Below are 45,291 nucleotides of genomic sequence, written 5' to 3'. Positions count from 1 at the left end.
TCGATGTTCGACTCGACGTTCAAGACCAACATCTACTCGCTGTTCTGGCTGACCAAGGCAGCGGTGCCGCACCTCGAGCCGGGCTCCACCATCGTGACGACCGGTTCGATCCAGGCGTCGACGCCCTCGGCCGACAAGATCGACTACGCCGTGTCGAAGGGTGCGATCAAGCTCTTCACCGAGGCCGTCGCCCAGCAGCTCGCGTCGAAGGGCATCCGTGTGAACTCCGTCGCCCCCGGACCGGTGTGGACGCCGCTGCAGCCGGGCTCCGACGACGCCGAGACGGTGTCGCACTTCGGCGAGACCTCGCCGTTCGGCCGCCCCGGACAGCCGGCCGAGCTCGGTGCCGCGTACGTGCACCTGGTGAGCCCGGAGTCGAGCTACCAGTCAGGGTCGACGATCACGATCGCCGGCGGAACGCCCGCGTTCTGATCGGCGTCGTGACAGACGAAGGAGACCACGTGTCAGGAGTGACGCACACCGTGCTGGTCGAGTGGGACGGAGCGGACCGGTCGTCCGAGGCCGACGCCCTGTCGCGCGAGCACCTGCCGCGGATCGACGGTGTCGAGTCCGTGCAGTCGGGGACGAGCGTGAGCACCGAGGGGCTGGAGGGCGGGTTCCACTGGATGCTCGTGGTCCGGTTCCGCGATCGGGCAGCGCTCGCTGGGTACCTGCCGCACCCGGAGCACCGTCCGGTGGCCGAGTTCATCGGCGGGGCGAGTGCCCGGGTCGTGGTGTTCGACGTCGAGGACGCAGCCGCCAAGTAACGCTCTGGTTGCGATGGACGCCGGGGGGCCCGTTGCCCGTCGGGCGTCGACGTACGGTGGATTGCTCGACATCCGCCGTCGGAGGGAACAGACGATGCCCGGCAACCAGAACCCGCGCGTGCAGGACGGTACGAAGCCACTGCTGGACGACGGTGGCGGTCTTGTGAAGGGTGCCGTCCGGACCACCGGGATCATCATTGCGCTCATGGCATCGACTGTGCTGGCAGCATGCTCCGGAGCGCCGGTTTCGACGCCGACCCGGACCGTTATCGCGACCGCGACCGCGAGTGCCGTCGCGCCGCCGGAGCCGACGGCAGACACGAGCACGCCGACCCCCACCGCGACGGAGGCGGCGTTCAGCCTGTCGGACCCCGCCACCTGGACGATCTCGGCGGAGGAGGTCGGCCCGATCGCCCTCGGTGGCGAACTCCAGGGGGAGATCGACGACCTGTCTGCGGCCTACACCCGCAGCTCGGATGCGTGCCCGGCCAGCCCGGAGACTTCGTTCTGGGAGAGCGCCGATGCGCCTTGGCTCGCTGTCGTCCCGCGCGGCGGCAACGTGGCCGGTGTCGCCGTCGGCGGTCTGAGCCCGGAACCGGTGACGACGAACTCGCCCGAGACCGCAGCCGGGATCGGTGTCGGCACTGCGCTGGCCGAGGTGCAGTCCGCGTACCCGGACCTGCAGTACACGGGCACCTACGGCGAGCAACAAGGACCGTTCTCGCTGTGGAGTGTCCAGATCGGCGGAAGTTACATCACGTTCCAGCTCGGGGAGGACGGCGCGACGGTCGGCATGATCTGGGTGGGTGCGGTCGCCATGCCGCCGTACGAGTACTGCGCCTGACGGGCCGTCGTTACCGGCTGGGGGAATCGACACCCAGCAGGCCGAGGAGCGCGAGCGCGTCGGCATCGGGTGACCCGGGCGGGGCCGTGTAGAGGACGAGGTGCTGGTCCCGATCCGTCAACGCGAGGCTGTCGCAGTCGACCGTCACCGCCCCCACCGCCGGGTGGTCGAACGTCTTGGTGAGCACCGGTGTCGTCTGCACGTCGTGGCGATCCCACAGGCGCGCGAACACCGGGTTGCCGTCACGGAGTTCCTCGACGAGACCGACGACGTCAGGGTCGTCCGGGTACCGCGTTCGGCTCGTCCTAAGTTGCATGACGACGTGCCGCTGAAACTCGGCGCCGTCCGAGATTCCGTAGGGCCGAGCTGCCTGGTGGACGGCTTCGGTCGGGAAGGCGCGGCGGGCGAGGTTCCGGTCGGCCGGTGCGAGCAACGCGAAGTCCTCCATGAGCGCCGCCGCGAGGGGGTTCCAGGCGAGGACCTCGAAGCTGGCGGACAAGACGATCGCAGCGGTCTGCGGCAATCGTTCGACGAGCGCGAGGATGCTCGGGCGCACGTCACGCTGGACTCGGCCGACCTGCAACGGTGCCGTGCCGGACAAGGCGTGCAGGTGCTCCGACTCCGCCGATGTCAGCAGGAGCGATCCTGCAATTCCGGCGAGTACTTCTGCTGACGGGCGGGGCGCACGCCCCTGCTCGAGCCGGACGTAGTACTCCGTGGAGATGTGGGCGAGGACCGCTACTTCCTCACGGCGGAGGCCAGGCGTCCGGCGGCGCGACCCGGTCGGCAGTCCGACGTCCTCGGGGCGCAACCGCTCACGTCGTGAGCGGAGGAAGGCGGCGAGTTCCGGCTTGTCCATGACCCGAGTCTCCACCGGTTCCGGCCGGAGATCCTGGTACCGCTCGTACCTGTATCCGCACGCTCCCTCGGCGTGACGCTGAGCGCATGACGAACGACATCACATCCAACCCGATCGGCCTCTTGCCCGACAAGGTCATCCTCATCACCGGCGCGAGCCGCGGCATCGGCGCCGCGGCTGCTCGGCTCTTCGCGGATGAAGGCGCCCGTGTGGTCCTCGCTGCCCGCAGCGCCCACGCACTCGAGGGGATCGTCGCCGAAGTCCGTGCGGCCGGGGGCACGGCAGACGCTGTCGCACTCGACCTCGCGGACCCGGACAGCATCCGCGCGGCCGTCGAGCAGGTCGACGAGCTGCACGGCCGACTCGACGGGGCGTTCAACAACGGCGCCGCGATCCAGCAGCCCGGACCGCTCGACACCACCAGCGACGAGGACATCGATACCCAGTTCGCCGTGAACTTCCGCGGTCACTGGGTGGCGATGACCGCCGAGGCCGCGCTGATGCGTCGCTCCGGCGGCGGCGCGATCGTCAACACGTCGAGCATCGGCAGCCGCCGCGCGAACCCGGCGCTGCCGGCGTACGGCGCGATGAAGCGCGCACTGAACAGCATCACCGAGACGGCCGCGGTGACCTGGGCGCCCGAGCACATCCGGGTGAACGGGATCACGCCGGGTGGCACCGCGACCGAGATGATCGAAGCGTGGGAAGCGGCGACGCCTGGCGTCACCGCCCAGATCACCGCTTCGGTCCCACTCGGGCGGATGGCTGAGCCAGCGGAGGTCGCCGAGGTCGCCGCGTGGTTGCTCAGCGACCGCGCGGCGATGGTGACGGGGGCGATCGTTCCGGTCGACGGGGGTGCCGGGGCCTGACGCCCACCGCTACGCTGGAAGCACGACGGGCCGGCTACCGGAACGTCGCCAGCCAAAGGCCCCGCTTGCGGGGCCTTTGTTCGTGCACCCGTCAGTGCTGCTTCCGGCGGCGGACGGCCTGCAGTGCGACGACCGCGGCACCGATGACGGCGAGACCGCCGGCCCAGGGGAGCAGGTGCATCGCGTCCGACCCCGTGTAGGCGAGCTCCCCGGTGGTCACGGTCGGAGTGGCGACCGTGCCCGTGGGGGAGACGGCCAGAGCCGCGGTGGGCTGGACCACGACCGTGAAGGCGGTCGCGAACCCGCTCGAGGCGACCTCGAGGGAGTGCGTCGACGCCTCGGGGAACGTGACGTCGGTCGCGACCCACGGATCGCGGCTCGGCGTGATGACGTCGGAAGCGTGATCCGAGGTCACCGTGAACGGCACCGGGTAGCCGTCGGCGTCGTCGACCTCGTTGCCGAAGCGGTCGACCAGGTGGCCGCTGACGAGCAGGGTCCCGCCCTGGTCGATGGTGGGCTGGCCGCCCTCGAACCCGACCCCGAACCCGATGTACCCACCGTCGGGCTGACGGGTGGTCTCGTTCTCGAACGTCCAGACGGTGCCGTCGCGTTCGATGACCCAGCTGGTGGAGTGCGCGGTGAGGAAGGTGTCCTTGTCCTCGGCGGTGACCTCCACGCCGAGCGGTGCGGCGGCGTCGATCGTGATGTTGACGTACTGCGACGCGGTCGTGGTGCCGCTCGTCGCCACGATGCGGAACGCGTAGGTGCCGGAGTAGCGGGGTTTCCCGGAGAGCGCGCCGGTGGCGTGGTCCAGGGACAGGCCGTACGGCAGGTACCCGGACTCGTCACCGTCGTCCTCGCTCGCGTACGGATCGTCGAGCGAGTAGTAGGCGGCCGAGTACGTCGGTGCGGGGAAGCCCTCGGCGGCGAACGTGTGGGTGAAACGCTCACCTGCGACCGCGGAGAACGTGATCGGGTCGTCTTCGGTCGAGGCCTCCGGGAAGGCCGCCGCGTGCGTGACGACGGCCGTCGTGGTCGTCGCGGACTCGTCGGTGTCGCTGGTGATCGTGACGCTGATGGTCTTGCCGGCGTCCGCGGCAGCGACGACGTACGAGTCGGTGGTGGTCGGCAGGATTGCGTCGCCGCTGGCCCACGTGTAGGTCAGCTCGCCGGTGAAGTCGTGCCCGGTCGCCGTCAGGGTGCTGCCGACGGTCGCGTCCCCGGCGATCGTCACGGTCGGCGTCGCGGCCGGTTCTGCTGTGACGGGCGCGGTGGGATCGGGGGTCGCAGTCGCGGCCGGCGTGCTGACCGGCAGGGACGGTTCCGCGGTGGGATCAGCTGTCGCCTCGGCCGTCGGCGTGGACGTCGCCGCGGGAACCGGCGGAGCCGACTCGTCAGCGCCGTCGGCCGTGCTGTCAGTGCCCTGCGCCGGGGACGCGGTCGCGGTGCTCGTCGGCGCGACGGGCTGCTCGTCGGCGAAGGCGGTCGTGGCCGTCAACGCGCCGAAGCCGGTGCTCAGGCCGATGACGGCGATGGTCGCGCCGATCGCGCAGGCGCGTCGAAGTGTTGCAGTGCTGTGCTGCACGGGTGGTCCCCTCGGGTGTGCAGTCCGGCAGGAGACCGGACGTCTGAGATCGCCGGAAGCCGGCGCTCTCGGATCGTAGCCAACCTTGGAACGGGCTGAGGGCCACGTCGCGAGCATCCCCCACGAATTGGGGGCGAGTGCTCACTCCACCAACGACTGCGTTCCGAGCACGATCGCCAGCGCCAACCGCTCGGCGTCCACCGACCCGGGCACCGCCGTGTACGCCAGGATCCGCAGGTCCTCCGGCCCGACGACCAGGGTGTCGCAGTCGAGCGTGATGAGCCCGACGTCGGGGTGGTCGATCACCTTGCGGCGGGCCGTCTCGCCCAGCGCCGTTGCGCCCGAGTCCCACAGTTCGACGAACCGCGGGCTCGCCGCCCGCAGGTCCCGCACGAGCTGCTGCAACTGCCGGTCGAGCGGGTAGCGGGCCGCGGTCATCCGGAGTCCGGCCACCAGGTTCTCCTCGAACGCCGCCTGTTCCGCGGGCGTGTGCACGGCGCGGCTGCCGGCACCGACCAGGTGCCGCCAGGCGGTGTTGCGTTCGTTCCCACGCATCCCGCCGATCGGTCCCATCAGGGCTTCGTGCGGAGCGTTGGTCACGAGCAGGTTGCCGGCGGCGTCGAGCACCGCGACCGGGGTGTCCGCCAGCCGGTCGAGCAGCCGCTGCACGCTCGGCGGGATCCGCGACGGCACGACGTCCGCGCCCGGGGCCGCGTGCCCGGCGAGCCGGTACAGCAGCTCGCGTTCGGCGTCCGAGACCCGGAGGGCACGCGTCAGCGCCTCGACCACCTGGGCGGACGGCGACGTCGCGCGACCCTGCTCCAGGCGGGTCAGGTAGTCGGCGGAGATCCCCGCGAGGCCCGCGAGTTCCTCGCGCCGCAGCCCCGCTGCCCGACGTCGCGGCCCGACGGTCATGCCGGCGGCCGCGGGGGTGACGTGGTCGCGGAGCCGTCGCAGGGTGTGCCCGAAGTCCGTGTCCGCCATGCCACCAGTCTGCGCGCACGTCGCGGCCGCGTCCTGGCCCCAGCAGTCCTACGACAACCGGGCGACTCCCTGCCGACCGCGTCGAGCGTGACGCTGGACCCATGACAACGACACTCATCACCGGCGCCACCCGTGGCCTCGGCAAGGAAACCGCCCGCCAGCTCGTCGCAGCCGACCACACCGTCTGGATCGGCGCTCGCGACGCCGACCAGGGAGCGGCCGTCGCCGCCGAGATCGGCGCACGCTCCGTCCAGCTCGACGTCCGCGACGACGACTCGGTCGCCGCAGCCTTCGCGCACATCGACGCGAACGGCGGCCTGGACGTCCTGGTCAACAACGCCGGCATCGCGATCTGGGGTCTCAACGGACCGGACGCGCTCGCCGTGTTCGACACGAACGCCGTCGGGATCGTCCGCACGACCGAGGCCGCGTTGCCGATCCTGCGCCGGTCGACCAGCCCCCTCGTCGTCAACGTCGGCAGCGCGCTCGGCTCGTTCACGGCGGTCCACGACCCGGACAGCGCGGCGTCGACCGTGCAGGCCGCGGTCTACGGCGCGAGCAAGTCGGCCGTCTCGATGCTCACGGTGCAGTACGCCCGCATCGCACCCGAGGTGCGCTTCGTGGTCCTCGAGCCCGGCTACACGGCGACCGAGCTCGGTGGGGTGCCGAACCCGCACGGTCGCCCCGTCGAGGTGAGCGCGGCGACCGTCGCGGCCGCCGCGAGCGTGGGCCCGGAGGGCCCGACCGGCGTGTTCCTGGAGGACGGCCAGCCGCTCGGGTGGTGACGTCGTGACGGCCTGGAGGCTCGTGGCTGCGCCGCCACGGGCCTCCAGTCCGTCATCCGGTCGCGTCTACAGCAGCTGCCGCGCGTTGGTCGACGCGAGGTCCAGCAGCTCGTCGCCGCGACCGGACAGCACCGTGCGGATGGCGTAGAGCGTGAAGCCCTTCGCCTGCTCGAGCGTGACCGCCGGGGGCATCGACAGCTCCTGCCGGTTCGCGCGCACCGACACGAGCGCAGGGCCGTCGTGCGCGAGCGCTGCGGCCATCGCTTCTTCGAAGTCGTCGGAGACGTCGACCTTGAAGCCCTTGATGCCGATCGCCTCGGCGACCGCTGCGAAGTCGGGGTTCTGCAGCTCGGTGCCGTAGTTCACGAACCCGGCGGCCTTCATCTCGAGCTCGACGAAGTTCAGCGACGAGTTGTCGAACACGACGATCTTCACCGGCAGCTTGTTCTGCACGATCGTGATGAGCTCGCCGAGCAGCATCGTCAGCCCACCGTCGCCCGCGAGCGCGATCACCTGGCGGTCGGGGAACGCGGTCTGCGCGCCGATCGCCTGCGGAACGGCGTTCGCCATCGTGCCGTGCACGAACGAGCCGATCAGTCGACGCTTGCCGTTCATCGTGAGGTAGCGCGAGGCCCAGACCACGGGGGAGCCCACGTCGGGGATGAACACGGCGTCGTCGGCGGCGATCCGGTCGAGCACCCGGGCGACGTACTGCGGGTGCAGCGGCTTCTTCTTGCCGGCGGGGACGGCCAGGTCGTCGAGCTTCTCGCGGGTCTTCCGGTAGTGCTTCAGCGAGTCCTCGAGGTGCTTCGTCGGGTGCGAACCGGTCAGCAGCGGGATCAGTGCGAGGGCGGTGTCCTTGACGGTGCCGACCAGCCCGATGTCGACCGGGTGCCGCCGACCGAGCTGCGAGCCCCGGATGTCGACCTGCACGTGCTTCGCCCCGGCCGGGAAGAACTGCTGGTACGGGAAGTCGGTGCCGAGCATCAGCACGACGTCGGCATCCTCCATCGCGCGGTACCCGGACGCGAAGCCGAGCAGGCCCGTCATGCCGACGTCGTACGGGTTGTCCCACTCGATGTGCTCCTTGCCGCGCAGGGCGTGCACGATCGGGGCCTGCAGGCGCTCGGCCAGGGCGACGACCTCGTCGTGGGCACCGGCGACACCGGCCCCGGCGAGGATCGTGACCTTGTCGGCACCGTTGAGCAGTTCGGCGGTGCGCTGCAGCTCCGCGTCGCTCGGCACGATCCGCGGGCTCGTCCGCTCGATGCGGGTGGTGCGGTCGTCCTTCGCCTCGGCGAGCAGCACGTCACCGGGGATCACGAGCACGGCGACCCCGCGCTTCTCGACGGCCTCGCGCATCGCGATCTCGAGCAGGCGGGGCATCTGGGTCGGGTCCGCGACGTACTCGACGTAGACCGAGCACTCGCGGAACAGCTCCTGCGGGTGGGTCTCCTGGAAGTAGCCGGAGCCGATCTCGGCGGTGGGGATGTGCGCGGCGATCGCGAGGACCGGGACGCGCGACCGGTTGGCGTCGAACAGGCCGTTGATCAGGTGCAGGTTGCCGGGACCGCAGCTGCCGGCGCAGACCGCGAGCTCACCGGTCAGTTCGGCCTCGGCGCTCGCGGCGAACGCGGCGGCCTCCTCGTGGCGGACGTGCTCCCACCGGATCGTGCCGTCCTTGCGCAGCGCATCGGTGAAGCCGTTGAGGGAGTCCCCCGGCAGGCCGTAGACGCGGGTGACGTCGTTCTTGCGGAGGGTGGCGACGATGTTCTCGGCAACGGTTGGCATGCCTCCTGTCTACTCGACGGCGGCTGCGCTGAGTGCTTTCGGAGCTTTGCCCGCCCAGCGCACCCGGGGCCGTCCGGCTGGTGCTGCGACGATGGCCGGATGACCGACGACGCGCCGCTCCTCCGCCCCCACCGACGGGAGCCCGCCGCGTACGGGATCCTGGAGCGCTCGCCGTACCCGCTCGTCTCGGTGGCGATCGCCGTCATCGCGGTCGTGGTGATCACGCTGGTGGGGTTCACCCTCGGCACCGTGGACATCGGGCTCTCGAAGGCCCTCAACGCCCTGCACACCGGGGTCATCGGGGCGTTCACCACGGCGGTCTACCACGTGATCAGTCCTGCGCCGGCGATCGGGATCACGGTCGTCGTCGTCGCCGTGATCTGGTGGCGCACCCGTGACCTCCGCCCGGCGCTGGCGTTCGGCGGCACGATCGCGATCACGTGGGTGCCGTCCGCGGTCGTGAAGGAGATCGTGCACCGTGCGCGGCCCGACGTCGCCGTGCTGCCGCACCCGTTCCCGGTGCAGCCGGACCCGGGGTACCCGAGTGGGCACACCGTCTACATCACGGCGTTCGTCATCGCCCTGATCTGGCTGCTCCGCGAGACCCGGTGGCACCGGCTCGCGCTGACGCTCGGGGTGGTCGCCATCGTGATCGTGTTCTTCGCGGTGTCGATCGACGCGGTGCACTACCCGACCGACGCGGCCGCCTCGATCCTGTGGGCACTGGCGGTCGCGCCGGGCGTGCGGGTGGTGTGGGTCGACTGGGTGATGCCGCGGATCCCGTTGCTGCGTCCGGCGCGAGCGGCCTGATCGGTGGGATCGATGTGATCGGCGTGAGGCGGCTCACGGCCTGAGCGACAGTTCTCGGACGCGGGAGCGCGTGGACTGTCGCTCAGCCCGGAACTCAGGCCGTCCGACGACCCCGAGCGGCGAGCAGCGCCACGACGGCCACCACGGCGGCCGCGAGCATCACGATCGCGAGGGGAGCCGCCGTGGCCGAGCCGCCGATGCTGACCAGCGGCGACACGAGTGCCGCCAGCCCGAACTGCAGCGCACCGAGCACCGCCGAGGCACTGCCGGCCGCGGCGGGGACCGCTCCGAGTGCCAGCGCCGTCGCGTTGCCGAGCACGAGGCCGAGCGAACCGACCGCGGTGAAGAGCGGCACCGCGAGGAAGAACACGGGCGCGCCGGTCACCACGAGCAGCGCGAACGCGACCGTGGAGGCGAGGACGAGCACGATGCCGAGCGACAGCACGCCCGTCACCGAACGCGTCTCGGTGAGCTTCGCGGACAGGATGCTCACGCCCATCAGCGCGAGCGCGTTCAGGCCGAACGCCAGCCCGTACCCGACGGTGCCGAGCCCGATCATGTCCTGGTACAGGAACGGCGACGCCGAGATGTACGCCATCATCACGGCGAACGCGAAGCCGAACACCGCGGTGTAGCCGAGGAACGTGCGGGAGCGCAGCGCGCGGAGCGGCGAACCGGAGCCCTTGCGCTCCTCGCGCAGCACGTCACGGTGGGCCTTCAGGTGGGTCTCACGGATGACCGCGAGCACGGCGACGAGCATGACGACCGACAGGCCGAGCACGATCGACAGCAGGCCGCGCCACCCGATCGGGCCGGTGAGCAGGCCACCGAGGAGCGGCGCCACGACGGGGGCGACCCCGCCGACGATCATCATGAGCGAGAACGCGCGGGCGGCGGGCTTGCCGGTCGCCAGGTCCGAGATCACCGCACGGCTGATCACCATGCCGGCCGCACCGCCGAGTCCCTGCAGCAGACGTGCCGCGATCAGGACGCCGATGTTCGGCGCGAGGACGGCGGCGATGCTGGCGAGCACGCAGAGGGCAGCACCGGCGATGAGCGGCGGCACGCGGCCGAACCGGTCGGACAGCGGGCCGAACACGAGCTGCCCCGCGGTCACGCCGACGAGGAACGCGGTGAGCGTGAGCTGCACGGTGGTGGCGCTCGCGGCCAGCTCCGTGGTCATCTGCGGGAACGCCGGCAGGTAGAGGTCGGTGGCGAAGGGTGCGACGGCGCTGAGCAGGCCGAGCACGAGCAACAGGGCGGTCGTGATGCCCTGCTGCTGGGTCGTGGGTGTCGCGACGTGCGCGCGGACGGAGCCGGTGTTCGTGGTCATTGTTATGAAAGCATAACTCATTGGCGGACGCCGGTACAGTACGGCCATGCACTCCGCGGTGTCCGACAACCTGCTCGCCGAGTTCGCGGACGCCGTCCTCCGCATCTCGCGTGAGATCGACCCCCACGGCGCGACGGCGCTCGACATCGTGCCCCTGACCGGCACCGAGGCCCTCGTCATGCGGTGGGTGGCGCGCAACCCCGGGACATCGCCGAGTGCGACCGCCGACGCGACCGCCCTCAAGCGGAGCAACCTCAGCGTCGCGCTGCGCGCCCTGGCGGACAAGGGCATGGTCGAGCGTCGGCAGGACCCCCACGACGCGCGCACCGTGCAGCTGCACGCCACCGCGTTGGCGGGGGAGAGCATCGAGCGGTTGCACGCGCACTGGGCGGGGAAGCTCCGGCAGGCCCTCGGCGGGGACGAACGCGGCGCGGCCGAGGGGCTCGCGCTGCTGGAGCGGCTGGACGAGGGACTGCGCGGACGCTAGCCCTGCGCCTCATCAGCCCTGCGCCTCGTCAGTCCTGCGCCCCGTCGGTCCTGCGCGTCGTCAGCCCTGCGCCTCGTCGTCCTCGATCGGCAGGAGGCGGCGTGCGCCGTGGCCCTCGTCGCCGAGCGCGTCGCCGGGGTTCACGACCGAGCACGCACCGAGCGAGACGCACCCACACCCGATGCACTGCGTCATCTCCTGCTGCAGCCGCTCGAGTTCGAGCTGGCGGGCCCGGAGCCGTGCACGCCACCGTTCGTTCAGCCGGTTCCAGTCGCGCAGGGACGGCATCCGGTCAGCGGGCAGCGCCTCGAACTGCTCGGCGACCTCCCCCAGCGGGATCCCCAGCCGTTTCGCGACCTGGATGATCGCGATCCGACGCTCGACGTGCCGCGGGTACATGCGGGTGCCGCCGTCGGTGCGTTCCGGGTGGATGAGGCCCTTGCGCTCGTAGAAGTGCAGGGCCGAGGCCGCGACCCCGGTGCGTCGGACGATCTCGCCGATGGGCAGCAGATCGGTCGGTCTCGGCAGCGGGATCTCGACCATGGTCGAGATCCTACGTGTGCACCGCCCGACGGATGAGCTCGGCGACCGCGGCCTCGTTGGCGTCGGAGAACTCCGGCGAGATCGCCCACGACGTCGGCCAGAACGCCCCCTCGTCGAGCGCTGCCGAGTCCTGGAAGCCGAGCGTCGAGTACCGGGCGCCGAACTTCGCCGCGTCCTGGAAGAAGAACACCGCCTTGCCGTTCCGTGCGTAGGCGGGCATGCCGCACCAGAGCGTCGGCGCGAGCTCGGGCGCGACCTCGAGCGCGATGCGGTGGATGCGCTCCGCGAGCGCGCGGTCCGGCTCGGGCATCGCGGCGATCTTCTCCTCGACCGCCGCTGCGTCCGCCGCCGCCTTCTCGGCCTTCGTGCCCTTCGTGCTGCGGGTGCGCTTCACCTCGGCCGCGTGCTCGTGCATCGCCGCGCGTTCCTCGTCGGTGAAGGTGCCCTCGGTCTTCGTCGTCCGTGCCATGGTCGTGCCCATTCCGTGTCGGTGTGGCCATCATGCATCCGGGGTGCGCGTCGACGCTTCTCCGATCGTGCTCGAGTGCCAGGCTCGGACCATGACCTACATCGCCAGCGACGACCGCTACGACTCGATGACGTACCGCCGCACCGGCCACTCGGGCCTCGACCTGCCGCTGCTCTCCCTGGGGTACTGGCACAACTTCGGCGACGACGTGCCCTTCGAGGACCAGCGGGCGATCAGCCGCCGGGCGTTCGACCTCGGCATCACGCACCACGACCTCGCGAACAACTACGGCCCGCCCTACGGCGCCGCCGAGGTGAACTTCGGGCGGCTCGTGCGCGAGGACTTCCGTCCGTACCGCGACGAGATGATCGTGTCCACGAAGGCCGGGTGGGACATGTGGCCCGGACCGTACGGCCAGGGCGGCGGTTCGCGGAAGTACGTGCTCGCGTCCCTGGACCAGTCGCTGCAGCGGACCGGGCTCGACTACTTCGACGTCTTCTACTCGCACCGACTCGACGCGTCCACCCCGCTCGAGGAGACGATGGGCGCCCTGCACACCGCCGTCCAGCAGGGCAAGGCGCTGTACGTCGGGATCTCGTCCTACGACGCCGAGCGCAGCCGGCATGCGGTCGAGATCCTCCGCGACCTCGGCACCCCGCTCCTCATCCACCAGCCCTCGTACTCGATGCTCAACCGCTGGATCGAGACCGAGGGTCTGCTCGACGCGGCCGGGGAGCTCGGGTTCGGCGTCATCGGGTTCACCGCGCTCGCGCAGGGGCTGCTCACCGGCAAGTACCTCGACGGCGTGCCGGCGGACTCGCGCGCCGCCGCCGGCAAGTCCCTCGACGCGTCGAGCATCACGCCCGAGGTCGTCGAGCACCTCCGGGCGCTGAACGACGTGGCCGCCGCGCGTGGACAGTCCCTGGCGCAACTGGCCCTGGCGTGGGCGCTCCGCGACGAACGCGTGACGTCGCTCGTGATCGGGGCATCACGGGTGTCCCAGCTGGAGGACAACGTCGCCGCGCTCGCGAACACGTCGTTCACCGACGACGAGCTCCGCACCATCGACGAGCACTCCGTCGGCATCACCGACGTCGACCTGTGGGCGGGGGCGCGCTCGGGGCAGGTCTCCTGAGCCGTCCACTCAGTACGCGCGGGCGGCCACCCGGCCACGGAGCCGCTCGCGCGTGAGTGCGGGCAGGGCGAACCCCGTGTCACGTTCGAGCAGGTGCGTGCCCGGCGCCACGATGGCGTCCACCGCGTCGAGCAGCCCGTCGTCCAGGACGATCTCGGAGGCCTGGACGTAGGCGTCGACGTGCGAGACGGTCCGCGGGCCGACGACGACGGACGACACGTCCGGGTGGGTCAGGGCGAAGGCGACGGCGAGTTCGGACACCGTGTACCCGGACTCGTCGGCGAGCCGTCCGAGTCGATCGGCGACCTCGAGCTTCCGACGGTTCCGCGGTGACCCGATGTCGTAGACCTCCGGGTGCTCGTCGGCCAGCGGCGACCGCGGCTGCACGGTGCCGCTCCGGTAGGTGCCCGACAACCAGCCACCGGCGAGGGGTGCGCCGGCGAGCACGCCGAGGCCGAACCGTCGGGCGACGGGGAACACCGTGCGCTCGGCGGTGCGCGTCAGGATCGAGTACGGCACGTGCGTCGCGGTCGCGCTCTTCGACCCGGACCGGAGCCACTGCGCCTCGACGAGTTCCTCGGCCGGGAACCCGGGGATCCCGAAGGCGCGGATCTTGCCCTGCGCCACCAGGTCGGCGAGGGCGTCGAGGGTCTCGTCGAGCGACGTCGTCGGGTCCGGGTGCGCCGGCTGGTACAGGTCGATGACGTCGGTGCCGAGCCGCTCCAGGCTCCGCTCCACCGCGCGGAACATCCACCGCCGACCGTTGCCGCGGTGCGCGGGGTCCCGGTCGACCGGGTCGCCGAAGCGCACGGACAGGAAGACGTCCTCCCGCCGTCCGGCGATCGCCGCACCGACGGTGCTCTCGGCGAGTCCGGCCCCGTCGGCGTCGGACACGTCGACCGCCGTCACGCCACGACCGAGCGCTTCGAGCACCAGGGTCACGGCCGCCGAGGGGTCGTGGCCCGCGACGCTCGCGACGGCGCGCGTCCCGAGCGTCAGCGAACTGATCGGCGCCCCCGTGCGCCCCATCCGTCGCTGTTCCATGCGCGCCACGATATGGGCGCGGAGCGGCGACCGGGCGAGGGTGACGAACGGTTACCGGGGGCCCCGCACGGACCCTTGGTACCCTGGACGCAGTTCCACCAACACGCAGTGTGTATCTACCGGCTGCCGGCTCCCCGGCGGACAACGGCGGCACCCGATGGGTCCGCCCCCACCGAACCGGGCCGGGCCGAGAAGGCACACCACCCCCATGCTCCAAGCACGTTCCACGGCGTCCGCCGCCGACCGCGACTCCTCACTGGTCGCCCTCGCCGGACGCTGGTACTTCCCCGTGGCGTTCATCGCCCGGCTCCCCTTCGCGATGATGGTCGTCGGGGTCCTGACGCTCGTGGTCGCCGCGCGTGACTCCGTGGCGCTCGGCGGCGTCAACTCCGCTTCGGTCGGCATCGGCGCTGCCGTCTTCGGCCCGATGGTCGGTGCGGCAGCGGACCGCTTCGGCCAGCGTGCCGTGCTGGTCCCCGTCGGCCTGCTGAACGCGGCGCTGCTCGGCGCGTTCCCGTTCGTCGTGAACGGCACCGCGCCCGACGTCGCGGTCCTCGCGATGGCCTTCTGCATCGGTGCGTCAGCGCCACAGGTCGCGCCGATGTCCCGTACCCGGCTCGTCGCGATCGTGCGGCAGCGGATGGCACCGCACCGGCGCGAGAAGGTCCTGAGCGGGACGATGGCGTACGAGTCGGCCGCCGACGAGACCGTCTTCATCATCGGACCGTTCCTGGTCGGGATCCTCGCCAGCGCGATCGCCCCGTGGGTCGCCGTCGCGGGTGCCTCGGCCCTGACCTTCGTCTTCGCGACGGCCTTCGCCCTGCACCCGACCGGCAAGCTCGTCCTCGGGCAGCACGCCGAGCGCGAGCAGGCACCGGCACGGCAGCTCCTCCGCCCGCGGCTCGTCGTGGTCGTGGTGGGGATCCTCGGCGTCGGCCTGTTCTTCGGCTCGACACTCACCTCGCTGACGGCGTTCATGGAGACCCACGGCGAGGCGTCCCAGGCGGGGCTGCTCTACGGCCTGATGGGCATCGGCTCCGCGGGCCTCGCGCTCGGTTCGGCGGCGTTCCCGCGGGCCTTCGGCATCGGCTGGCGCTGGCTCGTGTTCGGCGTGGTCCTGCTCGGCGGTGCGGTCGCGTTCTCGCAGGCGCAGTCCGTGCTGGCCGTGGGCGTGGTCCTCGCGATCATGGGCATCGGCATCGGGCCGACCCTCGTCGCGCAGTACAGCCTCGGGTCCGACCGGTCGCCCGTGGGGCGCTCGGCGACGACCATGACGATCCTCGGGTCCGCGGTGATCGTCGGGCAGTCGATCGCCTCCGCGATCACCGGCGACCTCGCGGAGCAGCACGGCACCGCAGCCGCGATGCTGCTGCCCGCGGCCTCGGCGGCGGTCGTCGTGCTGGCGGCGGTCGTGAACCTGCTGCTGCCGCGTCGCGTCCCGACCGCCTGAGCGTCTCAGGACTCCGTGTCGTCGACGAGCAGGTCCTCGTGCCGGTAGTCGCCGGACCGCAGCCCGGCCCGGGCGATCATGTGCGTCGAGACCGGCACCAGGAACAGCTGGAACACCAGGACGGGCAGCACGACCCACAGTGACGTCCAGGTCCACGACGCCACCACGATCGCAGCCAGGGACAGCGCCAACCCGAGCACCTGCGGCTTCGCCATCGCGTGCAGACGGACGAGCGGGTCGGGGAAGCGCACGATGCCGACGGCGGCACCGAGCGACAGGACCGACCCGACGAGCAGCAGCCCGAGGGCGATCCACGCGCGCACACCGGCGGCGTCGAGGAAGGACTGGATCATCTCGGTCACGGCTGCTCCTCTTCCACGGCGTGCTCCGGGGTGGTCGCGTCGCTGCCCTCGTCGGAGGGGTCCGACGACGGTGTGACGGCCCGGGCGACGGCCACGGTGGCGAACACGCTCGTCGCGGCGATCACCACGAGCACGGGCACCCCGGTCAGGTCACGCCGCACCACCATCGACGCCGCGATGACGACGAGCACCGAGGTCAGCACCATGTCGGAGCCGATCATCCGGTCGAGGATCGTCGGCCCGCGCACGATCCGCCCGACGGCCAGCGCGAGCGTCGTCCCGAGCAGGGCCAGGACGAGGGCGATGCCGATCCCCATCACGACGACCGCGGCGCTCACCGGACGACCTCCGGCAGCGGCTCGGACAGCTCCGAGACGTCCTGCTTCGAGCCGAGCGCACGGATCACCATCGCCTCGATCCGGAGCACGACCCGGCGCTCCTGTTCGACCTGCTCGAGCCGCTCGGTGTCGAGCACGTGCAGCAGCAGGCGCCGACGGCGGAGGTCGACGTCCGCCACGTAGGAGCCGGGCACGAGCGACACCGCGAGCGTGGCGAGCGTGAAGGTCATCTCCGAGGTGCTGTGCATCTGCACCAGGACGATCGAGCTCCGTCGGACGCCCCTCGGCCGGAAGGCGACCCAGGCGACCCGGAACGAGGCAGTGATCACGAGTCCGGACCACACGACCAGGAACCAGATCGCGTGCGGGACCGAGAAGCGTGCCGACAGGGGGACCGGTGGGAGCGGCAGGGCCTGCGTGACGAGCAGCGCGACGACGATGCCGCACAGCAGCGTCAGCGGCGTCCACGACCCCCAGAGCAGCGCCCACAGCACGGTGAGCCCGGCGACGAGCGGGACGTCGTAGCGCCACGCCACCGCGATGCGACGCGCGTTCGTGATCCGTCGGGTGTCATCGGTCATCGCGCATCACCTCCGAGGACGGCCTGCACGTAGCGGTCGGGGGACTCGAGGGACTCGGCCGCGCGGGTGGCGTACCCGTACAGCGGACCGGCGACGACGGTCAGGGCGACGGATCCGAGGACGGCGACCGTCGTCACGCCGACGAGCATCTTGGGCAGTCGCGTCCGCGACGGCGCCTCGCCTGCCACGTCGGCTGCGCCGGTGGTCGGACGGGAGGCCCTGCTCGCGTGGGGTGCGTCGGTGACCGTCACCGAGCCTCCAGGGTGGAAGGCCTCACCCGTCTCCTCGGAGACGGTCAGGGGCGCCGGTTCCGGCGACCGCAGGTGCGCGTGCGGCTCGGCGGTCGTCGCGTGCGGCGCCGCGGCCTCGGCCGCCGGCTTCGGCCGCCAGAAGGCTGCATCCCAGACGCGCATCAGCGCGTAGAGCGTGAGCAGCGAGGTGACGACACCGGCACCGATCGTCACGTAGGCCATCGGGGAGCCGTCCTCGGCGGCGGCCCGGAACAGGCCGAGCTTGCCGATGAACCCGGAGAACGGCGGGATCCCGCCCAGGTTGAACGCGGGGATCAGGTACAGCGCCGCCAAGAGCGGCGCGGCTTTCAGCAACCCGCCGAGCGATCTCGTCGAGGTCGTCCCGCCGACGCGTTCCATCAGTCCCGACACCAGGAACAGCGTGGTCTGCACGACGATGTGGTGCACCGTGTAGAACACCGCGGCCGCCGTGCCCGCGACGGTCCCGAGCCCGACGCCCATCACCATGAAGCCGATGTGGCTGATGAGCGTGAAGGACAGCAGTCGTTTCACGTCGGTCTGGGACACGGCGCCGAGCACCCCGACGAGCATCGTCAGCGCGGCCACCACGAGCAGCACGGTGTTGAGCTGCGGCCTCGGGAAGATCACCGTCTCGAGACGGATGATCGCGTAGATACCGACCTTCGTCAGCAGGCCCGCGAACACCGCGGTGACCGGTGCGGGGGCCGTCGGGTAGGAGTCCGGCAGCCAGAAGGCCAGGGGGAACACCGCTGCCTTGATGCCGAAGCCGATCAGCAGCATCGTGTGCAGGAGCAGCTGGACGTGCTCGGGCAGACCGGCGACGCGCTCGCTGATCTGCGCGATGTTCACGGTGCCGGTCGCCCCGTACACCAGGCCGATCGCGGCGAGGAAGATCGCCGACGCGATGAGGCTCGTGACGATGTACGTGGTGCCGGCCCGGACGCGCTGCTCGCTGCCGCCGAGGGTGATGAGCACGTAGCTCGCCACGAGCAGCATCTCGAACGCGACGTAGAGGTTGAAGAGGTCGCCGGCGATGAACGAGTCGAGCACACCGGCGGCGAGCACGAGGTAGGTCGGGTAGAAGATCGTGACCGGGGCGTCCTCGTCGTCGGCCGCCAGACCCTGGCCGATCGAGAAGAGCAGGACGAGCAGCAGCACGCTCGCGCTCACGGTCAGGAGCAGGGCGCTCAACCGGTCGACCACGAGCGAGATGCCGTACGGAGCGTCCCATCCGCCGACCTGCACGACGATGGTGCCGTGCCGGTCGACGAGCACCATCAGGGTGGCGGCGACGGCGAGCGCCACGACGAGGACCACGACGGTGATCGCACGCTGGAGCTTCTGGTGCCGGAGCAGCCCGAGGGCGACCGCGGCGCCGAGCAGCGGGACGAGCACGAGGAGCGGGACGAGCCAGGTCATCGGGTCGCCTCCTGTTCTGCGTCGGTGACGGTTTCCGGGTCCTCGTCGGCCGGCTCGTCGCGTTCCCGGCCGATCGCGACGTCGGCCTCGTCGACCTCGACCTCGTCGGCGCGGGACAGCTGCCAGGAGCGGTGGATGAGTGCCAGCAGGAACGCACTGACCGCGAAGGTGATGACGATGGCGGTCAGGGCGAAGGCCTGGGGGAGCGGATCCGTGATGCCGTCGGCGGACTTGCCGATCGGGGGGTTGCCTGCCGCGCCCGACATGACCAGCAGCAGCAGGTTCAGGGCGTTGCCGAGCAGCAGGAACCCGAGCAGCATCCGGGTCAGGGAGCGTTCGAGCAGCAGGTAGACGCCGCAGGAGAACAGCACCGCCATCGCGATGACGAGGACGAGGGTGACGGTCATGTGGCGCTCCCTTCCGGGGTGGGTGCCTCGAGGGTGTCGCGGACGGACCCCTCGGTGGTGTCGCGGGTGGGCGTCGAGGCGTCCTCGAGGCGCTGCCGGTCGACCTCGGCGCCGAGACTGCGGAGGACGTCGAGCACGAGGCCGACGACGACCAGGTAGACGCCGATGTCGAAGAACGTGGCGGTGACGAACTCGACGTGCCCGAGGACCGGGACGGTGGCCTCGAAGAACTCGGAGTAGAGCGCTTCGCGGCCGAAGAACAGCGGCACGATGGCCGTGATCGCTGCCGTGGCGACACCCAGCCCGAGCAGGCGACCGGCACGAACCGGGGCTGCGGCGCCGAGCTCGGCCGGGCCACCGGCGAGGTACCGTGCGGCGAGGGCGATGCCGGCGACCAGGCCACCGGCGAAGCCACCACCCGCCGCGTTGTGCCCGGCGAACAGCAGGTACACCGACAGCACGATGAGGCCGTGGAACAGCAGCCGGACGACCACGTCGAGCAGTGCCGACCGGCCGGTCGGGATCGCGGCGCTCGTCGGGAGCCAGGCACGGGGCTCGCCGTCGGTGCGGCCACCCTCGGCCGTCAGGGTCTCCGGCAGGTCGCGGAGTCGGGGCAACGTGTCCTCGCGGGAGTTCACGAAGATCAGGCTCGCGACACCGGTGGCCGCGGCGACGACCACGGTGAGTTCGCCGAGGGTGTCCCAGCCGCGCAGGTCGACCAGGGCGACGTTCACGACGTTGAGGCCGTGTCCGAACGAGCTCGTCAGCGCGGGCAGGTCCGGCCAGATGGGCTCGGCGGTGCGCGCTGAGGCGGCCACGATGACGACGATGGCCAGGGTGAGTCCGGCGAGTCCGGCGAACAGCGCGCGCACGACACGGAACCGCGACGGGTTGGTCGTGGCGATGCGCGGTGGCAGGCGACGGAGCACCAGGACGAAGGCGATGAGGGTGACGGTCTCGACGACGAGCTGGGTGAGCGCGAGGTCGACCGCGCCGTGCAGCACGAACAGGACGGACATGCCGTAGCCGGTCACACCGACGAGGACCGCCGCGGCGAACCGGGTCTTCGCGGTGAGGACCGCGACCGCGGCGATCGACATCACGACGACGACGGGGATCTGGCCCCACGAGTCGGCGAACCGGACGTGGAACGCCCACGGGCCACCGACGACGAGGTTCGCGATCGCGCCGGCGACGAACACCGACAGGATCACGGTGAGGTAGTACGGCAGGGAGCCCCGCTGGACCCCGGCCGTGAGTCCCGTCGCGACCCGGTCGAGCCCGCGCATCAGGCGGCGGTAGATGCCCGACGCGCTCGGGGACCCGGCGAGCCGGTGCTGGAGCGCCTCGACCGGTCGGCGCAGGGCGAACAGTGCGAGTCCACCGACGAGCGTCACGGCGGACAGCCCGAGCGCCGGCTCGAGGCCGTGCCAGAGCGCGAGGTGCGGGACCGCCTGCCCGGACAGTGCTGCCGCCGTCGCCGCGGGCTCGATGCCGTGCGCGACGACCGGGGTGAGGAGGCCGAGCGCGAGGCCGGTCAGTGCGAGGACCGACGGCACGACCCCGAGGCCGTGCAGGGCGTGGGGCTCGGTCTGGGCGACGCCGGGCTTCCGCGCGAAGGCGCCCCAGAGGAACCGGAGCGAGTAGGCGACGGTGAGCACCGACCCGACGGTCACGCCCACGAGCGCGAACCAGGCCCATCCGGCGTCCGGCCCGTGCAGGGACTCGATGAAGCCGGTCAGGACGGCTTCCTTCGCCACGAAGCCGATCGTCGGGGGGATGCCCGCCATCGACAGGAGCGCGAGCACCGCGACGACGGCGAGCCACGGGGACCTGCGCCCGAGACCGCTGAGGCGCGCGAGGTCGCGGGTGCCGGTCGTGTGGTCGATCGCGCCGACGACCAGGAACAGCGTCGACTTGAACGCGGCGTGGGCGACGAGGAGTGCGACGCCGCCGAGTGCGACGGCCGGGGCGCCCCAGCCGGCTGCGAGCACGAGGAACCCGAGCTGCGCGACGGTGCCGTAGGCGAGCAGGAGCTTGAGGTCGGTCTGCCGGAGCGCCCGGTAGCCGCCGATGAGCATCCCGAGCACGCCGAGCATCGTGATGGTCTCGCGCCAGCCGTCGAGCAACGCGAAGGCCGGGGCGAGCCGGGCGACGAGGTAGATGCCGGCCTTCACCATCGCGGCGGCGTGCAGGTACGCGCTCACCGGGGTCGGGGCGGCCATGGCGGCGGGAAGCCAGAAGTGGAACGGCACGATGGCCGACTTGGTCAGTGCGCCGAGCAGCACCAGCACCACCGAGACGGACACGATCGTCCCCGTCGGCGGGTCGGCCACGATGCCGGAGAGCGAGGTCGTCCCCGCCGCGACCGAGAGCATCACGAGCCCGGCGAGCATCGCCAGGCCGCCGGCGGTGGTGACGACGAGTGCCTGCATCGCGGCTGCGCGGCTGGCCCGCTTGTCCGCGTCGTGCCCGATCAACAGGTAGGAGAAGACCGTCGTGGCCTCCCACAGCACGAAGAGCACGATGACGTCGTCGGCGACCACCAGGCCGTACATCGAGCCGGCGAACGCGGTCAGCACGCCGGCGAACCGACCGATGCCGGGTTCCTCGCGGCCGAAGTACGAGGCGCAGTAGACGAGCACGAGCGCACCGACGACGGACACCACGAGGGAGAGCACCCACGACAGGGCGTCCATCCGCAGCGCGATCTCGAGGTCGAGCTGGGGGACCCACCGGTGCCGCTCCACGACGCCGCCGTGCAGCGCCGCGTCCGTCTGCAGCACCGTCAGTACGGCGGCCGCTGCGGGAGCGAGGGCCGCCACGTAGAACACGCGGCGGCCGAGGACGGGGGTCAGGGCGGGGACGATCAGGGCGACGATCGCGAACGCGACGAGGACGATGACCATCGGGCACCTCCTCGGGGTCGGGCTGCAGTCCGGCTCACTGGGCCCTCACAGCCTACGGAGCGCGCGATGTACGGAACCTGAGTAGGCGGACAGGCGACCCGACCGCGGATCAGACCGTCAGCACCACTCTGCCCGCAGCACCGTCGGCCTGTCCGGCCCACGCGGACTCGACGTCCGCCATGCGCACGGCCGAGGCGTCGACCCGCACCGTGCCGTCCGCGATCGCACCGACGATGCCCGGGAGCTCGGCGACGAAACCGGCGCGGCCGACCGAACCCTGACCGCTGCCGACGATGGTCAGCCCGGACGCCCGGAGCGCGGCGGACGGGATGGCGGCTTCGTGGCCCGCGGTCGAGCCGATCGCGATCCAGTCGAGCCGGCGGCCCCGGTCGCGACGGGCCGTGACGAGCGCCTGCATGACGTCCGCAGCGGGCTGGCCCCAGACGTAGTCGATGACGACGTCCACGTCCGACGCTGCCGCTCCGATCGCCTCGACGTCGCCGAGCGGGACGACGACGTCGGCACCGATGCCCGTCAGTGCCTGCAGTCGAGCGGGGTTCCGTCCGCTCGCGACGACGTGGACGGCACCGAGGTGCTTCGCGACCTGCACGGCCGCGGTGCCCGACGCTCCGGTGGCGCCGAGCACGAGGACGCGGCTGCCCGGTTCGAACGTGATCCGGCGGCGCAGTGCGACCCACGAGGACAGCACCGGGTTCACGCCGGCCGCGATCGTCACCGGGTCGGCGCCGTCGGGCAGCACGACGCTCGCACGAGGGTCGACCGCGACGCGCTCGGCCATCGTGCCGCGGGTGTCACCGGCGACGGCGACGTAGCGGAGCGTCCCGTCCGAGAACCGTGCGACCCCGTCGACGCCGGGCACGAGGGGGAGCGCACCCTCGCTCGTGTAGTGGGAGCCGTCGGCCTGCGACCGGACGCGCGGGTGGAGTCCGGCGGCGACGACGTCGACCACGACCTCGTCCGGAGTCGGGGTGGGGTCGTCGAACTCCTGCCAGGTCGGAGCGTGGCCGAACTCGGTGACGACTGCTGCCTGCATGGTGTCCTCCAATTGCTTCGTGTTGCGAACCAAACTAGTTCGCATCACGAACCGCGTCAACTACGCTGGGCCCATGCAGGAGATGACGGAGGACGATCGGCTCGTCGATGCCCTCGGGGAGACGGCGTTCCGGACCATGGGGCCGCTGACCGGACTCGCCGCCGACGCCGGGCTGTCGCTGACGCAGTTGCGGGTGCTCGCGATCCTGCGCGACCGCCGGCTGCGGATCGGGGACCTGGCGCAGTACCTCGGGCTCGAGAAGTCGACGATGACCGGGCTGGTGGCCCGCGCGGAGAAGAAAGGCCTGCTCGCCCGGGTGCCCAACGAGCAGGACGCCCGCGCCGTCGACGTCGTGGTCACCGATGCGGGCAGGGAGGTCGCCGCGTCGCTCGAGTCGGCGATGCGGGCCGCACTGCTGCCGCTCACCGATCGGCTCGCTGCGTCCGACCGGCGGCGCCTGCGCGAGTTGCTGGAGCAGATGCTCCGCTGAGGGGTGGTGCCCTAGCGGCCGTGCGCGCGTGACGGGATCTGCGTCGCGAGCTTGCCGCCCGAGACGTCGAGCAGCGTCCCGGTGATGTACCCGGAGGCATCGCTCGCCAGGAACACGAGCAGGTCGGCGACGTCGTCCGGCGTCTCCCACCGGCGCAGCGACAGGGTGTCGAGCAGGCGGTCCTGGGCCTCGGCCGGCATGGTCGCGAAACCGTTCATCGCCGTCGGCACCATCCCCGGCGCGTACGCGTTCACGGTGATGCCCCACGGGCCGAGCTCCGACGCGAGCACCCGGGTGAACGAGACGACGGCGGCCTTCGACGCCGCGTAGGCCGCACTGCCGACGCTCGGCACGATCGCCGCGAACGAGGCGGCGTTGATGATCCGCCCCCGTCCACCGGCCTGCATGACGGGCGCGACGGCCTGGCTCATCAGGAACGTGCCGCCGAGGTTGACGTCCATGCACCGGCGCCACGCGTCCCACTGCAGTTCGGCGACCGTCCCCTCGACGTTGATGCCGGCGTTGTTCACGAGCACGTCGATCGTGCCGTGCCGCTCGACGACCTCGTCCACGGCGGACCGGACCGAATCCGGGTCGGCGACGTTGCACACGACGTGGTCCAGCGGGAAGTCGGGTTCGAAGGCCAGGTCGACGGCGACGACGTGGCACCCCTCGGCCACGAAGCGGTCGGCGAGCGTGCGGCCGATCCCGCGTGCTGCTCCGGTCACGACCACCACGCGGTCGGTCAGGTCGAGGTGCATCGTCGCTCCTGTCGTTGGTTCCTTGAATAGGCATACTATTGCAGCATGGCGAACCAACGGGTGCTCTGGATCACCGGCGGCGGCAGCGGCATGGGAGCTGCGAGTGCTGAGGCCGCCGCGCGGGACGGCTGGACGGTGGTCCTGAGCGGGCGGCGCGTGGACCGGCTCGAACAGGTCGCCGCGACGATCGCCGCCGCCGGGGGCACCGCGGACGTGCTCCCCCTCGACGCGGCCGACCCGGTTGCGGTGGCGTCCGCCCGGGACGCCGTGCTCGAGCGGCACGGGCGCCTCGACGCGCTGGTGCTCGCCGCGGGGCTGAACGCACCACGGCGACGCTGGGACGACCAGACGCTGACGGACTTCCGCGCGATCGTCGACACCAACCTCACCGCCGTGGTCACCGTCGTCGACGCCGCACTGCCGGCGCTGCGCGCGTCCGGCGGCGTGGTCGTCGTGGTCTCGTCCTACGCGGGTTGGTCCTTCCAGCCGGGCGCCGGCGTCGCGTACTCCGCCTCGAAGACCGCGCTCGGCTCCGTCGTGAAGAGCCTCAACCAGCAGGAGGCGCCCCACGGTGTGCGGGCGACGCACCTCTGCCCCGGTGACGTGGCGACGGACTTCCTCGACCAGCGCCCCTCGGTGCCCGACGCCGCCGCCCGCCAGGTGATGCTCCAGCCGGATGACATCGCCCGGGCGGTGTCGTTCGTGCTCGAGGCGCCGTCGTACATGCGCGTCGACGAAATCGTGGTCAGCCCGGTGTCCCAGCGGTGACGAGCACCTTCGACCGGGTGCTCGACGAGCTCGGTAGCGCGATCGTCACGGGCGTGCTGCCCACGGGGCACCGCGACAGCATCGACGGGTTCGTCGTCCGCACCGGTGCCAGCCGGAGCATCGTGCGCGAGGCGGTCCGCGTCCTCGTCGGGTGCGGGCTGCTGGCGGCGCGGGTACGGACGGGGCTCGTCGTCCAGCCGACCGGATCGTGGGACGTCACCGATCCGCTCGTGCTGGGCTGGCGGCTCGGCGGCCCAGAGCGGGCGCAGGCCCTCGCCGAGCTGCGTGCGCTGCGCCGTGCCGTCGAACCGGCCGCGGCGTCGGCTGCTGCCACCGCGGTCGCCGCCGGACGCACGGTCCGGCCCCCCGAGCCGGGCTCCTTGACGGAACTGTTCCTGTCGGACCCCCTGGCGGAGATGCTCGAGAGCGCGACCGTCATGGCCGAGCGGGGGAACGCGGGTGACGCGGGTGACGCGGGGGACGCGGGGGACGCGGTCACGTTCCTCCAGGCCGACCGCGCGCTGCACCGGAGTGTCCTGGCCCTGTCCGGCAACGCGATGTTCGTCCGGCTGGGCCGGGTGGTCGCGCGTGCGCTCGACGAGCGAGCGGAGATCCGTCCGGAGGTGCACGACGTCGCGCTGCACGTCCGTCTGGCCCGGGCGGTCGCCGACGGTGACCCCGACACAGCGGCTTCGACGATGACCGAGATCATCGACCGCACCGTCGCCTAGTGTCGAGGGTGTTCGAAGGAGAGCACATGTCGTTCACCGACCTCGTCCCCGACCCGACCGCACTCGAACGGATCGCCACGGGAAGCACCTGGGCTGAGGGGCCGTGCTGGATCCCCGCCAGCCGGACCCTGCGCTGGTCCGACATCCCCGGGGACCGGATCCTGCAGTGGCACGCCGACTCCGGCGAGACGACCGTGTACGCAGCGGGCGTCGAGTTCACGAATGGGCGCACCCTCGACCGGGACGGCAGCGTCGTGCAGTGCTCACACGGGCTCCGGCGGGTGGAGCGGGACCGCGACGGGACCGTCACCTCGATCGTCGACGGCTGGGGAGGCAGCCACCTGAACTCGCCCAACGACGTGGTCGTCGCACGGGACGGCAGCGTGTGGTTCACCGACCCGGCGTACGGCATCACCCAGCCGCGCGAGGGACACCCGGGGGAGCGCGAGTACGGCGACCACTGGACGTTCCGGTGCGGTCCCGACGGTGAGGACCTGCGCCCGGTGGCGACCGACCTGGACCAGCCGAACGGCCTCGCGTTCGACCCCGACGAGCGGGTGCTGTACATCGCCAGCTCGTCGCTCGAGGACCCGGTGATCCGTGCCTACGACCGTCGTGGCGACCACGGCGACCTGCTCAAGAACGGCCGGGTGTTCGCGCGCCTCGAGCCCGGCGAGGGCGTCCCCGACGGCATCCGCGTCGACGTCGACGGCAACGTGTGGTCCTCGTCGCAACGCGGCATCGTGGTGTTCGACCCGACCGGCACCCGCATCGGGGAGATCCCGGTGTCCGAGACGGTCGCGAACCTCTGCTTCGGCGGCGACGACGGCACGACGCTGTTCATCGCCGCGACGACGTCGATCCACCGCATCGCGACGACGACCCGGGACGCCGCTGCCGTATCCTGACTCGGCCATGCAGTGCGACTACTTCGACCGCGGGGTGTGCCGGTCGTGCACGCTCATGGGTCAGCCCTACGCCGACCAGGTGCTCGACAAGGAGCTCCGGACGCGTGAACTCCTGCACGACGCCGTCGAGGCTGCCGGCGGACCGGGCTCGGTGACGTGGTCCCCGGCGATCACGAGCCCCGAGTCCGGGTACCGGAACAAGGCGAAGATGGTCGTCGGCGGGTCGGCCGAGCACCCGACGGTCGGCATCCTCGACCACCGGCAGCGCGGCGTCGACCTGCGCCACTGCGGGATCTGCACGCCCGGCATCCAGCGGGCGTTGCCGGTGCTCGCCGAGTTCGTCACGCTGGCCGGGCTGATCCCCTACGACGTCGCCGCACGCCGCGGTGAGCTGAAGTACGTGCTGGTGACGGAGTCGCCCGACGGCGAGCTGATGGTCCGGTTCGTCCTGCGCTCGGAGGGGCAGCTCGCGCGGCTCCGGCAGCACCTCGACGTCCTCCGTGCCGCGCTGCCGGAGGTCGTCGTGGTGACCGCGAACCTGCTGCCCGAGCACAAGGCCGTCACCGAGGGGGAGCGCGAGGTGGTGCTGACCGAGCAGGAGACGCTGCCGATGCGCCTCGGCGGGATCACCATGCACCTGCGGCCGCAGAGCTTCTTCCAGACGAACACCGGCGTCGCGTCCGAGCTGTATTCGCAGGCCTCGGCGTGGATCGACGAGCTGGACCCGGCGTCGATGTGGGACCTGTACTGCGGCGTCGGCGGCTTCGCCCTGCACGCGGCCCGGCCCGGGCGGACGGTGACCGGGATCGAGACGAGCGCCGAGGCCATCCGGTCGGCGAAGCAGTCCGCCCGCGAGGCCGGGCTCGAGGGTCTCCGGTTCGCCGCCGACGACGCGACCGAGCACGCCCTCCGAGCGCGGCCCGACGCCGTCCCGGAACTCGTCGTCGTGAACCCGCCGCGGCGCGGGATCGGCGAGCAGCTGTCGACCTGGCTCGAGCAGTCGGACGTCGAGCACGTCGTCTACTCGAGCTGCAACCCGGTCACCCTCGCGAAGGACCTGGCGCGCATGCCGGGGCTCCGCCTGCGCCGTGCTCGGGTGCTCGACATGTTCCCGCAGACGGGCCATCTCGAGGTCGTGACGCTCCTGTCCCGAGCGTGACCAGGTGCCTCCAGGCCGTCATTGCCAGGGAATTGCCAAGGTGACGTACCCGGGTACGGGGCGATGACCATGGGCATGGGGATCGCGGCGTACAGGTTCGACCCCGGGGTACATAGCACCAACGGGTAGAACCGTTGGTCTCGGTTTGATAACGGTGAAGAGTTTCCTATGGTTGCCGACCGAGGTGCCGCCGGCCCGATGACCACTGCCCCCGGTGGCGCACCCCCACAACTGACCGCGATCGGTCGGGGTGGGCAGTGGATCCCGCATCAGAAGCGGCTCGTGACCCCGGTGGAGCAATCACATGAAGAAGCTTTCCCGTACCCGCACCATCGTCGGCGGCCTGGCGTTCGCCGGCATCGCCGCGACCGGTGTCGGCCTCGCGGCAGCACCCGCGAACGCAGCATCCGGTTCGACCTGGGACCAGCTCGCACAGTGCGAGTCCGGTGGCAACTGGGCGATCAACACCGGCAACGGCTACTACGGCGGCCTGCAGTTCAACCTCGGCACCTGGCAGGCGAACGGTGGCGTCGGCAGCCCCGCCGGCGCGAGCCGCGAGGCCCAGATCGCCGTCGCCGAGCGCGTCCTCGCCACGCAGGGCTGGGGCGCATGGCCCGCCTGCTCCGCCCAGCTCGGGCTGAGCGGCACGAGCGGTGCCGCACCGGCCGCCGCTGCTCCGGCTCCGGCAGCCCCCGCGGCTCCGGCCGAGCAGGCCGCTCCGGCACCCGCTGCTCCGCAGCCGGCCGCGCCGAGCACCGCCGCACCGAGCACGACCGAGTCGGCTCCGGCCGAGGCTGCTCCGGCCGCCTCGACTCCGAGCAAGCCGGCCGCCGTGAAGACCAGCGGCAAGACGTACACGATCGCGTCGGGTGACACCCTCGACACGATCGCGACGAAGCTGGGCATCGACGGCGGTTGGAAGCAGCTGTGGGCCGCGAACACGTCGACCATCGACGACGCGAACCTCATCTACTCGGGCCAGAAGCTCGAGCTCCCGGCCTGATCGTTCCGCAGACCGAACACGACGACGCCCCGCGACCTCGGTCGCGGGGCGTCGTCGTGCGTGCGGCGGTCTTCGCCGCTACTGCGGGTTCTCCGTCAGCCATGCCGCGACGTCGTCCGACCGGAGTGCCTGTGACAGCGACCGGACGGCCAGGTCGTTGAGCGTGACGTAGGACTGCCCGTCCGGAGAGGTCCCCGCCCCGGCGGTCGGCACCGTGAACGTCCGCAGGTCGCCGGTGCCGACGCTCCGCAGGGACCACCCGAGCCGGAGGAGCGTGGGGAACGTGAGCCCCGCGTCGACCGCCAGGTGCTCGCTCGTCGCGGTCACGAAGTCCTGCACGCGACCGGGGTTCGTCACCGTGCCGCGCGAGAGCAGCCCGTCGAGGACCCCGCGCATGAACGCCTGCTGGTTCCGCACCCGGGTGTGGTCGGCGTCGGCGAACGCGTACCGCTCCCGCACGAAGGCGAGCGCGGAGTCGCCGTCGAGCAGGTTCGCGCCGGCGACGAACTCGTGCGGGCCGGCCGTGAACGCGCGCGTCGAGTCGACCGTGACGCCGCCGAGGGCGTCGGTCATGTCCTTGAACCCCGTGAAGTCGATCTCGGCGACGTGGTCGACCCGGACGTCGAGGAGATGCTCGACGGTCTGCACGGTGAGCGGTACCCCGCCCCACGAGTACGCGGCGTTGATCTTCGCGCGGCGGTGCCCGGGGATGTCCACCCACGAGTCGCGCATGATCGACATCAGGTAGACCGCACGACGGTCGGCCGGGATGTGCGCGAGCATCAGGGTGTCGGAGCGTCCGCCGAGGTCCGACGGCTTGCCGTCGGCCCCGCGGGCGGCACGAGAGTCGGAGCCGATCAGCAGGATGTTCTCGCCACCGCCTGGTGCGGGCCGGGCGCCGGTCGGGAACGGGTCGCGGATGGTGTCGCGGCCGGCGTCGAAGCTGCGGGCGAGGCCGCCGACGAAGATGCTCGCCACGATCGCGATGACGGCGGCGATGCCGACCAGGGAACCGAGCGTGGCGACCAGGGCGACGAGGAACGGGCGTCGGCGACGGGATCGGCGGGAGCGGCGGCGACGGGGGTGGCTGGGGCGCTCGGCGGTCAGCCGGGCGGCGCGACGTTCGGACATGCGGAGCTCCTGCGGGTTCGTGCCGGTCGACCGACCAACGGAGCCCATCTTATCGCATGTGGTATTTCACGTACAGCACGCTGGTTCTGCGGCTCCCGCGGCGTCACCGGTCGGTCAGGACTGCCCGGAGTGCCGCTCGGAGGGCTGGGTCGTCCGGCAGGACCTCGCGCTCGATGTGCTTCGCGGTCTCCCAGGCGCCGCGGCCGTGCTCGGTGGCGCTGACGACGCGTCGCCGTCGGTCCGCCGGGTGCGGCGTGCGCTCGACGAGCCCGTCCCGCTCCATCCGTTCGAGGGTGCGCGACATGGTCTGCGGCTGCACCCGGGCCGCGCGGGCGAGGGTGTCGGCGCCGGTGGGACCGGTGCGGATCAGGATGTCGAGCGCGATCAGGGCGGCGTGGGGGAGGCCGATGGCGCGCAGCCGCTCGTCCCAGTCCCGCTCGACCGACCGTGCCGCCGCCGAGAGCAGTCGCCCGAGCGGCCACTCGTCGGTCGTGTCGTCCATGGGCGCATTCTACGGTCGGTGTGTCGTGTGCTTCCTCTAGTAATCAGCATGCTGACGATTGGAGTACGCTCACCGTCGTGTCCCGCTTCCTCCGCATCGTCCTCCCCGCGCTCGTCATCGTGGTCTGGCTCGGCATCGCCTCTGTCGGCGGTCCGTACTTCGGCAAGATCTCCGAGGTCTCGACGAACGACCAGACTTCGTTCCTGCCGGCGTCGGCGGACGCCACGAAGGTGCAGGAGCGGTCGTCCGAGTTCCGGCAGGAGTCCGGGGCGCCCGGGATCGTCGTCCTCGAGCGCGACGGCGGTCTGAGCGCATCCGACCTCACAGCGGCGAAGGACCTCGCGACCCGGCTCGGCGACCGGGACGACGTGCAGGGCGTCAGCCCCGTGATCCCGAGCGAGGACGGCGACGCGGTCGAGATCGTCGCGACGCTCACCCAGGACGCCGACACCGGCGACGCCGTGGAGGGGATCCGCGCCGACGTCGACGACGCGCTGCCGAGCGGCGTCAGCGGCTACGTCACCGGCCCCGCGGGTTTCACCGCCGACCTCACCGAGGCGTTCGCCGGCATCGACGGGATCCTGCTCGGGGTGGCGCTCGCCGCCGTGTTCGTGATCCTCATCATCGTGTACCGGTCACCACTCCTGCCGATCCTCGTGCTCGGCACCGCGACCTTCGCCCTGTGCGCCTCGATCCTCGTGGTGTGGTGGCTCGCGAAGGCCGGGGTCGTCACCGTGAACGGGCAGGTCCAGGGGATCCTGTCGATCCTCGTCATCGGCGCCGCCACCGACTACGCGCTCCTCTACACGTCACGCTTCCGCGAGGCACTGCGTGACCACCGCACCGGCTGGGGTGCGACGAAGGCGGCGCTCCGTGGCAGCCTCGAGCCGATCCTGGCCTCGGGTGGGACGGTCATCGTCGGGGTGCTCTGCCTGCTGCTGTCGGACCTCAACTCGAACAAGGCGCTCGGCCCCGTCGCGGCGATCGGCATCGCGTTCAGCCTGCTCGCCGCCCTCTCGCTCCTGCCGGCGCTGCTGCTCGCCTTCCGCCGTGCCGCGTTCTGGCCGCTCCGTCCGGCGTACGGCAGCGCCCACCCGGTGCTGACCGGCCCGGACGCCCGCGGGATCTGGGCGCGGGTCGGGCGGCTCGTCGCGAAGCGCTCCCGGACGGTCTGGATCGTGTGCACGGTGGCGCTGCTCGCGATGGGTACCGGCGTGGTCGGGCTGCAGGCGGACGGCGTCCCGCAGAGCGACCTGGTCATCGGGGCGTCGCAGGCACGCGACGGGCAGGACGTCCTCGCCGACCACTTCGCAGGGGGATCCGGCAGCCCGGCGCTGGTGATCGGCGCGGAGCGCGACCTCGACGAGCTCGTCGACGCGATCACCGCGGTGGACGGTGTCGAGGGGGTCGTCGCCGCGGCGAAGGACGCCCCGTCCGGGACCGTCCCGGTGACGGACGACAGCAGCGCAGCAGGCGCGACCGGCGCAGGCGCGAGCGGCGCAGGCGCGAGCGGCGCAGGCGCGAGCGGCGCCGACGCTGCGCCCACCGTCTCGCACGGCGACGTCCTGCTCGAGGCCACCCTGACCGACGCCGCCGACTCCGACGCCGCCGAGCAGACCGTCCGCGACCTCCGCACCGCCGTCGAACGGGTCGACGCCGGCGCGATCGTCGGTGGTGTGACCGCGACCGCCGTGGACACGAACGACACCGGCATCCGCGACCGCAGCGTCATCATCCCCGTGGTGCTCGTCGTCATCCTGCTGATCCTGATGCTCCTGCTCCGCAGCATCGTCGCCCCGCTCGTGCTCATCGGCAGCGTGATCGTGTCCTTCGCCGCGGCGCTCGGGGTCGGCGCGCTCGTCTTCGACCACGTCTTCCACTTCCCCGGAGCCGACCCGAGCGTGCCGCTGTACTCTTTCGTGTTCCTGGTCGCACTCGGGGTGGACTACAACATCTTCCTCATGACCCGGGTGCGCGAGGAGGCGCTGCGGTACGGACCGCGCGAGGGCGTCCTGCGCGGACTCGGGGTGACCGGCGGCGTGATCACGTCGGCGGGCGTGGTGCTCGCGGCGACCTTCGCGGCGCTCGGCGTCATCCCGATCCTGTTCCTCGTGCAGATCGCGTTCGTCGTCGCGTTCGGTGTGCTGCTCGACACGATCGTCGTGCGCTCCCTGCTCGTCCCCGCGCTGGCGTACGACCTCGGGCACCGAGCGTGGTGGCCGTCGCGCCTGTCGCGTCCGAACCATCACATGTGACACGCTGGGCACATGCCAGTTCCCTCGACGCAGCCCGCAGCCGAGCGCAAGCTCCTCCGTGACACCGTGCAGGACAAGATCCGCGACGCGATCATGGACGGCACGCTCGAGCCCGGCGAACGGCTCAACGACGACGACCTGATCGCCTGGCTCGGGGTCTCCCGCACCCCGATCCGTGAAGCCCTCGCCGAGCTCGCCCGTGCCGGTCTCATCGAGATGGCCCCGAACCGGTACACCCGGGTGGCGGCTCCGACGAAGGACGAGCTCCTCGACGCGTACCGCACCCTCGGGGTCATCTACGGCGGCGTCGTGCGCCTCGCCGTGCCCCGGTTCACCGAATCGGAGCGCAAGAAGATCGTGAAGATGCTCGACGAGGTCCGGACCCGGGTCGAGGCCAGCGAGCAGTCGAAGGTCGCCCGCGACGGTGCGAGCATCTACTCGATGTGGGCCGGCGCCTGCGGCAACGCGTCCCTCGAAGCGCTCTGCCGTTCCACCACCGACGGGCTGTCGTTCAAGCTCCGGGTGCCGGAACTCGCCGAGCTCGTGCCGGCCGAGGCGATCCTGCCGGAGCTCGACAACCTGCGTGCAGCGGTGCTCGCGAAAAACCCGATCGCGGCCGAGCTCGCGATGGAGGCCATCCACCTGCTGCCGTCCCGCGCGTAGCGCTCCGTCGCCCAGCGCGACCACCAAACGGACGGGAGGCCCGTGGCGACGCCGCCACGGGCCTCCCGTCCGCCCTGTGCGTGCGTGCGCACGCTCGTCCGCGTGCGTCCGCACGCTCGTCCGCGTCAGTGGGCGACGGCGCTGATCATCCCGAGGCCGACGCTGATGCGGTCGGCGACCTCGATGAGGTCCTCGGCCAGCGAGTCCAGGTCGCGGTCCCGCAGCTGGGTCACCCGGCCGGAGATCGACAGTGCCGCAGCGATGCGTCCCGACGCGTTCCGGATCGGCGCCGCGATGCAGAAGCGTCCGAGCGCGAGCTCCTGGTTCTCCTCGCACCACCCCCGCTTCGCCGAGGCGGCCAGGTCGGCGGTCAGGGCGTCGTGCGACGTGATGGTGTGGTCCGTGTAGCGCGCCAGGTCGTCCCCGAGCAGCTCCTGCCGCTCGGCCTGCGTCAGGTCGAGCATGAGCGCCTTGCCGAGCGCCGACGCGTGCAGCGGCTGCCGCATCCCGATCATGGTGTGCGACTTCGGCGCGAGCGAGCCCTCGAAGTGGCAGAGGTAGATGCAGGACGCGTCGTCCCGCACGCCGACGTTCGCGGTCAGGCCCACCCGGTGCGCGAGTTCCTGCGCCGCGGCACGGGACTCCCGGTGCACCGGGTTGTGGTTGAGCCCCTGGCTGGCGAGTTCGAGCACCGCGCGGCCGACCGAGTACGCCTGGGTCTCCGGGTCGCGGCGGACGTACTCGAGCGACTCGAGGGTCGCCAGGAGCCGTCCGGTAGTCGAGGTCCCCAACCCGATCGCACGCGCGATGTCGGAGGCGCGCACGGCACCGTCGGCCGCACCGAGAGCGCCGAGGACGGCCGCGGCTCGTTCGATGCTCTGGTTCGGAGGGGTGGTCGCCATCCGCCCATTGTGGACCGTCTCGGCCGTCGTCAGGAGACCTTCACGGCACTCGCGGTGACGAAGGGTGATCCGTTCGTCGCGGTCACCACGATGCGGAGGGCCGTGGTCCGGACCCGCGGCACGTCGTGCACGCGGTGCCGGTGCCGGTTCGCCTCGACGTCGGCGACCGTCTGCCAGGTGCCCTCGACGCACACGTCGACCCGGTAGTCGCGTGCGAGCGTCGGGACGGCGTCCCACGGGGTGCGGTGGTGGTGCAGGTTGATGAGGTCGGCGTCGACGTCGTCGTTCCAGATGATCCGCACCTCGTGCACGTCGACGGGCTCCGCCCAGTCGAGCGTCAGGGTCGCGCCCGCGCCGGCCTCGGACGACCACATGTGCGGTCCGCCGAAGGGGCGTTGGTACCCGTCGGTCACCCTGGAGGCCCGCCACGCGTCCGTCACGCCGGCTGCGGTGATCGCGAACGAGCGTCCGCGCAGGGCGCGCGCCTCCCAGTCGGTGACGGGCTGGTCGGCCTCTTCCGGGATGTGGTCGTCGAAGTGCTCGTCGTCGGCCGTGCGGGAGCGGAGCGCCAGCACGCCGTAGGGGTGTCCGTCGGTGAGCACCAGGCGTACCCCGGCAGCCCGACGCACGACGACGACGGCGTTGCACGGCATGTCCGGCGTGTACGCGAGGTCGACGACGGCCTCGTCGGCGCCGACCCCGACGTGCGCGGTGTGCGTCGCGACCTGGTCGATCGGCGCGTAGTTCTGCGGTTTGCCGGTCGTCCAGAGCTCGACGGTCAGGGCGGTCGGTTCGTCGGCCTCGGTGCGGATGCGGATCGTGCCGAGGCCCGGATCGGCCGGCAGCACGACGGCCACGTCACGGTCCAGCTCGAAGCGGTCGTCGGTCGCCCACGGGGTGGTGTCGATCGTCGTCAGTTCGCTGCTCGCGGTGATCCGGGCTCTGCGGGCGAGGTCCGACGCGTCGTCGGCGCGCACCCCGACGAGCGGGGCGTCCTCGCGCAGCAGGGTCTGCTGGAGCATCCCGATGTGCTCGGTGCCGAGCTGCCGCGGTGTGGTGCCGTGCCGGGCCACGAGGTGGGCTGCGGTGCCGGCCGCCTGACCCTGCGTGGAACAGGTCGCCATCACCCGTGTCGAGCCGAAGGCCACGTGCGAGGCGGAGATGTTCCGGCCGGCGACGAGCAGGTTCCGGACGTTCGCCGAGTACAGCGAGCGGAACGGGATGTCGTAGGTGCCGTCGGTGTACCGCTGCTGTGCACCTGCCGTCTCGGCGTACACGCCCTCCACCGGGTGCAGGTCGATCGACCAGCCGCCGAAGGCCACCGTGTCCGGGAACGTCCGCTGCTCGAGCAGGTCCTGCTGGGTCAGGGTGTGGTCTCCGACGAACCGCCGGTACTCGCGCTTGCCGGGGATCGCGCCGACCCAGTCGAGCGTCAGGGTGTCGGCGTCGAACTGTCCGGAGTTCTTGATGTGGTCCCAGATGCCGTAGACGACGCCCCACAGCTCGTCACGGATGTGCTCGTTCTCGGTGACGGTGTCGAGTTCCCCGCCCCACTCGATCCACCAGTAGTTGCAACCGTTGTCACCGGTCCGGATCGCCCGGTTCGCCAGGATCGGCGTGGTCGCGAGGTCGACGGCGATCGACGGCGGGACGAACTTCTCCGGGCGACCCGTGTCGTGCGTGGAGAAGAAGAGCGAGCTGCCGAGGAGCTCGTCGTCGGCCTGTGCCGGCGCCCACTCCTCGCCGTGCTCGTCGCGCCCTTCGCGCCCGATCCGGTACTCGGCGCCGGCGAGTGCCCCGACGAGGCCGTCGCCCGTGCAGTCGAGGAACACCGGAGCCGTGAAGGTCGTCTCGATCTCGGACCCCATGGTCCAGCCGGTGACGGAGGTGATCCGGGGCGCCCCGTCCTCGTCCGACGTGCGCACGGTGCGCACGTCCGTGTTGAGGTGCAGGTGCACGTTGGGCTCGGCGCGGACGAGGTCGAGCACGACCTGGTCCCAGTAGATCGCGTTGCCCTGCGGGTTCCGGTACTGGTTCTCGAGGAACAGCTCGCCCATGATCCCGTTCTCGCGGGCGAACCGCTGCGTGCCGTGTGCGGTCGCGCCGACCACCCACACGCGGATCTCGCTCGAGGCGTTGCCGCCGAGGACCGGGCGGTTGGTGACGAGGGCGACGCTCGAGCCGAGGCGCGCGGCGGCGACCGCGGCGCTGACTCCGGCGAGACCGCCTCCGACGACCACGACGTCGTGGTGCTGTTCACGGGACTGCATGGGGCCGACGGTATCACTTGCTGGCATGCCTTTCCCACTGTGTGGCAAAGTGTGCCCGGCGAGTGCTATCGTCAACCAACTCTCGACAAAGAAGTGTGAGGTCCACCCATGAGCGACGGAACCCGGACGCGCGGCAGCGCCGATGCCGCGACCGCCCCCGACGTCCACGCGGCACTGGGCGACGACGCCCGCCGCCAGAGCATGCGGAAGGTGATCGTCGCCGCCGGCGTCGGACACTTCGTCGAGTGGTTCGACTTCGGCCTCTACGGCACCCTCGCCACGGTCATCTCCCTCTACTTCTTCAAGCAGGGCGACCCCCAGGTGGCGCTGCTCTCCGCGTTCGCGGTGTTCGGCGCCGGCTTCGTGATGCGCCCGCTCGGCGGCCTCTTCTGGGGATCACTCGGTGACCGCGTCGGCCGGAAGACCACGCTCGCCACCGTGATCCTCATCACGAGCGGCGCGACCGCGGTGATGGGGATCCTGCCGACGTACCAGAGCGTCGGGCTGCTCGCCCCGATCCTGCTCGTGGTCGTGCGCCTCGTGCAGGGGTTCGCGGCCGGCGGCGAGGGAGCCGGTGCGACGACACTGCTGGCGGAGTACGCACCGTCGAACCGGCGCGGCTTCGTGACGAGCTTCATCGACGTGTTCGGCTTCGCGGCCTTCATCGTCGGTGGCGGGCTCGTCTTCCTGTTCACCGCGCTCGCCGGGGACGACGCCCTGCAGTCGTGGGGGTGGCGCGTGCTCTTCCTCATCGCGCTGCCGCTCGGCCTGGTCGGGCTGTACCTCCGGTCGAAGCTCGAGGACACCCCCGAGTTCCGGGCGCTCAAGGCGAAGGGCGAGCTCGCGCGGAACCCGCTGCGTCGTTCGCTCCGCACCGGCTGGAAGGCGCTGCTGTTCTGCGTCGGGTTCGTCGTCCTCAAGGCGGTCGGGCACTGGATCCTGCAGACCTTCATGCCGTCGTACCTGCAGGCCGACCTGGGGTACTCGCCGCTCGTGTCGTACGGGGTCGTCGTCATCGGCTTCATCGTCATCGCCGGCCTCGTGCCCTTCTTCGGACTGCTGTCGGACAAGATCGGCCGGAAGCCCGTCATGCTCGCCGGCTGCGGCGGCTTCCTGGTGCTCACCTACCCGACGCTCATGCTCATGGACGCCGGCAACTTCTGGGCGGCGGCCGGAGCGATGGTGCTGCTCGGGCTCTTCATGGCGGCGTTCGACGGCGCCGTGAGCGCGGCGATGGCCGAGCTGTTCCCGACGGCCATCCGGTACGGCTCGATGGGCATCGCCTACAACATCAGCGTTGCACTGTTCGGCGGCATCACGCCGTACTTCGCCACGTGGCTCATCACGGCGACCGGCAACACGTTCGCCCCCGCGTTCTACGTGATGGCGGCGGCGGCGATCACCGGTGTGACGGTGCTCCGCGCACGCGAGACGAACAAGCAGCGGCTCGTCGCGGAGTGAGAGCGGTGACAGGGGGCATGCGGTGACCTTCCAGGCGCATTGCATGTCCCCCGAGCACACGCCGGTTATGGTTTCCCGGTGAGCAACGAACCCGAGCAGACGACGGAGCCCGCGCGCCGCGGCACCGAGACGCCGCGCCACGGGCGCCAGAAGCGACGAGCGGGCGTGGTCTTCCCCGCGATCGCGGGCGTGCTCACGATGGCCGTCCTGCTGAGCGGCGGGTACGCGGCCTACGCCTACAACCAGTTCTCCGGCGGCGTCACGATCGTCAACGCGATCACGGGCAAGAAGGACGTGAAGGACGACGTCGACGGCACCGCGCAGAACATCCTGCTCGTCGGCGACGACCACCGGCCGGAGAACGCCACCCCCGAGCAGATGGCGGAACTCAGCACGACGTCCGACGGCGGTGCGACGAACACCGACACGATGATCGTCCTGCACATCAGCGCCGACGGCTCGCAGGCGACGATGATCTCGTTCCCGCGTGACTCGTACGTGGACATCCCGGACGTCGGCAAGGGCAAGCTCAACAGCGCCTTCTACTACGGCACGCTCAACGGCGGCGGCGACACCGGTGGCGCGAAGATGCTCATCAAGACCATCGAGAACCTCAGCGGTCTGCAGATCGACCACTACGTCCGCGTCTCGCTGCTCGGCTTCTACCAGGTGGTCAAGGAGCTCGGCCCGGTCGAGGTCTGCCTCAACCAGGCTGCCCAGGACAAGGACTCCGGCGTCGACCTGCCCGCGGGGAAGTCGACGCTCAACGCCAAGGAGGCGCTGTCCTTCGTCCGCCAGCGCAAGGGCCTGCCGAACGGCGACCTCGACCGCAACGTGCGCCAGCAGTACTTCCTGTCGCAGGAGGCCCGGAAGGTCACCTCGGCGGGCACGCTGCTCAACCCGGTGAAGATGGGCAACATCCTCAAGGCGGTCGGCGGCTCGATCCAGACCGACACCAACCTGCTGGACCTCGCATCGCAGATGCGCAACCTGCGACCCGCGAACATCCAGTCCGCCACGATCCCGACCCTCGGCACGCCGACGATCTACGTGAACGGCTCCGCGCTGTCCATCGTCGAGGTCGACACCGTCGGGCTGCCCGCCTTCGTCCAGGGTCTGGTCGGCGAACCGGCGGCGTACGCGAAGGCCGGTCGCGCCCAGCCGGCGAACACCTCGGTGACCGTGCTGAACGGCAGCGGCGTCGAAGGGGCGGCCACCACGGCCGGTCAGGTCCTGACGAGCCGTGGGTTCCAGGTCGCACCCGCCGGTTCCTCCGAGACGACGAAGGTCACCCAGGTCCAGTACCCGGCGGGCCAGGAGTCGCAGGCGAAGGCGATCGCCGCCGCCGTGCCCGGGGCCGTCGCGGTCCGGACGAGCGCGGTCTCCGGTGTGACGCTCGTGCTCGGCACCGACGGCAAGACCGCCAAGGCCGCGACCCAGCCGAGCGCCGCAGCGTCGACGCCCGCGAGCGGCTCGGGCTCCGGCTCGTCCGGTTCCGGTTCGAAGCCGAGCAAGCAGGCCACCAAGGAGCCGACGGCGAAGTCGACCGACGTGCACAACTACGGCACCGAGGGCACCTGCATCAACTGAGGACCGGCGGGGGAACGGGTCGGTAGGTTCGTGGGGTGAGCACCGCTGAGCGCCCGATCACCCTGATGACCTACAACATCAAGAACCCCGATCCGGCGCACGACTGGCCGGCACGACTCCCGGTCGTCCTCGACGTCATCCGTCGGCACGACCCGGACCTGCTCTGCGTGCAGGAGGCCTTCGCACACCAGATGGACGACCTGCGCGCCGGACTGCCCGGCCACGCCGACCTCGGGCAGGGGCGCGAGGGCGGCACGGCGGGCGAGTACGCCGCGGTGTTCTACCGGCGTGACCGGTTCCGCCCGGCCGACGAGGGATCGTTCTGGTTGTCCGACACCCCGGACGAGCCCGTCTCGAACACCTGGGAGAGCCTGTACCCGCGCATCGCGAACCACGCCAGGTTCCTCGACGCCGAGGGAGCGGCGTTCACGGTCGTCACGACGCACCTGGACCACGAGCTCGGCGCGCACGGCGACGAGGTCCGTGGCAAGAGCGCGGCGCTCATCGTCGAACGCCTCGCCGGGGACACCGGCCCGGTGGTCTTCGCCGGTGACTGCAACGAGCCCGCCGGTACGGGCACCGCATCGCGGGTGTTCGCCGAGGCCGGGTTCAGCGACGCGTGGGTCGTCGCCGGGGACCCGGACGACCGGACCGCGACGTTCAACGACTGGGAGCCGCCGGTGGACAGCAGGGAGCGCATCGACTGGGTGCTCACGCGGGGGATCAGCGGTGTGGACCGCGTCGTGATCGACCACGACGGCCCGGAGACGTGGTTCGCGAGCGACCACTTCCCGGTCGTCGCCACCCTGCGCATCTGAGGCGCGTCAGCAGGTCCGCTCGGCGTGCACGGGCATCGGTGACCCGAGCACCGTGACCGTCGTCTCGTTCGTCAGAGCCGACACCCCGTTCGTCCCCGACCGGGCGGAGCCGCCGTCGGAGTCGCCAGCGTCGTCGTCGGGGTCGTCGTCGGACTCGTCGCCGGGTGCCCACCCGGTCTCGAGCAGCAGCTGCCATGCGCGCGAGTCGGCCGAGCCGAACGAGACGCGCTCGGCCGGTGACGCGTCGGCGATCTCGTCCGCGATGTCGTCGCCGACCTGCACGCCGTCCGGTCCGGTGAGCTCGATCTGCTTGCCGGTGCGGCTGCGCACCTGGTCACGGAGGACCCGGATCTCGACGGCGTTGCCCGCCCGCGCGTCGGTGCTCAGCGCTGCGACACGGATCGCCCCGCCCCACGTGTACGTGGTGCCGGCGGGGAAGCAGGCGCCACCGTCGCCCTCGGCGGTCTGGGTGCGGGACGGCGTACCGAGCAGCCGGTCAAGCAGCCCGACGGTGAGGCCGGAGTCGCGCATCGAGGACTCCACGACGGTCTTCCGCCCGTTGCGCAGCACCAGGGACTCGGCGTCGAGCTCGATCGAGTCGACGCGGCGGAGCTTGGCGTTGGAGACATGCACCCGTGCGGAGTCGTGCGTCGCCTCGGCCGCGACGGCGGTTCCCGAGCCAGTGCCCACGGAGCCGTCGAACGCGAGTGCGCCGGCCGAGAAGGCCAGCACGGCAGCGCTGAGCGCCAGCAGGGTCCGAGGGGTCACCGTTCGACGGTACGGCCCCGGTCCGCGAAGAACGACGGGTGTTACCGAATCGGGTCCTGCCCGTCACCGGACCGTGACCTTCTCCGGGGGACAGGCTCCTGGACGGGCGTTGCTCGACGGATGCGTACCGTGACACCCATGACGGACCAGTACACGATGCAGGACCCGACCGAGATGTACGCCGACAAGAAGCCCGACGAGCAGTACCTCGAGGGCGCCGGCACCGACCAGGAGATGGCGGAGAACGTGCCCGCCGACCACGGCGAGGACACGTACCGCGGCTCCGGCCGACTCGAGGGCCGGAAGGCGCTCATCACCGGTGGCGACTCCGGTATCGGCGCCGCCGTGGCGATCGCCTACGCCCGCGAGGGCGCCGACGTCGCGATCTCATACCTGCCCGAGGAGCAGGAGGACGCCGACCGCATCGTCGGGCTCATCGAGGCCGCCGGTCGCAAGGCCGTCGCGCTCCCGGGCGACATCACCTCGCTCGAGGTCTGCGAGCAGCTCGTGGCGGACGCCGTCGAGCAGCTCGGCGGACTCGACATCCTCGTGAACAACGCGGGCAAGCAGCAGAACGTCGACGACATCACGAAGATCTCCGACGAGGAGTTCGACGAGACCTTCAAGACGAACGCCTACGCGACCTTCCGGATCACGAAGGCCGCGGTGCCGCACCTGCAGCCGGGCTCCACGATCATCAACACGACGTCGATCCAGGCGTACGCGCCGTCACCGCACCTCGTGCACTACGCGGCCACGAAGGCGACCGTGAACAACCTGGCCAAGGGCCTCGCGGCGCAGCTCGCACCGAAGGGCATCCGCGTCAACGCCGTGGCGCCCGGTCCGATCTGGACGCCGCTGCAGCCGGCCGGTGGCCAGCCGCCCGAGGCGCTGCCGTCTGCGGGCGAGCAGACCTACCTCGGCCGCTGGGGTCAGCCGGCCGAGCTCGCGCCGGCCTACGTCTTCCTGGCGAGCGGTGAGTCGTCCTACGTGGTCGGCGAGACGCTGCACGTCGACGGCGGGATGCCGACGCCGTAGCGCGCACCAGACGACGCAACGGGAGGCGCGGTGCCAGCTGGCACCGCGCCTCCCGTTGCGTCCGTGGGTTGCGTCCGCGGGCCGCGCCCGCGTCAGCGTGGACGCGTGGCGGCGATCAGCAGGGGGCATTGCACATCCGGGCCATCCGCTCGAGCAGCTCCCGCGCGGACAGCGCCGCGGCGAGCTCGACCTCGACCGGGTTGATGCCGATCGCCCGTTCGAACTCGTGGCGACGGGCTTGGTCCGCGATCGGGACCTCCGGACGCTGGGGCAGCACGGCGATCGCTCGGGCGGCCGCGTCGAAGGCGCCCACCGGTCGCCCGAGTTGCTCCCACATCGTGCGGACGTCGTGGGCCACCTGGTCGGTGTCGCCGCCGAACTCGAAGCCGGCGGATGCCATGGTCGCGAGTCCCTGCGCGGTGGGGTCGTTCGGGGTCATCCCGGCATCGTCACACGGATCCCCGCGAACGCGCTGGGGAAGGCCGTGTCCCCCTTGATGCCGACACCCGGACCGGGGATTCTGGTGGCCCCCGTTCTGCGTTTGGATGGACATGCCCCGAGATCGGGGTGACACGGACAGGACGTCCGGGACGACGGAGGGCACGATGCTCGAACACACCAGCGCCGACACGCAGGCCGCAGCGGCCGCGGCGGCGACACTGCACCTCCGCATCATGATCGTCGGCGCCACCGTCGACCTGCTCCGGGACGTCCCGTTCCACGAGGCACGCGCCGTGCACGTGGCCGAGCGGATCGGCATCTCCGTCGAGGAGCTCGAGCAGCACTTCCCGTCCTGGGACGGACTCGTCCTCGCTGCCGTCGACCGCTGGAACGGCGGCCGGATGGACGAGGTCACCCGCGAGGTCGGCGACGGCTCGACCGTGGAGCTGCTCCGCGCGATCGTCGCCTCGAACGCCGAGGACCCCGCGCTGATGCGCCTCCTCGTCGCCCTGCTCTCCGTCGCCGGCAACCCGGCGCACCCGATCGCGCCGTACCTCCGGTCGCGCTACCAGCTCTTCTACGCACAGGTGAAGCGCGGCCTCGAGCACGACGTCGCCGTCGGCCGGGCGCCGCACACGATGGAGCCCCGCCGCGGGGCCGAGCAGCTCATCGCGCTGTACGAGGGCCTGCAGCTGCAGGCGCTCCTGCGCTCGGACCTCGACCTCGTCCCGGCGTTCGACCGGGCCGTCGCGCGACTCGAGCGCGGCTGGATGGAGCGCTACGAGCCGCAGGCCGCCCGTCGCCACGCGACCTGGGGTGACGGCGACGACGGCAGCTGGGACATCTGACCCGAGCGCGCTGCTGCTCAGGCGCCGGAGCGTGACCCGCGCGGCACCGAGCCGTTGCCGGGGTCGTACCCGGTGTCCCGGATGACCCGCAGCGCCGTCGTGTCGTTGTGGACCGAGTGCACGACGACCCGACGCGACCGCCGGAGCGCACGGCGGGCACCTGGTGTCGCGAACAGCCCACCGAGCACGAGTCCCGCGCCGATCCCGAGCGCGACGGACACCGCGGCGACGAAGTCGAGGGCCGCGCTCGACGATCCCGACATGAAGTTCAGCAGCGCGTTCGACACCGCGACGCCGGGGAGCAGTGCCCCGCAGAACGCCGGCACCGCGATCGCCGCCACCGCCGTCCGCATCCGCACCGCGGCGTAGGTCGACAGCACGCCGAGCAGCACCGCCGCCAGGAACGTCGCTCCGAGGAGCGGGATGCCGAGCTGTCGCAGCCCCCACAGCGCGGCCCCGGCCGCCACCGAGAAGACCACGGCGACCGGGATCACGCGGGCGCTCGCCTGCTGCACGAAGCAGTTCGCCCCGGCCGACACGACGGTGAGCGCCAGCGACGCCCAGAGCGGCAGGGTCCGTGTGACGATGCCGGACGGATCGACCTCGATCGAGAGCCAGTGCGTGACCGCGATGCCCGCAGGCACCCCGACCACGATCGCCGCGATGATCAGGCCGATGTAGAAGGCCCGCGCGACGGCCATCGCCCGGAACCCGGAGATCGCGTCCTGCGCCCACGTGACGAGCGACGGGTGCGGCAACAGGAGCACCACGAGGGCAGCGACCATCGTCGCCGCGCCCCCGGGGTCGAGCACGTCCGCCCAGATCGCGAGCGTGCCGAGCGCCGACGCGACGGCACCCTGCGCGCCCGAGACGAAGAACTGCGGGTAGCCACGGCCGGTCAGCCAGCGCCCGGACACGATGATGCCGAGCATGAGCACGAAGGCTCCGAGTCCGGCTCGCCACCCTCCGCCTGCCTGCATCGCGATCGAGATCCCGAGGACCGACAGGCCGATGTCGGAGAGCCACATGGGCCACCGCGGCGGCATCCGGAGCACGGCGACGAGGGCGCTCACGCCGGAGGTCATGTCCCGCTGGTCGTGGATCAGGTCGTCGACGATGTGGTTCGCGCGAGCCAGCCGGTCGAGGTCGGAGCCGTCGGAGCGCACGGTGCGGAACTTCACGAGCGGCGGGGTGTCGGCCGGCGCGTACTGGATCGTCACGGAGCTGCCGGAGAAGTCGAGGTCGAGCGGGGCCAGGTTCCACTTCGTCGACACCGCGACGACGGCCGTCTCGACACTGCGGGTGTCGGCGCCGGAGGCCAGCATCACCTCGGCCAGGTCGAGGCAGAAGTCGACGATCTGGGTGGCTGAGTACTGGTCACGCCCGCGGGCGTCCGGTTCGACGTGTTCGTAGATCGTGCCGCGCAGGCGCGCACGTGCGTCACGGAGATCGTGCTGCGCCAGGCTGCGCCGTCGGGGCCGAGGGGGACGCCCCGGCTTGGGGACGCCGGGGAAGTGTTGCTCGGCCATCCCGCCATGGTGCCAGGCGTGCTCTGCACGCGACCAGTACGGACACTGGAGGCGGGGGGGGCGCGGGGGCCCCCCCCCCCCCGGGGGGGGGGGGGGGGGGGGGGGGCGCGGCGCCCGGGGGGGGGGGGGGGGGGGGCGCGCGGGGGGGGCGGGAGGTG

Annotated in this window: 45 protein-coding genes; 22 read left to right on the top strand and 23 right to left on the bottom strand. The window is 71.6% G+C overall.

The genetic code is table 11. From position 1 onward, the window contains the following. The 3 genes from EDF19_RS00225 to EDF19_RS00215 form a co-directional block, all read left to right on the top strand. Positions 1 to 432, top strand: a 432-nt coding sequence (locus EDF19_RS00225) for an SDR family oxidoreductase (RefSeq protein ID WP_123678970.1), incomplete at its 5' end; no start/stop codon positions are given. Positions 433 to 461: 29 nt separating this feature from the next. Further along, positions 462 to 767, top strand: a complete 306-nt coding sequence (locus EDF19_RS18895; RefSeq protein ID WP_165901138.1) for a Dabb family protein — start codon at positions 462 to 464, stop codon at positions 765 to 767. Between the two features lie 94 nt (positions 768 to 861). Then, complete coding sequence (locus EDF19_RS00215; protein WP_123294592.1) at positions 862 to 1,611, top strand: hypothetical protein; 750 nt, start codon at positions 862 to 864, stop codon at positions 1,609 to 1,611. Positions 1,612 to 1,621: 10 nt separating this feature from the next. On the opposite strand, the gene EDF19_RS00210 is transcribed toward EDF19_RS00215, so the two are convergent. Continuing rightward, complete coding sequence (locus EDF19_RS00210; protein ID WP_123294637.1) at positions 1,622 to 2,470, bottom strand: helix-turn-helix transcriptional regulator; 849 nt, start codon at positions 2,468 to 2,470, stop codon at positions 1,622 to 1,624. A gap of 86 nt (positions 2,471 to 2,556) precedes the next feature. Here EDF19_RS00210 and EDF19_RS00205 point away from each other — a divergent pair, with 86 nt between their 5' ends. Further along, positions 2,557 to 3,339 carry an SDR family NAD(P)-dependent oxidoreductase gene (locus EDF19_RS00205; RefSeq protein ID WP_123294593.1) on the top strand — a complete coding sequence of 261 codons (783 nt, stop codon included), beginning with the start codon at positions 2,557 to 2,559 and terminating at the stop codon, positions 3,337 to 3,339. A 91-nt stretch (positions 3,340 to 3,430) separates the two neighbouring features. On the opposite strand, the gene EDF19_RS00200 is transcribed toward EDF19_RS00205, so the two are convergent. After that, positions 3,431 to 4,924 (bottom strand): putative Ig domain-containing protein, encoded by a 1,494-nt coding sequence (locus EDF19_RS00200; RefSeq protein WP_185021091.1) that lies wholly within the window; start codon positions 4,922 to 4,924, stop codon positions 3,431 to 3,433. 141 nt (positions 4,925 to 5,065) lie between these two features. Continuing rightward, positions 5,066 to 5,908, bottom strand: a complete 843-nt coding sequence (locus EDF19_RS00195) for a helix-turn-helix transcriptional regulator (protein ID WP_123294595.1) — start codon at positions 5,906 to 5,908, stop codon at positions 5,066 to 5,068. Positions 5,909 to 6,009: 101 nt separating this feature from the next. Here EDF19_RS00195 and EDF19_RS00190 point away from each other — a divergent pair, with 101 nt between their 5' ends. Beyond that, positions 6,010 to 6,693: an SDR family NAD(P)-dependent oxidoreductase gene (locus tag EDF19_RS00190; RefSeq protein WP_123294596.1), complete on the top strand. Its 684-nt coding sequence runs from the start codon at positions 6,010 to 6,012 to the stop codon at positions 6,691 to 6,693. A gap of 66 nt (positions 6,694 to 6,759) precedes the next feature. Here EDF19_RS00190 and poxB read toward each other — a convergent pair whose 3' ends face one another. Continuing rightward, positions 6,760 to 8,484, bottom strand: a complete 1,725-nt coding sequence (poxB, locus tag EDF19_RS00185) for a ubiquinone-dependent pyruvate dehydrogenase (protein WP_123678964.1) — start codon at positions 8,482 to 8,484, stop codon at positions 6,760 to 6,762. A 99-nt stretch (positions 8,485 to 8,583) separates the two neighbouring features. On the opposite strand from poxB, the gene EDF19_RS00180 reads away from it, so the two are divergent. Continuing rightward, positions 8,584 to 9,294, top strand: a complete 711-nt coding sequence (locus EDF19_RS00180) for a phosphatase PAP2 family protein (RefSeq protein ID WP_123678963.1) — start codon at positions 8,584 to 8,586, stop codon at positions 9,292 to 9,294. Between the two features lie 94 nt (positions 9,295 to 9,388). Here the strand turns inward: EDF19_RS00180 and EDF19_RS00175 are convergent, their stop codons facing one another. Next, positions 9,389 to 10,627 carry a multidrug effflux MFS transporter gene (locus EDF19_RS00175; protein WP_123678962.1) on the bottom strand — a complete coding sequence of 413 codons (1,239 nt, stop codon included), beginning with the start codon at positions 10,625 to 10,627 and terminating at the stop codon, positions 9,389 to 9,391. 46 nt (positions 10,628 to 10,673) lie between these two features. Between EDF19_RS00175 and EDF19_RS00170 the strand changes: the two genes are divergently transcribed. Continuing rightward, entirely contained in the window at positions 10,674 to 11,114 is a 441-nt protein-coding gene (locus EDF19_RS00170) for a MarR family winged helix-turn-helix transcriptional regulator (protein WP_260216804.1), read from the top strand. Between the two features lie 60 nt (positions 11,115 to 11,174). On the opposite strand, the gene soxR is transcribed toward EDF19_RS00170, so the two are convergent. Beyond that, a complete protein-coding gene (gene soxR / locus EDF19_RS00165; protein ID WP_123678961.1) occupies positions 11,175 to 11,657 on the bottom strand; it encodes a redox-sensitive transcriptional activator SoxR in 483 nt (160 codons plus the stop codon). 10 nt (positions 11,658 to 11,667) lie between these two features. After that, entirely contained in the window at positions 11,668 to 12,126 is a 459-nt protein-coding gene (locus tag EDF19_RS00160; RefSeq protein WP_221180590.1) for an iron chaperone, read from the bottom strand. 91 nt (positions 12,127 to 12,217) lie between these two features. On the opposite strand from EDF19_RS00160, the gene mgrA reads away from it, so the two are divergent. Beyond that, positions 12,218 to 13,261, top strand: coding sequence for an L-glyceraldehyde 3-phosphate reductase (gene mgrA, locus EDF19_RS00155; RefSeq protein WP_123678959.1), 1,044 nt, complete (start codon positions 12,218 to 12,220; stop codon positions 13,259 to 13,261). Positions 13,262 to 13,270: 9 nt separating this feature from the next. On the opposite strand, the gene EDF19_RS00150 is transcribed toward mgrA, so the two are convergent. Then, positions 13,271 to 14,305, bottom strand: a complete 1,035-nt coding sequence (locus tag EDF19_RS00150; RefSeq protein ID WP_123678958.1) for an aldo/keto reductase — start codon at positions 14,303 to 14,305, stop codon at positions 13,271 to 13,273. Positions 14,306 to 14,513: 208 nt separating this feature from the next. On the opposite strand from EDF19_RS00150, the gene EDF19_RS00145 reads away from it, so the two are divergent. Further along, positions 14,514 to 15,755, top strand: coding sequence for an MFS transporter (locus EDF19_RS00145; RefSeq protein ID WP_123678957.1), 1,242 nt, complete (start codon positions 14,514 to 14,516; stop codon positions 15,753 to 15,755). 5 nt (positions 15,756 to 15,760) lie between these two features. On the opposite strand, the gene mnhG is transcribed toward EDF19_RS00145, so the two are convergent. From mnhG to EDF19_RS00110, 7 genes are all read right to left on the bottom strand, one after another. Then, entirely contained in the window at positions 15,761 to 16,108 is a 348-nt protein-coding gene (gene mnhG, locus EDF19_RS00140; protein WP_260216808.1) for a monovalent cation/H(+) antiporter subunit G, read from the bottom strand. Positions 16,109 to 16,113: 5 nt separating this feature from the next. Beyond that, positions 16,114 to 16,455 carry a sodium:proton antiporter gene (locus tag EDF19_RS00135; RefSeq protein ID WP_185022595.1) on the bottom strand — a complete coding sequence of 114 codons (342 nt, stop codon included), beginning with the start codon at positions 16,453 to 16,455 and terminating at the stop codon, positions 16,114 to 16,116. Next, positions 16,452 to 17,036: a Na+/H+ antiporter subunit E gene (locus EDF19_RS00130; RefSeq protein ID WP_123678955.1), complete on the bottom strand. Its 585-nt coding sequence runs from the start codon at positions 17,034 to 17,036 to the stop codon at positions 16,452 to 16,454. Before EDF19_RS00130 ends, EDF19_RS00135 begins: the two co-directional genes overlap by 4 nt. Next, positions 17,033 to 18,727 (bottom strand): Na+/H+ antiporter subunit D, encoded by a 1,695-nt coding sequence (locus tag EDF19_RS00125; RefSeq protein WP_123678954.1) that lies wholly within the window; start codon positions 18,725 to 18,727, stop codon positions 17,033 to 17,035. The genes EDF19_RS00130 and EDF19_RS00125 overlap by 4 nt, the downstream gene beginning before the upstream one ends. After that, complete coding sequence (locus EDF19_RS00120) at positions 18,724 to 19,134, bottom strand: Na(+)/H(+) antiporter subunit C (RefSeq protein WP_123678953.1); 411 nt, start codon at positions 19,132 to 19,134, stop codon at positions 18,724 to 18,726. Before EDF19_RS00120 ends, EDF19_RS00125 begins: the two co-directional genes overlap by 4 nt. Further along, entirely contained in the window at positions 19,131 to 22,043 is a 2,913-nt protein-coding gene (locus EDF19_RS00115; protein WP_123678952.1) for a Na+/H+ antiporter subunit A, read from the bottom strand. Before EDF19_RS00115 ends, EDF19_RS00120 begins: the two co-directional genes overlap by 4 nt. A 109-nt stretch (positions 22,044 to 22,152) precedes the next feature. Continuing rightward, positions 22,153 to 23,097, bottom strand: coding sequence for a zinc-binding alcohol dehydrogenase family protein (locus EDF19_RS00110; RefSeq protein WP_123678968.1), 945 nt, complete (start codon positions 23,095 to 23,097; stop codon positions 22,153 to 22,155). Positions 23,098 to 23,170: 73 nt separating this feature from the next. Between EDF19_RS00110 and EDF19_RS00105 the strand changes: the two genes are divergently transcribed. Continuing rightward, positions 23,171 to 23,587: a MarR family winged helix-turn-helix transcriptional regulator gene (locus EDF19_RS00105; protein ID WP_221180589.1), complete on the top strand. Its 417-nt coding sequence runs from the start codon at positions 23,171 to 23,173 to the stop codon at positions 23,585 to 23,587. Positions 23,588 to 23,598: 11 nt separating this feature from the next. Here EDF19_RS00105 and EDF19_RS00100 read toward each other — a convergent pair whose 3' ends face one another. After that, positions 23,599 to 24,348: an SDR family NAD(P)-dependent oxidoreductase gene (locus EDF19_RS00100; protein ID WP_123678951.1), complete on the bottom strand. Its 750-nt coding sequence runs from the start codon at positions 24,346 to 24,348 to the stop codon at positions 23,599 to 23,601. Positions 24,349 to 24,393: 45 nt separating this feature from the next. Between EDF19_RS00100 and EDF19_RS00095 the strand changes: the two genes are divergently transcribed. The 5 genes from EDF19_RS00095 to EDF19_RS19485 all read left to right on the top strand — a co-directional run bounded on the left by EDF19_RS00095 (position 24,394) and on the right by EDF19_RS19485 (position 28,917). Beyond that, the gene (locus tag EDF19_RS00095) at positions 24,394 to 25,116 is read left to right on the top strand and encodes an SDR family oxidoreductase (RefSeq protein WP_185022594.1); all 723 of its coding nucleotides are present in this window, start codon (positions 24,394 to 24,396) and stop codon (positions 25,114 to 25,116) included. Further along, positions 25,113 to 25,847, top strand: a complete 735-nt coding sequence (locus EDF19_RS00090; protein WP_123678950.1) for a FadR/GntR family transcriptional regulator — start codon at positions 25,113 to 25,115, stop codon at positions 25,845 to 25,847. Before EDF19_RS00095 ends, EDF19_RS00090 begins: the two co-directional genes overlap by 4 nt. 26 nt (positions 25,848 to 25,873) lie before the next feature. Beyond that, positions 25,874 to 26,755 carry an SMP-30/gluconolactonase/LRE family protein gene (locus EDF19_RS00085; protein WP_123678965.1) on the top strand — a complete coding sequence of 294 codons (882 nt, stop codon included), beginning with the start codon at positions 25,874 to 25,876 and terminating at the stop codon, positions 26,753 to 26,755. A 7-nt stretch (positions 26,756 to 26,762) separates the two neighbouring features. Next, on the top strand, positions 26,763 to 27,914 hold the full coding sequence (gene rlmC, locus EDF19_RS00080; RefSeq protein ID WP_123678949.1) for a 23S rRNA (uracil(747)-C(5))-methyltransferase RlmC: 1,152 nt from the start codon (positions 26,763 to 26,765) through the stop codon (positions 27,912 to 27,914). A gap of 304 nt (positions 27,915 to 28,218) precedes the next feature. After that, complete coding sequence (locus EDF19_RS19485) at positions 28,219 to 28,917, top strand: transglycosylase family protein (protein ID WP_123678948.1); 699 nt, start codon at positions 28,219 to 28,221, stop codon at positions 28,915 to 28,917. Positions 28,918 to 28,995: 78 nt separating this feature from the next. Here the strand turns inward: EDF19_RS19485 and EDF19_RS00070 are convergent, their stop codons facing one another. Both EDF19_RS00070 and EDF19_RS00065 read right to left on the bottom strand, forming a co-directional pair. Then, complete coding sequence (locus EDF19_RS00070; protein WP_185022593.1) at positions 28,996 to 30,048, bottom strand: LCP family protein; 1,053 nt, start codon at positions 30,046 to 30,048, stop codon at positions 28,996 to 28,998. A gap of 103 nt (positions 30,049 to 30,151) precedes the next feature. After that, positions 30,152 to 30,550, bottom strand: coding sequence for a MarR family winged helix-turn-helix transcriptional regulator (locus EDF19_RS00065; RefSeq protein ID WP_123678946.1), 399 nt, complete (start codon positions 30,548 to 30,550; stop codon positions 30,152 to 30,154). 77 nt (positions 30,551 to 30,627) lie between these two features. Here EDF19_RS00065 and EDF19_RS00060 point away from each other — a divergent pair, with 77 nt between their 5' ends. Then, positions 30,628 to 32,805 carry an efflux RND transporter permease subunit gene (locus tag EDF19_RS00060; RefSeq protein ID WP_123678945.1) on the top strand — a complete coding sequence of 726 codons (2,178 nt, stop codon included), beginning with the start codon at positions 30,628 to 30,630 and terminating at the stop codon, positions 32,803 to 32,805. A gap of 12 nt (positions 32,806 to 32,817) precedes the next feature. Beyond that, on the top strand, positions 32,818 to 33,468 hold the full coding sequence (locus tag EDF19_RS00055; protein WP_123678944.1) for a GntR family transcriptional regulator: 651 nt from the start codon (positions 32,818 to 32,820) through the stop codon (positions 33,466 to 33,468). 125 nt (positions 33,469 to 33,593) lie between these two features. Here EDF19_RS00055 and EDF19_RS00050 read toward each other — a convergent pair whose 3' ends face one another. Beyond that, a complete protein-coding gene (locus EDF19_RS00050; RefSeq protein WP_123678943.1) occupies positions 33,594 to 34,370 on the bottom strand; it encodes an IclR family transcriptional regulator in 777 nt (258 codons plus the stop codon). Between the two features lie 29 nt (positions 34,371 to 34,399). Beyond that, positions 34,400 to 36,808, bottom strand: coding sequence for an FAD-dependent oxidoreductase (locus tag EDF19_RS00045; protein ID WP_395859239.1), 2,409 nt, complete (start codon positions 36,806 to 36,808; stop codon positions 34,400 to 34,402). Here EDF19_RS00045 and EDF19_RS00040 point away from each other — a divergent pair. The 3 genes from EDF19_RS00040 to EDF19_RS00030 all read left to right on the top strand — a co-directional run bounded on the left by EDF19_RS00040 (position 36,749) and on the right by EDF19_RS00030 (position 40,509). Continuing rightward, the gene (locus tag EDF19_RS00040; RefSeq protein WP_123678941.1) at positions 36,749 to 38,101 is read left to right on the top strand and encodes an MFS transporter; all 1,353 of its coding nucleotides are present in this window, start codon (positions 36,749 to 36,751) and stop codon (positions 38,099 to 38,101) included. The two genes, EDF19_RS00045 and EDF19_RS00040, sit on opposite strands and share 60 nt — an antisense overlap. A gap of 78 nt (positions 38,102 to 38,179) precedes the next feature. Then, positions 38,180 to 39,691: an LCP family protein gene (locus tag EDF19_RS00035; protein WP_123678940.1), complete on the top strand. Its 1,512-nt coding sequence runs from the start codon at positions 38,180 to 38,182 to the stop codon at positions 39,689 to 39,691. A 35-nt stretch (positions 39,692 to 39,726) separates the two neighbouring features. Then, on the top strand, positions 39,727 to 40,509 hold the full coding sequence (locus tag EDF19_RS00030) for an endonuclease/exonuclease/phosphatase family protein (RefSeq protein ID WP_123678939.1): 783 nt from the start codon (positions 39,727 to 39,729) through the stop codon (positions 40,507 to 40,509). Between the two features lie 6 nt (positions 40,510 to 40,515). Here the strand turns inward: EDF19_RS00030 and EDF19_RS00025 are convergent, their stop codons facing one another. Beyond that, on the bottom strand, positions 40,516 to 41,277 hold the full coding sequence (locus tag EDF19_RS00025) for a hypothetical protein (protein ID WP_123678938.1): 762 nt from the start codon (positions 41,275 to 41,277) through the stop codon (positions 40,516 to 40,518). A gap of 138 nt (positions 41,278 to 41,415) precedes the next feature. Here EDF19_RS00025 and EDF19_RS00020 point away from each other — a divergent pair, with 138 nt between their 5' ends. Then, entirely contained in the window at positions 41,416 to 42,315 is a 900-nt protein-coding gene (locus EDF19_RS00020; RefSeq protein WP_123678937.1) for an SDR family oxidoreductase, read from the top strand. Positions 42,316 to 42,430: 115 nt separating this feature from the next. Here the strand turns inward: EDF19_RS00020 and EDF19_RS00015 are convergent, their stop codons facing one another. Then, positions 42,431 to 42,754 (bottom strand): hypothetical protein, encoded by a 324-nt coding sequence (locus tag EDF19_RS00015; protein ID WP_123678936.1) that lies wholly within the window; start codon positions 42,752 to 42,754, stop codon positions 42,431 to 42,433. A gap of 166 nt (positions 42,755 to 42,920) precedes the next feature. Here EDF19_RS00015 and EDF19_RS00010 point away from each other — a divergent pair, with 166 nt between their 5' ends. After that, the gene (locus EDF19_RS00010; RefSeq protein ID WP_123678935.1) at positions 42,921 to 43,604 is read left to right on the top strand and encodes a TetR/AcrR family transcriptional regulator; all 684 of its coding nucleotides are present in this window, start codon (positions 42,921 to 42,923) and stop codon (positions 43,602 to 43,604) included. Between the two features lie 17 nt (positions 43,605 to 43,621). Here EDF19_RS00010 and EDF19_RS00005 read toward each other — a convergent pair whose 3' ends face one another. Then, positions 43,622 to 45,133 (bottom strand): threonine/serine exporter ThrE family protein, encoded by a 1,512-nt coding sequence (locus EDF19_RS00005; RefSeq protein ID WP_123678934.1) that lies wholly within the window; start codon positions 45,131 to 45,133, stop codon positions 43,622 to 43,624. Positions 45,134 to 45,291 lie beyond the last annotated feature (158 nt).

The organism is Curtobacterium sp. PhB115 (assembly GCF_003752025.1).
Lineage (GTDB): Bacteria > Actinomycetota > Actinomycetes > Actinomycetales > Microbacteriaceae > Curtobacterium.
This window is presented reverse-complemented; position numbering and strand designations above follow the sequence as displayed.

Excerpts from the sequence above, each read along its gene's own strand:
- EDF19_RS00215 (WP_123294592.1), top strand. The coding sequence starts at position 862 with ATGCCCGGCAACCAGAACCCGCGCGTGCAGGACGGTACGAAGCCACTG.
- EDF19_RS00210 (WP_123294637.1), bottom strand. The coding sequence starts at position 2,470 with ATGGACAAGCCGGAACTCGCCGCCTTCCTCCGCTCACGACGTGAGCGG.
- EDF19_RS00205 (WP_123294593.1), top strand. The coding sequence starts at position 2,557 with ATGACGAACGACATCACATCCAACCCGATCGGCCTCTTGCCCGACAAG.
- EDF19_RS00195 (WP_123294595.1), bottom strand. The coding sequence starts at position 5,908 with ATGGCGGACACGGACTTCGGGCACACCCTGCGACGGCTCCGCGACCAC.
- EDF19_RS00190 (WP_123294596.1), top strand. The coding sequence starts at position 6,010 with ATGACAACGACACTCATCACCGGCGCCACCCGTGGCCTCGGCAAGGAA.
- poxB (WP_123678964.1), bottom strand. The coding sequence starts at position 8,484 with ATGCCAACCGTTGCCGAGAACATCGTCGCCACCCTCCGCAAGAACGAC.
- EDF19_RS00180 (WP_123678963.1), top strand. The coding sequence starts at position 8,584 with ATGACCGACGACGCGCCGCTCCTCCGCCCCCACCGACGGGAGCCCGCC.
- EDF19_RS00175 (WP_123678962.1), bottom strand. The coding sequence starts at position 10,627 with ATGACCACGAACACCGGCTCCGTCCGCGCGCACGTCGCGACACCCACG.
- EDF19_RS00170 (WP_260216804.1), top strand. The coding sequence starts at position 10,674 with ATGCACTCCGCGGTGTCCGACAACCTGCTCGCCGAGTTCGCGGACGCC.
- soxR (WP_123678961.1), bottom strand. The coding sequence starts at position 11,657 with ATGGTCGAGATCCCGCTGCCGAGACCGACCGATCTGCTGCCCATCGGC.
- EDF19_RS00160 (WP_221180590.1), bottom strand. The coding sequence starts at position 12,126 with ATGGCACGGACGACGAAGACCGAGGGCACCTTCACCGACGAGGAACGC.
- mgrA (WP_123678959.1), top strand. The coding sequence starts at position 12,218 with ATGACCTACATCGCCAGCGACGACCGCTACGACTCGATGACGTACCGC.
- EDF19_RS00150 (WP_123678958.1), bottom strand. The coding sequence starts at position 14,305 with ATGGAACAGCGACGGATGGGGCGCACGGGGGCGCCGATCAGTTCGCTG.
- EDF19_RS00145 (WP_123678957.1), top strand. The coding sequence starts at position 14,514 with ATGCTCCAAGCACGTTCCACGGCGTCCGCCGCCGACCGCGACTCCTCA.
- mnhG (WP_260216808.1), bottom strand. The coding sequence starts at position 16,108 with ATGATCCAGTCCTTCCTCGACGCCGCCGGTGTGCGCGCGTGGATCGCC.
- EDF19_RS00130 (WP_123678955.1), bottom strand. The coding sequence starts at position 17,036 with ATGACCGATGACACCCGACGGATCACGAACGCGCGTCGCATCGCGGTG.
- EDF19_RS00125 (WP_123678954.1), bottom strand. The coding sequence starts at position 18,727 with ATGACCTGGCTCGTCCCGCTCCTCGTGCTCGTCCCGCTGCTCGGCGCC.
- EDF19_RS00120 (WP_123678953.1), bottom strand. The coding sequence starts at position 19,134 with ATGACCGTCACCCTCGTCCTCGTCATCGCGATGGCGGTGCTGTTCTCC.
- EDF19_RS00115 (WP_123678952.1), bottom strand. The coding sequence starts at position 22,043 with ATGGTCATCGTCCTCGTCGCGTTCGCGATCGTCGCCCTGATCGTCCCC.
- EDF19_RS00110 (WP_123678968.1), bottom strand. The coding sequence starts at position 23,097 with ATGCAGGCAGCAGTCGTCACCGAGTTCGGCCACGCTCCGACCTGGCAG.
- EDF19_RS00105 (WP_221180589.1), top strand. The coding sequence starts at position 23,171 with ATGCAGGAGATGACGGAGGACGATCGGCTCGTCGATGCCCTCGGGGAG.
- EDF19_RS00100 (WP_123678951.1), bottom strand. The coding sequence starts at position 24,348 with ATGCACCTCGACCTGACCGACCGCGTGGTGGTCGTGACCGGAGCAGCA.
- EDF19_RS00095 (WP_185022594.1), top strand. The coding sequence starts at position 24,394 with ATGGCGAACCAACGGGTGCTCTGGATCACCGGCGGCGGCAGCGGCATG.
- EDF19_RS00085 (WP_123678965.1), top strand. The coding sequence starts at position 25,874 with ATGTCGTTCACCGACCTCGTCCCCGACCCGACCGCACTCGAACGGATC.
- rlmC (WP_123678949.1), top strand. The coding sequence starts at position 26,763 with ATGCAGTGCGACTACTTCGACCGCGGGGTGTGCCGGTCGTGCACGCTC.
- EDF19_RS19485 (WP_123678948.1), top strand. The coding sequence starts at position 28,219 with ATGAAGAAGCTTTCCCGTACCCGCACCATCGTCGGCGGCCTGGCGTTC.
- EDF19_RS00070 (WP_185022593.1), bottom strand. The coding sequence starts at position 30,048 with ATGTCCGAACGTCGCGCCGCCCGGCTGACCGCCGAGCGCCCCAGCCAC.
- EDF19_RS00065 (WP_123678946.1), bottom strand. The coding sequence starts at position 30,550 with ATGGACGACACGACCGACGAGTGGCCGCTCGGGCGACTGCTCTCGGCG.
- EDF19_RS00055 (WP_123678944.1), top strand. The coding sequence starts at position 32,818 with ATGCCAGTTCCCTCGACGCAGCCCGCAGCCGAGCGCAAGCTCCTCCGT.
- EDF19_RS00050 (WP_123678943.1), bottom strand. The coding sequence starts at position 34,370 with ATGGCGACCACCCCTCCGAACCAGAGCATCGAACGAGCCGCGGCCGTC.
- EDF19_RS00040 (WP_123678941.1), top strand. The coding sequence starts at position 36,749 with ATGAGCGACGGAACCCGGACGCGCGGCAGCGCCGATGCCGCGACCGCC.
- EDF19_RS00020 (WP_123678937.1), top strand. The coding sequence starts at position 41,416 with ATGACGGACCAGTACACGATGCAGGACCCGACCGAGATGTACGCCGAC.
- EDF19_RS00015 (WP_123678936.1), bottom strand. The coding sequence starts at position 42,754 with ATGACCCCGAACGACCCCACCGCGCAGGGACTCGCGACCATGGCATCC.
- EDF19_RS00010 (WP_123678935.1), top strand. The coding sequence starts at position 42,921 with ATGCTCGAACACACCAGCGCCGACACGCAGGCCGCAGCGGCCGCGGCG.
- EDF19_RS00005 (WP_123678934.1), bottom strand. The coding sequence starts at position 45,133 with ATGGCCGAGCAACACTTCCCCGGCGTCCCCAAGCCGGGGCGTCCCCCT.